Annotated in this window: 62 protein-coding genes and 1 pseudogene (1 of these 63 only partly in view); 10 read left to right on the top strand and 53 right to left on the bottom strand. The window is 66.5% G+C overall.

Annotation, left to right across the window (positions count from 1 at the left end; genetic code table 11):
• The 3 genes from PW843_11855 to PW843_11845 all read right to left on the bottom strand — a co-directional run.
• Positions 1-2,174, bottom strand: the 5' portion of a protein-coding gene (locus PW843_11855) for a hypothetical protein (protein MDE1147295.1). 7,714 nt of this gene lie to the left of the window's left edge; only the first 2,174 of its 9,888 coding nucleotides appear in the window; it begins with the start codon at positions 2,172-2,174; the stop codon falls past the left edge of the window.
• Between the two features lie 289 nt (positions 2,175-2,463).
• Complete coding sequence (locus PW843_11850) at positions 2,464-3,663, bottom strand: IS256 family transposase (protein MDE1147294.1); 1,200 nt, start codon at positions 3,661-3,663, stop codon at positions 2,464-2,466.
• A 553-nt stretch (positions 3,664-4,216) separates the two neighbouring features.
• Complete coding sequence (locus PW843_11845) at positions 4,217-5,071, bottom strand: mechanosensitive ion channel (protein ID MDE1147293.1); 855 nt, start codon at positions 5,069-5,071, stop codon at positions 4,217-4,219.
• 452 nt (positions 5,072-5,523) lie between these two features.
• On the opposite strand from PW843_11845, the gene PW843_11840 reads away from it, so the two are divergent.
• Positions 5,524-6,183 (top strand): HD domain-containing protein, encoded by a 660-nt coding sequence (locus tag PW843_11840; GenBank protein MDE1147292.1) that lies wholly within the window; start codon positions 5,524-5,526, stop codon positions 6,181-6,183.
• Between the two features lie 66 nt (positions 6,184-6,249).
• Here the strand turns inward: PW843_11840 and PW843_11835 are convergent, their stop codons facing one another.
• Positions 6,250-7,173, bottom strand: a complete 924-nt coding sequence (locus PW843_11835) for a LysR substrate-binding domain-containing protein (protein ID MDE1147291.1) — start codon at positions 7,171-7,173, stop codon at positions 6,250-6,252.
• Positions 7,174-7,278: 105 nt separating this feature from the next.
• Between PW843_11835 and PW843_11830 the strand changes: the two genes are divergently transcribed.
• Positions 7,279-7,980, top strand: a complete 702-nt coding sequence (locus PW843_11830; GenBank protein MDE1147290.1) for an alpha/beta hydrolase — start codon at positions 7,279-7,281, stop codon at positions 7,978-7,980.
• A gap of 48 nt (positions 7,981-8,028) precedes the next feature.
• Here the strand turns inward: PW843_11830 and PW843_11825 are convergent, their stop codons facing one another.
• The 6 genes from PW843_11825 to sufB all read right to left on the bottom strand — a co-directional run bounded on the left by PW843_11825 (position 8,029) and on the right by sufB (position 13,872).
• Complete coding sequence (locus PW843_11825; protein ID MDE1147289.1) at positions 8,029-8,403, bottom strand: iron-sulfur cluster assembly protein; 375 nt, start codon at positions 8,401-8,403, stop codon at positions 8,029-8,031.
• A 12-nt stretch (positions 8,404-8,415) separates the two neighbouring features.
• Positions 8,416-8,880 carry an SUF system NifU family Fe-S cluster assembly protein gene (locus PW843_11820; protein MDE1147288.1) on the bottom strand — a complete coding sequence of 155 codons (465 nt, stop codon included), beginning with the start codon at positions 8,878-8,880 and terminating at the stop codon, positions 8,416-8,418.
• A gap of 9 nt (positions 8,881-8,889) precedes the next feature.
• Positions 8,890-10,158, bottom strand: a complete 1,269-nt coding sequence (locus tag PW843_11815) for a cysteine desulfurase (GenBank protein ID MDE1147287.1) — start codon at positions 10,156-10,158, stop codon at positions 8,890-8,892.
• Entirely contained in the window at positions 10,155-11,441 is a 1,287-nt protein-coding gene (gene sufD / locus PW843_11810) for a Fe-S cluster assembly protein SufD (GenBank protein ID MDE1147286.1), read from the bottom strand. Before sufD ends, PW843_11815 begins: the two co-directional genes overlap by 4 nt.
• A 185-nt stretch (positions 11,442-11,626) precedes the next feature.
• Positions 11,627-12,376, bottom strand: coding sequence for a Fe-S cluster assembly ATPase SufC (gene sufC / locus PW843_11805; GenBank protein MDE1147285.1), 750 nt, complete (start codon positions 12,374-12,376; stop codon positions 11,627-11,629).
• A gap of 29 nt (positions 12,377-12,405) precedes the next feature.
• Positions 12,406-13,872 (bottom strand): Fe-S cluster assembly protein SufB, encoded by a 1,467-nt coding sequence (gene sufB, locus PW843_11800; GenBank protein ID MDE1147284.1) that lies wholly within the window; start codon positions 13,870-13,872, stop codon positions 12,406-12,408.
• A 270-nt stretch (positions 13,873-14,142) separates the two neighbouring features.
• Here sufB and PW843_11795 point away from each other — a divergent pair, with 270 nt between their 5' ends.
• Positions 14,143-14,556, top strand: coding sequence for a group II truncated hemoglobin (locus tag PW843_11795; GenBank protein ID MDE1147283.1), 414 nt, complete (start codon positions 14,143-14,145; stop codon positions 14,554-14,556).
• A 54-nt stretch (positions 14,557-14,610) separates the two neighbouring features.
• Here PW843_11795 and PW843_11790 read toward each other — a convergent pair whose 3' ends face one another.
• The 14 genes from PW843_11790 to nifT form a co-directional block, all read right to left on the bottom strand.
• A complete protein-coding gene (locus tag PW843_11790; protein ID MDE1147282.1) occupies positions 14,611-14,826 on the bottom strand; it encodes a hypothetical protein in 216 nt (71 codons plus the stop codon).
• Positions 14,827-15,009: 183 nt separating this feature from the next.
• On the bottom strand, positions 15,010-15,318 hold the full coding sequence (locus tag PW843_11785; protein ID MDE1147281.1) for a 2Fe-2S iron-sulfur cluster-binding protein: 309 nt from the start codon (positions 15,316-15,318) through the stop codon (positions 15,010-15,012).
• Between the two features lie 48 nt (positions 15,319-15,366).
• Complete coding sequence (locus tag PW843_11780) at positions 15,367-16,545, bottom strand: DegT/DnrJ/EryC1/StrS family aminotransferase (protein ID MDE1147280.1); 1,179 nt, start codon at positions 16,543-16,545, stop codon at positions 15,367-15,369.
• The gene (locus PW843_11775; protein ID MDE1147279.1) at positions 16,542-16,808 is read right to left on the bottom strand and encodes a hypothetical protein; all 267 of its coding nucleotides are present in this window, start codon (positions 16,806-16,808) and stop codon (positions 16,542-16,544) included. The genes PW843_11780 and PW843_11775 overlap by 4 nt, the downstream gene beginning before the upstream one ends.
• A gap of 17 nt (positions 16,809-16,825) precedes the next feature.
• Positions 16,826-17,167 (bottom strand): hypothetical protein, encoded by a 342-nt coding sequence (locus tag PW843_11770; protein ID MDE1147278.1) that lies wholly within the window; start codon positions 17,165-17,167, stop codon positions 16,826-16,828.
• Positions 17,168-17,344: 177 nt separating this feature from the next.
• Positions 17,345-17,584, bottom strand: a complete 240-nt coding sequence (locus PW843_11765; GenBank protein ID MDE1147277.1) for a nitrogen fixation protein NifZ — start codon at positions 17,582-17,584, stop codon at positions 17,345-17,347.
• Entirely contained in the window at positions 17,581-17,931 is a 351-nt protein-coding gene (locus tag PW843_11760) for a nitrogen fixation protein NifZ (GenBank protein ID MDE1147276.1), read from the bottom strand. Before PW843_11760 ends, PW843_11765 begins: the two co-directional genes overlap by 4 nt.
• Positions 17,928-18,710, bottom strand: coding sequence for a 4Fe4S-binding leucine-rich repeat protein (locus PW843_11755; GenBank protein MDE1147275.1), 783 nt, complete (start codon positions 18,708-18,710; stop codon positions 17,928-17,930). The genes PW843_11760 and PW843_11755 overlap by 4 nt, the downstream gene beginning before the upstream one ends.
• Positions 18,703-19,263, bottom strand: coding sequence for a hypothetical protein (locus PW843_11750; protein ID MDE1147274.1), 561 nt, complete (start codon positions 19,261-19,263; stop codon positions 18,703-18,705). The genes PW843_11755 and PW843_11750 overlap by 8 nt, the downstream gene beginning before the upstream one ends.
• Before the next feature lie 28 nt (positions 19,264-19,291).
• Positions 19,292-19,627, bottom strand: coding sequence for an iron-sulfur cluster assembly accessory protein (locus PW843_11745; protein ID MDE1147273.1), 336 nt, complete (start codon positions 19,625-19,627; stop codon positions 19,292-19,294).
• Between the two features lie 10 nt (positions 19,628-19,637).
• The gene (locus PW843_11740) at positions 19,638-19,862 is read right to left on the bottom strand and encodes a 4Fe-4S binding protein (GenBank protein MDE1147272.1); all 225 of its coding nucleotides are present in this window, start codon (positions 19,860-19,862) and stop codon (positions 19,638-19,640) included.
• A gap of 72 nt (positions 19,863-19,934) precedes the next feature.
• A complete protein-coding gene (gene nifB, locus PW843_11735) occupies positions 19,935-21,503 on the bottom strand; it encodes a nitrogenase cofactor biosynthesis protein NifB (protein MDE1147271.1) in 1,569 nt (522 codons plus the stop codon).
• Between the two features lie 218 nt (positions 21,504-21,721).
• A complete protein-coding gene (locus PW843_11730) occupies positions 21,722-22,603 on the bottom strand; it encodes an SIR2 family protein (GenBank protein MDE1147270.1) in 882 nt (293 codons plus the stop codon).
• Position 22,604: 1 nt separating this feature from the next.
• The gene (nifT, locus tag PW843_11725) at positions 22,605-22,820 is read right to left on the bottom strand and encodes a putative nitrogen fixation protein NifT (GenBank protein ID MDE1147269.1); all 216 of its coding nucleotides are present in this window, start codon (positions 22,818-22,820) and stop codon (positions 22,605-22,607) included.
• Positions 22,821-23,097: 277 nt separating this feature from the next.
• On the opposite strand from nifT, the gene PW843_11720 reads away from it, so the two are divergent.
• The gene (locus tag PW843_11720) at positions 23,098-23,670 is read left to right on the top strand and encodes a DUF2478 domain-containing protein (protein MDE1147268.1); all 573 of its coding nucleotides are present in this window, start codon (positions 23,098-23,100) and stop codon (positions 23,668-23,670) included.
• 125 nt (positions 23,671-23,795) lie between these two features.
• Here PW843_11720 and PW843_11715 read toward each other — a convergent pair whose 3' ends face one another.
• The 17 genes from PW843_11715 to PW843_11635 all read right to left on the bottom strand — a co-directional run bounded on the left by PW843_11715 (position 23,796) and on the right by PW843_11635 (position 40,073).
• Positions 23,796-24,467: a glycine zipper domain-containing protein gene (locus PW843_11715; protein ID MDE1147267.1), complete on the bottom strand. Its 672-nt coding sequence runs from the start codon at positions 24,465-24,467 to the stop codon at positions 23,796-23,798.
• 81 nt (positions 24,468-24,548) lie between these two features.
• Entirely contained in the window at positions 24,549-25,934 is a 1,386-nt protein-coding gene (locus PW843_11710; protein MDE1147266.1) for a serine/threonine-protein kinase, read from the bottom strand.
• On the bottom strand, positions 25,931-26,833 hold the full coding sequence (locus PW843_11705) for a protein phosphatase 2C domain-containing protein (GenBank protein MDE1147265.1): 903 nt from the start codon (positions 26,831-26,833) through the stop codon (positions 25,931-25,933). Before PW843_11705 ends, PW843_11710 begins: the two co-directional genes overlap by 4 nt.
• A gap of 14 nt (positions 26,834-26,847) precedes the next feature.
• Entirely contained in the window at positions 26,848-28,527 is a 1,680-nt protein-coding gene (locus PW843_11700) for a trypsin-like peptidase domain-containing protein (GenBank protein ID MDE1147264.1), read from the bottom strand.
• A gap of 611 nt (positions 28,528-29,138) precedes the next feature.
• Complete coding sequence (locus PW843_11695) at positions 29,139-29,348, bottom strand: TOBE domain-containing protein (protein MDE1147263.1); 210 nt, start codon at positions 29,346-29,348, stop codon at positions 29,139-29,141.
• Positions 29,349-29,417: 69 nt separating this feature from the next.
• Positions 29,418-31,193 (bottom strand): nif-specific transcriptional activator NifA, encoded by a 1,776-nt coding sequence (gene nifA / locus PW843_11690; protein ID MDE1147262.1) that lies wholly within the window; start codon positions 31,191-31,193, stop codon positions 29,418-29,420.
• 187 nt (positions 31,194-31,380) lie between these two features.
• On the bottom strand, positions 31,381-32,238 hold the full coding sequence (gene modD, locus PW843_11685; GenBank protein MDE1147261.1) for a ModD protein: 858 nt from the start codon (positions 32,236-32,238) through the stop codon (positions 31,381-31,383).
• A gap of 5 nt (positions 32,239-32,243) precedes the next feature.
• On the bottom strand, positions 32,244-32,567 hold the full coding sequence (locus tag PW843_11680) for a ferredoxin family protein (GenBank protein ID MDE1147260.1): 324 nt from the start codon (positions 32,565-32,567) through the stop codon (positions 32,244-32,246).
• Positions 32,567-33,871, bottom strand: a complete 1,305-nt coding sequence (locus PW843_11675; protein MDE1147259.1) for an FAD-dependent oxidoreductase — start codon at positions 33,869-33,871, stop codon at positions 32,567-32,569. The genes PW843_11680 and PW843_11675 overlap by 1 nt, the downstream gene beginning before the upstream one ends.
• A 12-nt stretch (positions 33,872-33,883) precedes the next feature.
• Positions 33,884-34,987 carry an electron transfer flavoprotein subunit alpha/FixB family protein gene (locus PW843_11670; protein MDE1147258.1) on the bottom strand — a complete coding sequence of 368 codons (1,104 nt, stop codon included), beginning with the start codon at positions 34,985-34,987 and terminating at the stop codon, positions 33,884-33,886.
• 14 nt (positions 34,988-35,001) lie between these two features.
• The gene (locus PW843_11665; GenBank protein ID MDE1147257.1) at positions 35,002-35,856 is read right to left on the bottom strand and encodes an electron transfer flavoprotein subunit beta/FixA family protein; all 855 of its coding nucleotides are present in this window, start codon (positions 35,854-35,856) and stop codon (positions 35,002-35,004) included.
• Between the two features lie 167 nt (positions 35,857-36,023).
• On the bottom strand, positions 36,024-36,374 hold the full coding sequence (gene nifW / locus PW843_11660) for a nitrogenase stabilizing/protective protein NifW (GenBank protein ID MDE1147256.1): 351 nt from the start codon (positions 36,372-36,374) through the stop codon (positions 36,024-36,026).
• Complete coding sequence (gene cysE / locus PW843_11655) at positions 36,358-37,074, bottom strand: serine O-acetyltransferase (GenBank protein MDE1147255.1); 717 nt, start codon at positions 37,072-37,074, stop codon at positions 36,358-36,360. Before cysE ends, nifW begins: the two co-directional genes overlap by 17 nt.
• A gap of 19 nt (positions 37,075-37,093) precedes the next feature.
• On the bottom strand, positions 37,094-38,221 hold the full coding sequence (gene nifV, locus PW843_11650) for a homocitrate synthase (protein ID MDE1147254.1): 1,128 nt from the start codon (positions 38,219-38,221) through the stop codon (positions 37,094-37,096).
• 21 nt (positions 38,222-38,242) lie between these two features.
• Positions 38,243-39,424: a cysteine desulfurase NifS gene (gene nifS, locus PW843_11645; GenBank protein MDE1147253.1), complete on the bottom strand. Its 1,182-nt coding sequence runs from the start codon at positions 39,422-39,424 to the stop codon at positions 38,243-38,245.
• Positions 39,425-39,444: 20 nt separating this feature from the next.
• Positions 39,445-39,741 carry a NifU family protein gene (locus PW843_11640; GenBank protein MDE1147252.1) on the bottom strand — a complete coding sequence of 99 codons (297 nt, stop codon included), beginning with the start codon at positions 39,739-39,741 and terminating at the stop codon, positions 39,445-39,447.
• 11 nt (positions 39,742-39,752) lie between these two features.
• On the bottom strand, positions 39,753-40,073 hold the full coding sequence (locus PW843_11635) for an iron-sulfur cluster assembly accessory protein (protein MDE1147251.1): 321 nt from the start codon (positions 40,071-40,073) through the stop codon (positions 39,753-39,755).
• Positions 40,074-40,361: 288 nt separating this feature from the next.
• Between PW843_11635 and PW843_11630 the strand changes: the two genes are divergently transcribed.
• On the top strand, positions 40,362-40,955 hold the full coding sequence (locus PW843_11630) for a hypothetical protein (protein MDE1147250.1): 594 nt from the start codon (positions 40,362-40,364) through the stop codon (positions 40,953-40,955).
• 132 nt (positions 40,956-41,087) lie between these two features.
• Here the strand turns inward: PW843_11630 and PW843_11625 are convergent, their stop codons facing one another.
• From PW843_11625 to nifH, 12 genes and pseudogenes are all read right to left on the bottom strand, one after another.
• Positions 41,088-41,474, bottom strand: coding sequence for a Rieske 2Fe-2S domain-containing protein (locus PW843_11625; protein MDE1147249.1), 387 nt, complete (start codon positions 41,472-41,474; stop codon positions 41,088-41,090).
• A 26-nt stretch (positions 41,475-41,500) separates the two neighbouring features.
• Entirely contained in the window at positions 41,501-42,118 is a 618-nt protein-coding gene (locus PW843_11620) for a nitrogen fixation protein NifQ (GenBank protein ID MDE1147248.1), read from the bottom strand.
• A complete protein-coding gene (gene fdxB / locus PW843_11615; GenBank protein MDE1147247.1) occupies positions 42,115-42,414 on the bottom strand; it encodes a ferredoxin III, nif-specific in 300 nt (99 codons plus the stop codon). The genes PW843_11620 and fdxB overlap by 4 nt, the downstream gene beginning before the upstream one ends.
• A 16-nt stretch (positions 42,415-42,430) precedes the next feature.
• Positions 42,431-42,664, bottom strand: a complete 234-nt coding sequence (locus PW843_11610; protein ID MDE1147246.1) for a CCE_0567 family metalloprotein — start codon at positions 42,662-42,664, stop codon at positions 42,431-42,433.
• 14 nt (positions 42,665-42,678) lie between these two features.
• The gene (locus PW843_11605) at positions 42,679-43,149 is read right to left on the bottom strand and encodes a NifX-associated nitrogen fixation protein (protein MDE1147245.1); all 471 of its coding nucleotides are present in this window, start codon (positions 43,147-43,149) and stop codon (positions 42,679-42,681) included.
• 5 nt (positions 43,150-43,154) lie between these two features.
• Positions 43,155-43,550: a nitrogen fixation protein NifX gene (nifX, locus tag PW843_11600; protein ID MDE1147244.1), complete on the bottom strand. Its 396-nt coding sequence runs from the start codon at positions 43,548-43,550 to the stop codon at positions 43,155-43,157.
• Positions 43,547-44,911 (bottom strand): nitrogenase iron-molybdenum cofactor biosynthesis protein NifN, encoded by a 1,365-nt coding sequence (nifN, locus tag PW843_11595; protein ID MDE1147243.1) that lies wholly within the window; start codon positions 44,909-44,911, stop codon positions 43,547-43,549. Before nifN ends, nifX begins: the two co-directional genes overlap by 4 nt.
• Positions 44,912-44,916: 5 nt before the next feature.
• Positions 44,917-45,093: a (2Fe-2S)-binding protein gene (locus PW843_11590; protein ID MDE1147242.1), complete on the bottom strand. Its 177-nt coding sequence runs from the start codon at positions 45,091-45,093 to the stop codon at positions 44,917-44,919.
• Positions 45,094-45,180: 87 nt separating this feature from the next.
• Positions 45,181-46,560 (bottom strand): annotated as a pseudogene (gene nifE / locus PW843_11585) (nitrogenase iron-molybdenum cofactor biosynthesis protein NifE).
• Between the two features lie 124 nt (positions 46,561-46,684).
• Complete coding sequence (gene nifK, locus PW843_11580; GenBank protein ID MDE1147241.1) at positions 46,685-48,244, bottom strand: nitrogenase molybdenum-iron protein subunit beta; 1,560 nt, start codon at positions 48,242-48,244, stop codon at positions 46,685-46,687.
• Between the two features lie 44 nt (positions 48,245-48,288).
• Positions 48,289-49,791, bottom strand: coding sequence for a nitrogenase molybdenum-iron protein alpha chain (gene nifD / locus PW843_11575; protein MDE1147240.1), 1,503 nt, complete (start codon positions 49,789-49,791; stop codon positions 48,289-48,291).
• Between the two features lie 90 nt (positions 49,792-49,881).
• Positions 49,882-50,766, bottom strand: a complete 885-nt coding sequence (gene nifH / locus PW843_11570; protein MDE1147239.1) for a nitrogenase iron protein — start codon at positions 50,764-50,766, stop codon at positions 49,882-49,884.
• A 409-nt stretch (positions 50,767-51,175) separates the two neighbouring features.
• On the opposite strand from nifH, the gene PW843_11565 reads away from it, so the two are divergent.
• The 5 genes from PW843_11565 to PW843_11545 all read left to right on the top strand — a co-directional run bounded on the left by PW843_11565 (position 51,176) and on the right by PW843_11545 (position 55,054).
• Positions 51,176-51,628, top strand: coding sequence for a response regulator (locus tag PW843_11565; protein MDE1147238.1), 453 nt, complete (start codon positions 51,176-51,178; stop codon positions 51,626-51,628).
• Entirely contained in the window at positions 51,625-52,062 is a 438-nt protein-coding gene (locus PW843_11560; GenBank protein ID MDE1147237.1) for an arsenate reductase family protein, read from the top strand. Before PW843_11565 ends, PW843_11560 begins: the two co-directional genes overlap by 4 nt.
• On the top strand, positions 52,062-52,892 hold the full coding sequence (locus PW843_11555; protein ID MDE1147236.1) for a hypothetical protein: 831 nt from the start codon (positions 52,062-52,064) through the stop codon (positions 52,890-52,892). Before PW843_11560 ends, PW843_11555 begins: the two co-directional genes overlap by 1 nt.
• Before the next feature lie 223 nt (positions 52,893-53,115).
• Positions 53,116-53,961 carry a universal stress protein gene (locus PW843_11550; protein MDE1147235.1) on the top strand — a complete coding sequence of 282 codons (846 nt, stop codon included), beginning with the start codon at positions 53,116-53,118 and terminating at the stop codon, positions 53,959-53,961.
• A 55-nt stretch (positions 53,962-54,016) separates the two neighbouring features.
• Entirely contained in the window at positions 54,017-55,054 is a 1,038-nt protein-coding gene (locus PW843_11545; GenBank protein ID MDE1147234.1) for a zinc-dependent alcohol dehydrogenase family protein, read from the top strand.
• Positions 55,055-55,234 lie beyond the last annotated feature (180 nt).

Here is a 55,234-nt window from a genome sequence, read left to right as displayed (position 1 = left end):
ACCGTGCCGGCGATGCTGGCCGCCCCGCTGATCGACAGTTGGGTGGTGCCCAGCGACAGCGTGCCCAGGCTGCCCTGGACGAAGGTGCCGGCGATGGTGGCGACACTCTGGCTGCCGAAGCTGAGGTTGGCGCTGTTGTTGAGGACCGTCCGGCCGGTGGCGACGATGGCGTCGTTCAGCAGGATGTTGCTGCGGACCGTGCCATCGCCGAACACCAGGTTGCTGAGGGTGTTGTTGATGGTGCCCACGGTGCCGGTGAGGCCGGTGAAGGTGCCGACTGTCGTGCCGGAACCGCCGGTGATGCTGAGGTCGCGGGCCGCCAGGTTGGTGATGCTGCCCATGATGGTGCCGCTGTTGACCAGCGTGCCGATGGTGCCGAGGCTGCTGATGCGGATGGCGGTGCGGGCGCTGATGATACCGGTGGCGTTGTTCAGCAGCGTGCCGAGGGTGCTGTACAGCGTGGTGCCGCCCGACGTGTAGCCATCGACGAGAATGGCGGCGACGGTGCCGGTGCCGGACGCGCTGGCGTTCTGGATCAGGCCGCTGTTGCTGAGCGTGGTCAGGGTGCCGGAGGTCAGCGTGGTGGTGCCGCCGACATAGACGGCGCCATAGGTGGTGGACTGGTTGCGGATCGTGCCGCTGTTGTTGACCTGGCTGATGGTGCCGGCGACAAAAATGTCGATGCCGGTGCTGGTGTGGGTCACCAGGCCGGCATTGGTGATGGTGCCGATGACACCGCCGGGATCGTTAAGGGCGGCCAGCGCGGCCGACATGATGGTGCCGGTGGCGTTGTTGGTGATGGTGCCGATGCTGGCGCCGAGGGTGGCGAAGATGCCGCCGGCGCCGCCGCTGTTGCCGCTGATCAGGCCGCTGTTGGTGATGCCGCCGATGGAGCCGCCGATGCTGACCCGCACGGCGTAGAAGCCGGAAATGGTGCCGGTCGCGGCGTTGACCAGGGTGCCCAGGCGGCCGGTGCCGGCCACGTAGACGGCGGAGATGGAGCCGGTGGGCGCCAAGACGCCGGTGTTGCCGATGGAGGCCAGGGTGCCGCCGATATAATCGTTGGCGACGGACAGGATCAGGTTGATGCCGCTGATGGCGCCACTGGCCGAGACCACCGTGGGCGACAGGCCGATGGTGTTCACCACCACGGAACTGTAGTTCGAGCCGGTGCCGCCGGCGACCAGGGTAGTGACGGACCCGCCGGTGGCCAGGTAGTTGCTCGTGGCGTTCAAGGTGGCGACGACGGTGCCGCCCACGGTGGCCGAGCCCGACACGGCCAGCTTGCCGCCGTTCTGCACCACCAAGGTGCCGGCCGACTGGTTGTAGTTACCGGTGACGCTCACCAGCGTGGTGAGGGTGACGGCGGCGCCCGTGTTGCTGAGCGTGTGGCCCGTGACGGTGACGTTGTCGTTCAGCAGGATGTTGCCGGTCGACAGCACGACATTGCCGCCGGTATTGCTGATGACGCCCAGGTTGCCGATGGTATAGCCGGTCAGCGTGCCGATGGTGGTTCCGCTGCCGCCCGCGATGGTCAGGTCGGTGGTGTTGTCGTTCTGGATGTTGCCAGCGATCGTGCCACTGTTGGAGATCAGGCCGATGGAACCCGAAATGGCGCCGGTGCCGGTGCCATTAAGATTTTGGATGGCGTATTGCCAGCCCTGTATCAGGCCGGTGTTCGCGTTGGTCAGGGTACCGATGACGCCATCATTGTAGACGCCGACGCCGCTGGGGATGGTGCTTCCAATGGTAGCGCCAAGGATGGTGCCGGAATTAACCAGATTGGTGATCGTGGCATTGTTGTTGGATATGCCAAGTTCCGTGCCCCGGATGATACCGGTATTGGCCAGCGTGCCAATGCTGGTCTGCTGGTTGTTGATGCCGGAGTAGCTGCCACCCACGTAACCGTTGTTGGTCAACGTGCCGATGGCGGCCGTGATGGACATCGCCGTATAGACGCCCGAGAGCGTCACACCGCTGTTGACGACCACGGTGCCCTGGGCGGTGTTGATGTTCACCGGGCTACTGGTGCTGGCAGAGAAGATCGTATTGCCATGGGCAGCTTGCGGCAGTGCCAAGCTTGTGCCAATGGCGAGGGCGGAGGACCCCAGCAGGAACGCGGCTTTCGTCTTCTTGTTGATGCCGTAACCGCGAACATCCGCCTGCTTGAGCATAACGCCTCTCTCCAACCATCCGTTGTGGCGCGGCGGCGTCGATATGCCGAAAGGCGGCCTTGGGGTACCGCGCCGGGGTAGACCACCCCCGCGCCCCAATCCGCTTCACGTCAGTCCGACCTGTTCCACCGCGTCAGATTCCAAGGCTCCCCGCCCCAGGCTCCAGTTTCCTACCCGCATAGGTAAGCACTGGTCGTTCTGAAGTAGAGGGGCGGTGGTGATCGTGTCCCAGGTCGTGGTGTAAGAAGCGCCCGGTCATTTTGGTCTCCGGCGCGTTTGGCCGGGACGATCATGCGGCGACAGTGGGCAGCATGATGGTTGGATCATCGCCGACGGCGGCGATGGTTTCCAGGGTCATGTAGCGACCGCGCTGAACTGCCCATTCATCGTTGATCTCCATGAGGACGGCACCCACCAGGCGGGTGATGGCGTCCTCGTTCGGGAAGATACCGACGACCTCGGTACGGCGCTTGATCTCGCCGTTGAGGCGTTCGATGGGGTTGGTGCTGTGCAGCTTTGCCCTGTGGGCGGCGGGGAAGGACATGAAGGCCAGGACGTCCTCCTCGGCCTCGTCCATCAGGGCGGCGAGCTTGCCGACCTTGGGTCGGAGTTGATCGGCGACCTGGCGCCACTGGGTCCGGGCGGCGGTGGCGTCATCCTGGGCAAAGGCGGTGCCGATGAAGGCAGCCACCACACGGCGGCCTTGCTTGCCGGCGTGGGCCAAGGCGTTGCGCATAAAGTGGACACGGCAACGCTGCCAGGTGGCACGGAATACGCGGGCGACAGCGGCCTTGATGCCCTCGTGGGCATCGGAGACGACCAGCTTGACGCCACCCAGGCCGCGGCGTTTGAGCTTGCGCAGGAACTCTACCCAGAAGGTCTCGGCTTCCGAGGTGCCGATGTCCATGCCCAGGATCTCTCGCCGACCGTTGGTATTGACCGCCACGGCGATGGTGACGGCCACGGAGACGATGCGGCCGTTCTGGCGGACCTTCACATAGGTGGCGTCGATCCACAGGTAGGGCCAGTCGCCTTCCAGCGGCCGTTCCAGGAAGGTCTTAACCCGGCCGTCGATCTCCTCGCACAGCCGGCTGACCTGGCTCTTGGAGATGCCGGTCATGCCCATGGCCTGGACCAGGTCGTCCACCGCGCGGGTGGAGACGCCCTGGATGTAGGCCTCCTGGATCACGGCGGTCAGCGCTTTCTCCGCCATGCGGCGGGGCTCCAGGAAGCCTGGGAAGTAGCTGCCCTTGCGCAGCTTGGGGATGTGCAGTTCCACCGTGCCGGCGCGGGTATGCCAATCGCGGTCACGGTAGCCATTGCGCTGAACCAGGCGGTCGGCCGACCGTTCGCCGTGGCCGGCACCGGTCAACTCCTGAACCTCCAGTTCCATCAGTCGCTCGGCGGCAAAGCCGATCATCTGTCTCAGGACATCGGCGTCTGCGCCCTTTTCAAGCATCACGCGCAGCGCCATCATCGGGTCGGTCATCGTGGTCACCCTCGGTTGGGGATGTGTTGTGGTGACCAAACTCTACCGAAGAACCGCGATGACCGCCCGCCGTGTCAGGCCTTCCAGCCGGCTATGCCGGCCTCCACGCCTGACACGGCGGAGGCGCTCCTACACCACGCAGTGGGACGTGACCGCGGTGGTTGTCAATTGTCTCTTGTGGGGCCGCAACTAACTGGGCGCGCACGATGGCGAAATCGGCAGTTTTGCCTTGCCGTTGGCGTTAATCCAACGGCGTCACATTTAATCACAATTGGCAATTTGTTAAAGAAACCTTAATGGATTGAACAGACCCTACCCTTTCTGGGTAGCGCAAATGGCGAAAACCCAGCCTTTTTGGCCAGTCCGTTAACCGTCACGCTGCAACATTTTCGGAAGGCGGGAAGAACGGACGGGGCGCCGCCTGGGTGCGGCGCATCGGCAACAGTGGCGGCAAAAGTCCCTCACGGGACACGGCAATACAAAACCGGCGCCCCTGGAAGGGACGCCGGCCAAACATCACGGGACATGTGTCCAGGGACTCGGGGGAGCCCCCTCAGGACGCCGGCGGGCTTTCCGGTTCGCCGGTCGGCAACCGGGTGGCACGGATGGCGCGGATCAGGTCGCTTTTCACCGCGGGCACGATATCGTCAGCGGTGGAGAAACCCACCACCACGTCCAGCGCCCGCGTATCGCCGCTGCGGTCGAACAGCACGGTGGGCGACAGGACGCGGTCGTCCGCCGCCAGGACGCCGCGCACCGCCTCGGCCACGCCATCCAGGTCGCTGGTTTCCGGAATGCGGAAGCGCAGTTCGCCAGCGTGGGGCGGCGTCGGGTGGGTGCTGAGGTTGCGCAGCACCTGGCCCCAGACGCCGCTGTTGGGGATGATGATCTGGATCTTGTCGTCGGAGATCAATTCGGTCCAGAACAGCGACAGGTCCTGCACCGTGCCGGTGACCCCGCCCACCTGAATCTTGTCGCCGATCGTGAACGGCCGGAAGATCAGCAGCATGACGCCGGCCGCCAGGCTGGACAGGGTGCCCTGCAAGGCCAGGCCGATGGCCAGGCCGGCGGCACCGATGACCGCCACCAGGCTGGTGGTCTGGATGCCGAACTGCGCCAGCACAGCCAGCACAGTCAAGGTCAGCACGGCATAGCGCGCCATGCTGGCGAAGAAGCCGCGCAGCATCTCATCGAAATGCGGCGTGCGGCTGAGCACGGTGTGGACCACGCGGGCGACCTTGCCCGACAGCCACATGCCGACCAGCAGGATCAGGATGGCCGCCAGCAGGTTGACGCCGTTGGTCACCACCCAGGGGATGAGCGCATTCAGGCTCACCAGGAAGGCCTGGGTCTTCTGGTCCACCGTGTTGAGCACGGGAACATCCGAGGCAAGCGACGTCAGATGCATGTTCAAGGCCTCCGTTCGGCAATGTTGGCGCGGCACAACTTAGGGGAGGATGCACGGTTCCGCCAGCCTTCGACGTTTAATTTCAGTGATACGCGCGGCCTTTAATCGTAACCGATCAAAGGCCCCCTCAGGCGCCGGGCGCCGGCATCCGCCGGCTTGGCTGTCCTCATTCCGCCCTGCGGTGCTCACTGCGGGGCCGGCCGTCGCCGGCCTCCAGCAGCACAAGTCAAAGTTTTGTTCCGCTGGTATGACACCCCATTCCACGGGCCGCCGCCCCCGGGGATGAGCCGGCCGGCGCCGGGCCACGGCATCGCCCCGTTGGCAGGAAATACCGCATGATTGGCAGGATCCCCGCCCGGGGCCGCGTTGCGGCGATGGGCATCGCGGGCGGATAAAATGGGGGTCGGCGCTTCCACAGGGCCGGCGCATTGGACCCCCAGGAGGCTTCCGCCATGAGCACCACCCTGATTTCCATACCGTCCATCGGCGGCGTCACCATCCCCGACAGCACGCTGGCCCGTGAGATCGCCACCTACATCCGCGACACCGAAAGCGACCTGCTGTTCAACCATTCCAGCCGGGTCTACCTGTTCGGCGCCCTGGCCGGCGCCCGGCGTGGGCTGAGCTTTGATGCCGAGCTGCTGTACGCCGCCGCCATGTTCCACGACGCCGGCCTGACGCCGCAGCACAGCAGCGCGCACCTGCGGTTCGAGGTGGATGGCGCCAACGCCGCCCGCGACTTCCTGAAAAGCCACGGCATCACGCCGGTGGACCTGGACACCGTGTGGACCGCCATCGCCCTGCACACCACACCCGGCATACCGGAGTTCATGCATCCGGTGGTGGCGCTGACCACCGCTGGGGTGGAGATGGACGTGCTGGGCCTGGCCTATGACCAGTACCCGGACGACATCCGCGAGGCGGTGGTCAAGGCCTTCCCGCGCCCGGCGGCCTTCAAGGAAGAGATCATCCAGGCCTTCTATGACGGTATCAAGCACAAGCCGGACACCACCTTCGGCAACGTCAAGGCCGACGTCATCGCCGACAAGGAACCGCACTTCCACCGCGGCAACTTCTGCAGCGTCATCCGCGGGTCGCACTGGCACGGATGAGCGGCGGAGGCGTCGCCATCGGCGGCGCCCGCCACGCCCTGCCGGGTGGCTGCATCGGAACCCCCGTCATAGGGGTTCGGCATATCGGATGATGCTTTGATTCCGAACGTTGGCGACCAATTCATCGGACCGGGATAACAGCCGGCGCAGCACGGTGGAGGAATTCGCCGCGTTGTATCCCAGGCAAAGATCGATTGCCGGGGGTACGCCGTCGAGCGCCCGGGCGACAACGTTCGGCGTCAGCATGTTTTGCGCATAAAGCGGAATAAGCGTCACCCCGCCCGTGGAAACGACCAACGACATGGCCGACGGCAGGTTGTCGCCTTCGTACTGCGCCTTGAGCGTGATCCCTACCGTTGCCGCGTACTCCTGGATCACGGATTTCAAGATCGGGGAAATCCGCGCCGAACTGACATAGGTTTCGCTGGCGAGATCCTGCGGCCTGATCTTCTTGCGCGAGGTCAGGCGATGGTCCGCCGGCAGCACGGCGATCAGGGGTTCCTTCGCCAGGAACTTGAAGGACAGGCCGACGGTCTGCGTCTCGGGACGAAGGAAGGCCACGTCCAGTTTCCCCCGCATCAACGCCAGGGCCAGGTCCGGGGAGGATTGGCTGCTGAGCGTAATTTCAACGCCTGGCGCCTCCTCACGCAGGATACGCAGGGCGTGGGGTAGCCACACGACCTCCTGCCCGGCCAGGAATCCCATGGCGAACACGGGCTTTTCCGGCTGCTCCACCTTCCGGGCGGCGTCGGTCGCCGCCTGGACCTGCAAAAGCGCCAACCGTGCGTGATCGAGAAAAACCCGCCCGGCGGCGGTAAGCGCCACGCCGCGCGGCTGCCGTTCCAGCAGCTTCACGCCGACTTCGGCCTCCAGGTCGCGGATCTGCCGGCTCAGCGACGGCTGGGAGGTGTTCAGCCGCCGCTGGGCGGCGGTCAGCAAGCTGCCCTCCTCCGCCACGGCAATGAAATAGCGCAGATGCCGGAGTTCCATCGGGGCCCTCGCTATACCTTCAAGGCATAGCTTGAACGTACAAGGTCTTTGTCGCCGACAGAAGGGAGATTTACCGTCGCCTCTCAACCAAAGAAGGAGAGGGAAATGTCCAAATCGTCCAAGCCCGCCATCGTGTTCTGCCACGGCATCTGGGCCGATGGCTCATGCTTCGGCAAGGTGATCCCGGCATTGCAGGCCGACGGGCATGAGGTCATCGCCGTCCAATACGGCCTGGACTCGTTCGAAGAAGATGTGGCGGCGGTGAAGCGCACGCTGAACCGCGTCGGCAGCCCGGTCATCCTCGTGGGGCATTCCTATGGCGGGGCCACCATCACGGCGGCGGGCGTCGATGAACGCGTGGTCGGCCTGGTCTACATCGCCGCAGTCGCCCCCGACGCCGGCGAGACCGTACAGGACCAGCTTGACCGGTATCCATCGGACATCTTCTCCCGCGTCGAGGTCGCGGATGGACGCGCCTGGATGCTGCCGAACGGCACCGAGTTCTTCGCCGGCGACCTTTCGGCGGAAGAACAGAAGCTTGTCTGGGCCACCCATTACGCGCCGGTCTTCGACCTGTTCCAGCAACAGAAGCTCGACGCCGACGGCGTCGCGTGGAAATCGAAGCCAAGCTGGTACGTCCTGGCCACGCAGGACCACACCGTGCACCCCGACCTCCAGCGCTGGGTCTCAAAACGCATGGGGGCGACGATCACCGAGGTGGCAAGCAGCCACGTGCCGATGCTTTCCCAGCCCGCGATCATCATCGACGTGATCCGCGAGGCCGTGGCCGCGGTTCAGAACGGCTGACCGGGGCCGTCATCCGCGGAGGGACCGCCCCTGGGCGGTCCCGCCTGACTAAACCAGGCCGAGTTCCAGCCGGGCGCTTTCCGTCATGCGGGCCTGGGTCCAGGGCGGATCCCAGACCATGTCGACCAGCACCACGGTCACCCCCGGCACCAGCGAGACCAGGTTCTGTACCTGCCCCGGCAGGGTGGTGGCGACGGGACAGGCCGGCGTGGTCAGGGTCATGTCGATGTGGACCAGGCCGTCCGGGCGGACCAGCACCCGGTAGATCAGGCCCAGATCGACCAGGTTGACCGGGATTTCCGGGTCGCGGATGGTGCGAAGCGCGTCGAACACCGCCGCCTCCAGGGCGGGATCGCCGACCTCAATCGCCGGCCGGTCCGGCGTCATGTCCGCCAGCAGCGGGTGTTCCCGAATGATGCGCATGTCTGGGGGCCCCTATTCGGTCTTGATCGGCGTGGCCAGGCCGCCGCCCTTCACCGCCGCCTCCAGCGTGTGCCAGGCCAGGGTGGCGCACTTCACCCGCGCTGGGTAGGCCTTGACGCCGGCCAGGGGCCGCAGGCGGTCGCCATCCTCCACCAGGGCATCGGGCAGGCCGGTGTCGGCGCCGGTGGTCACGGCACTATGGAAATGGCCGAACAGGGCCTCGGCCTCCGGCAGCGTCTTGTTCAGCACGATCTCCGTCATCAGCGAGGCCGAGGCGGTGGAGATGGCGCAGCCCTTGCCCTCGAAACTCACCTCCACGATGCGGTCGCCGTCCAGCCGCAGGAAGATGGTGACCTTGTCGCCGCACAGCGGGTTGTGCCCGTGGGCGAAATGGCTGGGGTCGTCCAGCACCCGGAAGTTCCGGGGGGATCTCCCGTGGTCCAGGATGATGTCCTGGTAGAGGTCGCGCAAATCCATGGGGTGCCCCTAATGGCTGGTGACGCCGAACAGGCGCTGGGCCGCGCGGATGGCATCAGCCAGGCGGTCCACGTCGGCCTCGGTGCTGTAGACGCCGAAGGACGCGCGGGCGGTGGCGGCCAGGCCCAGCCGGTCCATCAGCGGCTGGGCGCAGTGGTGGCCGGCGCGCACGGCGACGTCGTGCTGGTCGAAGATGGTGGCGAGGTCGTGCGGGTGGATGCCATCCACCAGGAAGGAGAGAGCCCCCAGCCGCTCCGGCCCCGCCCCCACCAGATGGACGCCGGCGATGCCGGTCAGAATCGCCTCGGCATAGCGGGTCAGGGCGGCCTCATGATCGCGGATGGCATCGCGGCCCAGCATTTCCATGAACTCCAGCGCCAGGGCCAGGCCGATGGCGCCGGAGATGTCGGGCGTTCCCGCCTCGAACCGCTGGGGGCCATCCTGGTAGGTGGTCTCCGCGAAGGTGACGGTGCGGATCATGTCGCCGCCACCCTGCCACGGCGGCATGGCGTCCAGCAGGGCGGCCTTGGCGTACAGCACGCCGATGCCGGTGGGGCCATAACATTTGTGGCCGGAGAAGACGTAGAAGTCGCAATCCAGCGCCCGCACATCCACCGGCAGGCGCGGCACCGCCTGGCAGCCGTCCAGCAGCACCTTGGCGCCGCACGCGTGGGCCAGGCGCACCACCTCGGCCACCGGCACGACGCCGCCGGTGACATTGGCCACGTGCGTCATGGCCACCAGCCGGGTACGCGGGGTCAGCAGATCCTTGAACGCCGCCAGGTCCAGCCCGCCATCGGGGCCGATGGGCGCCACCACCAGCTCGATGCCCAGGCGCTGGCGCAGCATCTGCCACGGCACGATGTTGGAATGGTGCTCCAACTCCGACACCACCACCCGGTCGCCGGGGTGCAGGAAATCCCACCCCCAGGTCTGGGCCACCAGGTTGATGCCCTCCGTCGCGCCGCGCACGAACACCACCTCGCCCGCCTGGGCGTTGATGAAGCGGGCGACGGTGCGCCGCGCCGCCTCGAACCGGTCGGTGGAGCGGGCGCTGAGGCCATAGACGCCCCGATGCACGTTGGCGTAGTCGGTGCGGTAGAACTCCGCCACGCCATCGATCACGGCGCGCGGCTTCTGCGCGCTGGCGGCGGTATCCAGGAACACCAGGCCGGGGTTGCGCCCGAAGATGGGGAACTGCCGCCGCACCGCCGCCGGGTCCAGGACGGGTGCGGTGATGGGCCAGGCCAGGGCCGGGTTTTCTTCCAGGATGGTCATGCCTCACCCCCTTCGCCGTGCAGCCAGTGTTGCAGATGCCGGTGGACCAAATCCGCCACCGGACCGGGCAGGCCGGCGGCGTCCACCACGTCGCCCGCGAACGCCGCCACCAGCATCCGGCGGGCCGTCTCCGGGTCGATGCCCCGGGCCTGGAGATAGAACAGCGACGCCTCATCCAGGCTGCCGACAGTGGCGCCGTGGCTGCACTTCACATCGTCGGCCAGGATCTCAAGTTCGGGCTTGGTGTCGATGCGGGCGGTGGGGCTGAGCAGCAGGTTGCGGTTGAGCTGGCGGGCGTCCGTGCCGTCGGCGCCGGGGCGCACCGCCACCGTGCCCAGGAAGACGCCGTGCGACGCCCCCGCCAGCACGCCCTTCACCCCCTGTTCCGTGCGGCAATCCCGCCCATGATGGTCGGCACGCACCGCCAGGGTCGCCTCCTGCGCGTCCCGCAGCAGGTAGGCACCGTGCAGGGCGAAGGCGGCGGCGTCGCCGGCCAGCGTGACCTCCACATCGCGGCGCGACAGGCGGCCGCCGGTGATCAGGGCGAAGGCGTCGTACCGCGCGCCGTCCCCCAGGACCGCGCGCACCAGGGCGGTGTGGCGGGCGGCCGGACCCTCCGCCTGGATGTGGACATGGCGCAGGACGGCACCGGCGGCCAGCGCCACGGTGGTGACCTGGTTGCCCCAGCCCGCACCGCCGCCGGCCGCCGTTTCCACCACCGTCGCCCGGGCGCCCGCCCCCAATGCCAGGTGGAGACGGACGTGGGACGCGGCATCAACCGAGGCGTGATGGATGATCTCCACCGGCCGCTCCAGGACCACGCCCGGGTCCAGCGCCAGGACCACGCCGTCGCTGAACAGGGCGGCGTTCAGGGCGGCGAAGGCCCCGCCGCCATCGTCGAAGATGCCGTCCGCCAGGTCGGGCCGCGTCCGCAAGGCGTCGGCCAGCGATCCCAGCCAGGCGCCGGCTGGCAAGCCGTCCGTGGTAGCGGACGCCACGCGGCCGTCCACCAGCACCACGCGATGGGTGGGGCCATCCAGCAGCCAAGACGCCAGGTCACCGGCAATCGGCGCAACGGTGGACGGCGCCGATGACGGCAGGGCATCGGTCAGGGGCGTCAGGTCGGTGAAGCGCCACGCCTCCTGCCGCCGGGTGGGGAAGCCCAGGGTGGCGAAGCGATCCATCCCCGCCTGGCGCCGGGGGGCCAGCCAGGCCGGCCCTTCCTCCCCCAGGCGTTGATGGAAGGCGTCCAGGAAGGGCGCGCTGTCATCGGTCATCAACATAGTGTGTGCCCCTTATACGCGCGGCATTTGCACGTGACCGTTCAAATGCCGCCCCTCAGTCGCCGGGCGCCGGCATCCGCCGGCTTGGGCTTCCTCAGTTTCCAGTCCACTGCGTTCCCCGGAAACTTCCGGCGGACGCGGTCGCGTCCTACAGCGGCACGAGACAGAGTCTCGTGCCGCTGGCATTAGGCCGCGTTGCCCAGGTGGCCGTAGCCGGTGCGTTCCAGTTCGGCGGCGAAGGTCTTGTCGCCCGAGGCGACGATGCGGCCGTCGGCCAGCACGTGCACCCGATCAGGCACGATGTAGTCCAGCAGGCGCTGGTAATGGGTGATCATTACGATGGCGCGGGCGGGGTCGCGCAAGCGGTTGACGCCGTCCGACACGGCCCGCAGGGCGTCGATGTCCAGGCCGCTGTCGGTTTCATCCAGGATGGCCAGCGCCGGTTCCAGCATGGCCATCTGGAAGATCTCATTGCGCTTCTTCTCCCCGCCCGAAAAACCGACATTGACGGCGCGGCGCAGCAGATCGTCACCGATGTCCAGCAGCTTCAGCCGTTCCCGCACCGTCTTCAGGAACTGCTGGGCATCCAGCTCGGCTACCCCGCGCTGGCGGCGGCCGGCGTTCAGGGCGGCGCGCAGGAAATACATGTTGTTCACCCCCGGTATCTCCACCGGGTACTGGAAGGCCAGGAACACCCCTTCCCGCGCCCGCTCATCCGCCGGCAGGGACAGCAGGTCACGGCCCCGGTACAGCACCGTGCCGGCCGTCACCTCATAGCCCGGCTTGCCGGCGAGCACGCTGGACAGGGTGCTTTTGCCCGCCCCATTGGGACCCATGATGGCGTGCACCTCACCGGCGCCGACATCCAGGTCGATGCCCTTCAGCACCTCCCGTCCCCCCGGGATACGGGCATGCAGTCCACGGATTTCCAGCAGCTTGCTCATGATGGATCCCTTTCCCGGTTTCAACCGACGCTGCCCTCAAGGCTGACGGCCAGCAGCTTCTGCGCCTCCACGGCGAATTCCATGGGCAGTTCGTTCAGCACTTCCTTGCAGAAGCCGTTGACGATCAGCGACAGCGCGTCCTCCGCCGTCAGGCCGCGCTGCTGGCAATAGAACATCTGGTCGTCGCTGATCTTCGAGGTGGTCGCCTCATGCTCCACCTGGGCGCCGGGGTGGCGCACGTCGATGTAGGGCACGGTGTGGGCGCCGCAGCGCTTGCCGATCAGCAGGCTGTCGCATTGGGTGTAGTTGCGGGCGCCATCGGCCGCCGACAGCACCTTGACCTGGCCGCGATAGGTGTTCTGCCCCCGCCCGGCGGAGATGCCCTTGGAGATGACGGTGGAACTGGTGTTCCGCCCGATGTGGATCATCTTGGTGCCGGTGTCGGCCTGCTGGCGGTTGTTGGTGATGGCCACGGAATAGAAGGCGCCGGTCGACCCATCCCCTTCCAGCAGGCAGCTGGGGTATTTCCAGGTGATGGCCGATCCCGTCTCCACCTGCGCCCAGCTGATCTTGGACCGGGCGCCGCGGCAGGCGCCGCGCTTGGTGACGAAGTTGTAGATGCCGCCCTTGCCCTCCGCGTCGCCGGGGTACCAGTTCTGGACGGTGGCGTACTTGATCTCCGCCTCTTCCAGCGCCACCAGTTCGACCACGGCAGCGTGAAGCTGGTTCTCATCCCGCTGCGGGGCGGTGCAGCCCTCCAGGTAACTCACATAGGCGCCCCGGTCGGCGATCAGCAGGGTGCGTTCGAACTGGCCCGTCTTGGCGGCGTTGATGCGGAAGTATGTCGACAGTTCCATGGGGCAGCGCACGCCCGGCGGCACATAGACGAAGGACCCGTCGCTGAACACCGCCGAATTGAGCGCCGCGAAGAAGTTGTCACCCTGGGGCACGACGGACCCCAGGTAGCGCCGCACCAGGTCGGGATGTTCCCGCACCGCCTCGCCAAAGGAACAGAAGATGATGCCCAGATCGCCCAGCTTGTCCTTGAAGGTGGTGGCGACCGACACGCTGTCGAACACGGCGTCCACCGCCACCCCGGCCAGGGCCGCGCGTTCCCCCAGGGGGATGCCCAGCTTCTCGTACGTCTTCAGCAGTTCGGGATCGACCTCATCCAGGCTCTTCGGCCCCGTCGCCGCCTTGGGTGCGGAATAATAGCTGGCGGCCTGGTAGTCGATGGGGGCGATGTCCAGCTTGGCCCAGTCGGGGGATTCCATCCCCTGCCAACGGCGGAACGCCTTCAGGCGCCATTCCAGCAGCCAGGCGGGTTCCCCCTTCTTGGCGGAGATGAAGCGCACCGTGTCCTCATTCAGGCCGGGCGGCGCCTCTTCCGCCTCGATATCGGTGACGAAGCCGTATTTGTAGCCCTCGCCCTGGACGACGCTGTCCAGGATGTCGGTAGGGCGTTCCGTCGTTTCGATGTCCGACATGGCGTCGATGTCCCCGGTCGTGTCTGGGTCTCTGCCGGATATGTTCAGCAACGGCCGTGCCAGCGGCAAAACCCAGCTTTTCCGCGAAATTTCAAAGGGCTGTCCCGTTGGCAACCGGACGTTTGTCGCAATCCCGACAGGGCGGTTTGGCACGAAGGGCCGGGCGGCGCGCCGGCACATGCGGGGTTGCCACGGGCCCGCCGACGGCATACTTCGTGCACACTTGCGGTAAGGGGCCGGGATGCGGCCTCAAGGAAAAGGGTGTGAACGATGACGACCGAAGCGGCCGCGCAGGCGACGATCTTTGACAGCGTCGGCGGCCAGGCGACCATCGACCGACTGGTTGAGGCCTTTTATCATGAGATGGACACCCTGCCGGAGGTGGCGGGCCTGCGCGCCATGCACGCCCCCGACCTGACCGAGACCAAGCGGGTGCTGAAGCTGTATTTGGGCCAATGGACCGGCGGGCCGGCCGGCTATTCCGCCGAACGCGGGCACCCGCGCCTGCGGGCGCGCCACCTGCCGTTCAAGGTCGGCACGGCGGAACGCGACGCCTGGCTGTTGTGCATGAAGCGGGCGTTGGACGTGACCATCGCCGACCCGCGCCTGCGCCTGGCCATCCTGCAGGCGCTGGCCCCCCTGGCCGACTGGATGCGCAACCAGCCGGAACCGCAGGAAGGGTAAGGGGACGCCGCGGCCGGCAGGGAAGTCCGCCGCGACGCCCCCGGAAGGCGGGACCTAGGCGGTGGCCCCGGCCTTCAAATCCTCAATTTGTGTTCGCGGCAGACGGAAAAGACCTCGGCCGCCGGCAAAGATCTGGTACTGGCCGGTGGCCTTCAGGCTCAGCAGGTTGAACCAGGCCTGGGCCGTGACGCCGTCCGGCCGTTCCGCGATTTCCGTCACCGTGCCGTCCGGCGCGAAGCGGACGTGGATCATCACCGTCTCGACTTGCATTTAATCCTCCTTTATATGCGCGGCCTTTGACCGTGGCCGATCAAAGGCCGCCCCTCAATCGCCGGGCGGCCACATCCGTGGCCTTGGCTTCCTCGTTTTGCGATCCACTTCGTTTCCCGCAAAACTCCGGCGGACGCGGCCGCGTCCTACAGCGGCACGAGTCAAAGCCTCGGGCCGCTGGTTTTAAAAGCCGGAGCCGAAGCCCAGCAGTTCCACCTTGATGGCCTCGGTCCCCAGCACCTTGGCCTGGCAGGCCAGGCGCGACTTCGACCCGATGCCCACCATGCTGTCCAGGCGCTCATTCTCCTGCGGCGCGATGCGGGACAGGCCCTTGCGCCCCTCCTGCACGAAGACGTGGCAGGTGCCGCACGTGGCGTTGCCGTTGCACTTGTGGGTCAAGGTCTCGTCCGCCGCCAGGATGGCGGCCAGCAGGGTCATGCCTTCGGCGGCGTCTATGGTTTTGCCCGACGGCAGGATGGTGACCAGCGACATGGGAAAAGCTCCTGAAAGTCTTGTCGTGTGGGTGGTTGGGAAAAGGGCTCAGTAGATCGCGGCCCCGGCGCCGACGTTGATGGACGCGTCCTTCATCGTCTCCACGATGTGGGCGACCTGGTCCTCGCTGAGGTGGCTGTGGAACGGCAGGGCGACCGCGCGGTCCGCCACCTTCTCGGTGACGAAGAAATCGCCGCGGCGATAGCCTAAGTCGAAGTAATGGCGTTGCAGGTGCAGGGGCTGGCAGAAGGCGGCGGCCTCCACCTCCGCCAGGCGCAGATCCTCCACGATGGCGTCGCGGCTGGACCGGCTGAAGCGCGTGCCCAGTTGCACCAGGTAGAGCAACCAGTTCACCTCGGTGACGTCCGGCCCGATGTAGGGATCCTTGATGCCCTCGAACGACTGGATGTACTTGAAATAGAGGTGCTGCACGCCCCGGCGCTTCTCCAGGATCTCATCCAGGCGTTGCAGTTGCGCCAGGCCCAGGGCCGCCGCCAGGTCGCTGAGGCCCGCCTGGTAGGGCGGCGTGCCTCCAACCACGACGGAGGATCGTTCCGCCAGCCGATGGCGGCATTGCCGGCGCAGGGCCATGGCGATATCGACGTCGTCGGTCACCACCATGCCGCCCTCGCCACAGCACAAGGCGCCGGGCTGGGAGAAATCGAACACCGCCGTGTCGCCGAAGCTGCCCACCAGGGCGTCGCGATAGCGGGACCCGATGGCCTCCGTACTGTCCTCGATCAGGATGAGGCCGTGTTCGTTCGCCAGGTCGCGCAGGGGGCCCCAGGCGGCCGGGTGGCCGTTGGTGTTGCCGGCCACGATGGCGCGCGTGGCCGGGGTGACGCGGGCCGCCGCCTTTTCCGGCGACAGCGTGCCGGCCCAATAATCGATGTCGGAGAACACGGGCCGCGCGCCCGACAGGCTGACGGCGTGCTGCGTCTCGCGGAAGCCATAGGGCGACAGGATGACGTCGCTGCCCGGCCCGATGCCGTGGGCGCGCAGGGCCATCAGCAGGCCCAGGGTGCCGCTGGCCACCGCCACGGCATGGCGGCGGCCGAGATAGCGGGCGAACGCCTCCTCGAACGCCGCCACCACGGCCCCGCCGGACAGGTGGGGGGAGCGCAGGACGCGCCCCACCGCCTCGACCTCCGCCGCCGTGATGTCGGGATCGCTGAGGGGGATCAGGCCATCGGCCTCGGCCACCGTCGCTGGCATCTGCGCGTTCATGACGGCACCGACCGCCGGGCCAGCAGCACGCCGGTCGCATTGGCGGGCTCCGCCGTCAGGCGCACGCAGTGGCCGCCGCCGTCCAGCAGGTGCACATCGAAGGCGGGGTAGCGGCGGAACGGCTCCTCCGCCACGTCGGTCGCGTCGCACCGCGTCCAGGCCAGGTGGGGCAGCTGTTGGCGCAGGATGGCGAACGCCCCCTCCGCCGCCGGGGCCGCCATGACGCCGTCGATCACGCCCAGATCCTCCGCACTCACCACCATATTCCGCGCCCCTTTCGTCATTGCCAGAACTGGCGGTCGGCATCGACGTTCAGCCGGTCCAGCACCTCGCTCAGGCGGGCGTAGGCGCCGTGCAGTTGCCAGCAGCCCTGCCCGTGGTCCTTGCGAAACAGGCGCCAGGCCCCCTGTCCGAACTGGATCAGCGCCACATCGATGACGCCGCCATTGGCGTCCACGTTGCGCGAGCAGCAGGGGCTTTCGATGCGATAGCCCTCCGGCGCCGCCACCACGACCGGCTGGACGTAGAGGTAGCGTTGGCGCCCAGCCAGCGCCCGTTCGATGCGCTTGCGGTCCACGTCGTTGGGATGCAGGGGTGTCGGAAGGTCCCGCGCCGCCGCCATGCACATGATCCGTCCTCTCTGATCCAGATCCCCTCAATCGCCGGGCGCCAGCATCCGCTGGCTTGGCTGATCCTCGCTTTCCAGTACGCTACGCTCCCCGGAAAGCTCCGGCGCCCGCAGTCGCGGGCTACAGCGGCACAAGGCAAAACCTCGTGCCGCTGGTGTAGTCCCCGCCCATCAAACCGGCACGATCTCTTCCTCCAGGCAGCCCACCACCCGCCGGTCGGGAAACTCGACCAGGTAGACGGGCGTGCCGCTGTCGACATGGGTCCCGACCTGCACGATCTCCCCCACCGTGCCGGCCGCCTCCAGCAGGGCGTCCGGCGGCGCGTCGGGGTAGGATCCGTCATTGACCAGGTCGGCCAGGGTGCGCATGCGCTGGCCCCATTGGTAGAGGGGCTGCCGGGGCTCGATCATGATGGGCCCCCGACGCCGGGCTGGCCCCGGACCGGCAGGGCGGTGGGCAGGGGCAGATCCTCATCCTCCGCCGGGGCCAGCACCGCCTCCAGCTCCTTGCGTTTCATGCCGACGCGGTGGCCGCTGCCCGGGAATTCGACACCATAGATGTAGAACTGCTGCAGGAAGGTGCCGATGCTGACGACGTAGCCCTCCTCCCCCTTGCGGGCCAGGATGTCGCCGATCTCCTTCCCGGCGTAGGTGCCGTCGTTGCGGATGGTGCGGCGGGACCGCACCTTTTCCCCGTAGGTGAAGGTGGGCGGATCGACGATCTCCACCACGTCGCTGTCGCGGACGATATTGCTCATGGCACGAACTCCAGCAGGGGGTGCGGGGTCGCTGGGCGGACCGGCGACAGGCGGGCGGCCACCATTTCCCGCACCAGGATGTCCTCGTCATGCGCCAGGTCGGCGACCTGGCCTTCAGGCGCCCGGCTGGCGACCTCGAAGCGCACGCGCCAGTCCGGGTCGTGCTTCAGGCGGGGCAGCAGATCCCCCGGCAGGCGTTTCGACACGGTGTGGCGCACGTCGGCGTCGGCATCGGCGGCCATGCGGATCAGCCAGTCGGCCGGCGCGCGGGCGGCCACCACGCGGCGCACCTCCGCCTCCTTGTCGTCGATCATGCGGGCCAGCAGGCCGGGACCGACCCGCCGCGCCACCACCAGGCGCACGTAATAGTCGGGGTCGCGCACCATGGGGATCAGGTCCGCCTCATCCAGCAGGGTGGCGACGCGGATGCGCACCTCCCGATGCGGATCGTCGCGCAGGCGCAGGGCGTAGCGCCGGGGCAGGCGGCGCACGGCGTTCCAGCGCACCGTTTCCTCCGGATCGCCCAGCAGGGGCGGCAACAGGAAAATTTCGGCATGCTTGGCCGCAATGGCCCGCACCTCAAAATGCGGATGGCCGAGATAGCGGTCGGCCAGGGCCGGGTTCCAGGTAAAGAAGCGGTCGATGCGGCGGGCGTAACGATCATTGACGCAGGCGTGCTTCAGCCGGCAGCGCCCGGCCGCCAGCAGGTCGCCATGGCCGCAGGCGCCACAGGAGACCGCGTCCCCCAGCCAGTCCAGGGCCTCGTCGATGTCAGTCATGGTCGTCCTGCCCCATGCGCTGGATGACGTTCAGCAGCACCTGGGCGCCGATCTTGTCGGTCGGGTCCAGTTCCAGCAGCTTCAGTACCGCCGCCAGCCCCTCATCCAGGTTACCCAGCCGCATGTGCAGGTAGGCGTAGCCCTTGAGGGTGAACAGGAAGAAGCGCGGCAGCGGCGCCTCGAACCGGCCGAAGTCGGCATCGGTGGCGACCACCTGGCGCCAGTCGGCCGGCAGATGGTTGTCCCGCGCCGCCTTGGCCAGGCACAGGCGGGCGATATCCAGCGCGTCCTTCAGCCGCCCCTTGTAGAAGTAGAAACGGTAGAGGGCGATCAGGACGGCGGCGTGCCAGGGGGCGGCCATGCGGGCCAGGCGCAAATGGCGTTCCGCCACCTCATCCAAATGATAGGCCTGGGCGGCGGCGGACAGATGGGCCAGCACTTCCGCCGGCAAGCCGTCGCCCAGCACGGCGGCGGCCAGCAGCGCGTCGTCGGCGATGGACGACAGCCCGTTGCCGTCGAACGGCGCCGGTATCACGCTTTCACCTGCCCGCATGCCCCGTCCCTCCGCCTTGGCCCCGGTGCTATTGGATCCGCACCATCGGTGCCGCCGCCGCCGTGCCGCAGGACACGGCCTTAGGGTCGCGGAACACCAGGCCGGTCTGCGCGGCACCGTCCGCGAAATCGATGGTGACGCCGTCCAGCAGCAGGCGGCTTTCCACCGGCAGGAACAGCCGGACGTCGTCCCGCTCCACCACCGCGTCGCCCGGTTCGGGGGCCGCCCGCACGCTCATGTCGGCGGACAGGCCGGAACAGCCGCCGGGGCTGAGCACCAGGCGGAAGCCGGCGTCCGGCCCACCATCGGCCAGCAGCATGAAACGGATGAAGCGCCGGGCGGCCGGGGTGATCGTGAAGTTCATGACCATGCCCTCAGCTGGCCGCCTGATAGCGGGGATAGGCCTTGTCGATGACGCAGGTGTCGTCCACCGGGCAAACGGCCACGCACTGCGGAATGTCGAAATAGCCGATGCATTCCGTGCATTTCTTAGGGTTGATGACGAAGGTGCCACCCTTTTCCGTGATGGCCACGTTGGGGCATTCCGCCTCGCAGGCGGAACAGCTGGTGCATTGCGACGCGATGATCTTGAAAGCCATGACGGCTACTCCCTTTAGGGGCTAAAGGGCCGGGACCGGATGCGGCCGGTCCCGGCCGGAACGAAGACGCGTTCACGCGGCGGTCAGGGCGCCCTGGCGGATGGCGGCGTCGCCGCGGGGGCCATGCGCCACCTCCCCCGCCGCCACCTTTTCCAGGTAGCCCTTGAACCAGGCGATGGCCGATTTCTCGATGAATTCGTGGGCGTACCGGTCCACCGGCTCGATGCCGGCGCTCACCAGGTCGGCCTTGGGACAGCCGCCGATCTTGGCCACGAAGACGGCGTGGCAGTCGTTGATGGCGCGGATGACGGTTTGCAGGCTGTCCTCGTCGCCATAACCGCCCTGGCAGTAGAGGTCGACGCGCCGGTGGCCCACGAACTTGGCGCCGGCGGTGGACAGCTCATAAACCTGGAATTCCTTGGCGTGGCCGAAATGCTCGTTGATCAGGCCGGAGCCCTTGGTCGCCACCGCCACCAGCAGGGTGATGTCGCTGGCGGCACCCGCCAGGGTCGCCAGCTCCTCCTGCTTGGCGGCCACCTTGGCCACCCGCTCCTCCTCCACCTTCGCCTGATAGGCCTGGCGGCCCTCCAGATCGTAGGCGACCTCCATCTCCATGACCTTTTCGGTGGTGAACTCGGCGCTGCGGTCCTCGCCCAGCAGGCCGACGGCATCGGCCCGGCACTGGCGGCAATGCCGCATCATGTTCATCTCGCCCTCGCAGGAGTCCTGCAGGGCCTTCAGCTCCTGGGCGGTGGGGCCGCGCTGTCCGGTCAGGCCGAAGACGGTGCCGTGCTCGGGGGCGGAGATCAGGGGCATGATGTTGTGCAGGAAGGCGCCGCGCGACTTCACCGCCCGGTTCACCTCCACCAAATGCCGGTCGTTGACGCCGGGGATCATGACGGAGTTGACCTTGCACAGGATCCCCCGCTCCGTCAGCATCTCCAGGCCGCGCAGCTGGCGTTCGGTCAGCAGGCGCGCGCCCTCCACCCCGGTGTAGCGCTGGTGGTTCCAGAACACCCAGGGATAGATCTTCGCCCCGATCTCCGGATCCACCATGTTGATGGTGATGGTGACGTGATCGACGTTGTAGCGGGCGATGGTGTCGACATGGTCGGGCAGCGCCAGGCCGTTGGTCGACAGGCACAGCTTGATGTCGGGTGCGGTCTGGGAAATCAGCTCGAACGTCTTGAAGGTCTTGGCCGGGTTGGCCAGCGGGTCGCCCGGGCCGGCGATGCCCAGCACCGTCATCTGTGGGATGGTGGAGGCGACGGCCAGCACCTTCCTGGCCGCCTGTTCGGGTGTCAGCCGCTCACTCACCACGCCGGGACGGGATTCGTTGGCGCAGTCGTACTTGCGATTGCAGTAGTTGCACTGGATGTTGCAGGCGGGCGCCACGGCCACATGCATGCGGGCGTAGTGGTGGTGCGCCTCCTCGCTGTAACAGGGATGGTTCTTCACCTTCTCCCAAATCTCCGTGGGCAGGTCGCCTTGCCCGGCGGCGGACCCGCAGCTGGCCTTGCCGCTGCCACCCTGGGTGCCGCAGCCCTTGTGCTCGGCCACCTGCTGCATCACGGCGTCGATGGTGACCAGCGGGCCGGCCCCGGCCTGGGACGCCCCTTCCTGCGGTGTCGATGCGTGCATGTCCGTTCCTCGATCTTGCGGGCGGCCGACGGTCGTGCATCGGCCCGGATTGGAAAGTTTGCTTTACGCGTTCTGATCGTCGGATCAGCAAAGGCCATGCCAATCGGCTCAAAATGCCGGAAACGGGCGGCAGTGCTTGCTTCGCACGTCCTGCCCGCCCTGTCCGGTTACCGACAGCCGCCGCGCAATCCGGACAACGCGTTCCAAAGGCGACAGGGTCAGGCGGCGGCACACAGGATTTCGACCGCCCGGGCCAGGGGCACGGCGATGGGCGCCAGGCCTTGCACCGCGAAGAACTTGATCTCGTTGCGGGTCAGATCCGCCGGTTCCACCAGGACGTAATGGCGGTCGGATGAGCGCTTTGAGACCTGGCGGGCGTAGGTGCGCAGCAGCTGGTCGTGGAAGCGGCAGCCGATGAACAGGAAACCACGGCCGCGCCGACGCTCCTTCACGATGTCGGGAATGGGCGTCTGGATGTCGATCTCGGTCAGGACCTCGACATAGTCCGCGTCGGAGATCAGGAAATTGCGGACGGGATCGACGCTGCCGTGCGGCTTGTACAGCAGCGTCCGCCAGGATTCCGCCGCCTCTCGCGTCGTCTCCTGGCCCTGGGCGTCGTAGAAGCGATACCAGCGATCCTCGCCGATGCCGGCGCGGGTGATGCCCTGCACCTCCCCCCAGCTGGCGTCCGTCGCCGCCAGGGCCGTGCGCATGGCGCCGTCGTACCAGGTGTCGACGATCAGGGGCGGGGCCAGGGCCGCCAGATGATGGTGCAACGCCGTAGGCGCCACCGGCGTCCGGAACGCCTCCGCCATCAGGGCCGACACGGTGGAGCGGTGGCGGGTGCTTTCGATGTGCTGGGCCGCCGCCCAGGCGTTGCCCTTGGCGCGGCGGGGCAGCGCCACCTTGGCGGCGAAGAAATCCGCCAGCGCCTCATGCGTCACCGGCGCGCTGTCGCCACCGGATGGCCGGGCCGGCGCCGGCCCCAGATAAGGCAGCAGCGTGCCGTCGCGCAAGTCGCCGGCCAGGTCGGCCAGCAGGCGTTCCGCCTCGGCGGTGTCGGCAATCACGTCTTCGGGAGGGATGGCCAGGGCCGTCATGTCACTCCTCCTCCCCCCGCTTGCGGGCGTTGACGGTGATCGGCAGCTTGGTGTCGGCCGCCATGTCCGGCAGGTCCAGGATCCAGCCGTTGGCGATGCGGATCCAGCCGCCCCACAGGGCCTCGTGCTCCGTCTCCACCACCGGCTCTTCCAGGTCCTTCTTGGGCACATAGACGGAAAGGCCGCTTTCCGGCGAGCGGCGGATCATCACTTTCATCGGGACCGGTCCTTCCATCGACAGGGCGTGGCGCCCACGTCCATTTCAGCAAGGGCCGTGCCATGCCCGCCCATCCCGGAAACCGGCGCTTTTCCCGGCATTCGCCGGCATGGGCGGCGTCGGGAACCCGACAAGGCGTGTCGCATCCCCGACCGCGATGGACGGCTTTCGCCCGCGAAACGGCGCCGTCACGCCGCCAGGCAAATGGCATGCTGGATGCAGTTACCCTCTTGACCCGGCGCCCGCGTCGGGAAGACTACGTCGATAGGAGGTTCCCATGCCCGATAGCGTCGCCTTCACCGAAAACCTGCTGAACCTGGCCGCCGTGATCTATCAGCCCGAGGACGACGTGGACACCCTGCTGGCGTCCTTCGCCCAGGGCCTACGCGACCAGGGCCGGCACGTCGGCGGCATCGTGCAGCGCAACCGCCGGGGCGACTGCGGGCCGGTCAAGCTGATGGAGGTGGTGGATCTGCGCAGCGGCCACGTCATCCCCATCTGCCAGAATTTGGGCCCGGGGTCGGAAGCCTGCCGCCTGGACACCGGCGGCCTGGCGGAGGCGGCGCTGGCCGTCGCCCGGGCCGTCACCGACGGTGTGGAACTGGTGGTGGTCAACAAGTTCGGCAAGACGGAGGCCGAGGGCCGCGGCTTGCGCGGCGAGATGGCGGCCGCCATCGACGCCGGCCTGCCCCTGCTGACCGCCGTGCCCTGGCGTTTCTACAACGACTGGATGGCCTTCACCGGCGGCTACGGCACCACCCTGCTGTGCGACGCCGGGGTGGTGGCCGCCTGGTGGGAGGACTGGGCCCGCCGCGCGGACTTTCGCCGGCAGGCGGCCCAGGCGGCCTGAAAAGGATGGGGCCACTTCCAGGCGGTTTCACCTTCACATGTTCACATGAACCGCCACCCGGCCGGTCCCATCCCGGCCGGTCATTGGAGTGGAACACGACCCCGGGGGTCGTGTTCCTCCCAACATCAAGACTTCGTCTCATCGACCCAATTTCCATCCGGCCCCCGGCAGCTCTTGAGCGTACCCGAGACGGATTTCCCGCTTGAGTCGACGGTGACCTCCTTATGGATGACGCAAATCCTGTCCGAATTACTGTCGGCCACGACGTGCTCCGGCGCGATCGCGCCCTTGGTTCCCGAATTCGCAGTCCAGGTTATCTGATCATATTGGGGTTCAGGCGGCGGGGGCGGGGCGACTGGAGCCGGCTTCGGAGCGGCCGCGACGACGGCGGGCTTCTTCGTATCGCGCTTCGGCGTGCTGGGTGCCGCTGCGGCGGCTGCGGCCTTCTGGGCCGCCGCGGCATCGGCGGCGGCTTTCGCGGCTGCGGCATCGGCCGCTGCCTTCTGGGCCGCGGCCTCGGCCGCCGCGCGCTGAGATTCCTGGTACCTCAGCACCGCCGCGTCAAGCGCCTGTTTTTCCGCCTGCTGACGGCAGGCGTGATCGGCCTGGTTCCCGATGAGGCCACCGACGAGGCCACCGACCACGCCACCGACCAGGGCCCCCGTACCCGAATTTTTCGCCAGGAGCGCCCCCACCCCAGCGCCAACAGCCGCCCCACCGACCGCGCCGACAGCCGTCTGGTTGACGCTGCAGTTTCCCCCCCCTGCCCCGCCCTGGGACGCGCACCCCGCCAGCATCGTCGCGACAAGGAATAACGGCATGACTCCAGCGATTAGTCGGGGCGGACTTAAGGCCATATTCTTCATAACTATTCCTTCTCAATGAGGTTGGTTCAGGTTTCTATATTCATTCCCGCTACTATCCGGCCGAGGCTTGGCGACACCTTTTTCCAATGCGATCACCGCGATATCCCGATGAGGTGTATTCGCTTCAAAGCACTGATATGATTTTGCTGACTTCTTGTAACAAAGCGCCTCCTTCGGAAGGACGGCCTTGAGCTTTTCCTGCGCGTTTATGACGTCCTCATAACTTTGAACAACATCAAGAACACCGTATAGATTGGCCGTAACACCGTTCACAGCGATGGCGTTACCAGACAAAATGCTCGTTATATTACCCTTCAAATCCGCCATCTCTGGTGGAAATGGAAGATTCTTCAGGGTTTTATCCGAAGGAACCAGCATGAACCCCGCGATCGCCACACCCGCCGCCAGGACACACCCGGCAACAGCGCCAACCAGCCAGCCACGGGGTACGGCCTTGTCGCCCTGACGACGCGGTTGCGCCGGCGCGGGAGATTCGCCGCCATGCCGGTGAGGGGGCGCCGCCCCGGCCACGCGCCGGTCGTTGCCACCCGCCAGCAGGTCCCTCAGGATGAAGGCGCCATCGCGTGCGATGGCGGCGGCCCCCGCCGCATCCGCGAATTCACGGATCGTCGCGAACCGGTTGCTGGGATCCTTGGCCAGCGCCCTCAGCACTGCCCGTTCCATCGCCTTGGGCACACCGGGAACCAGCTTCCCCAGGGGCGGGGGGGCCGCCTCCAGATGCGCCTTCATCAGATCAAAGTCACTATCCCCCTCAAAAGGGGGACGCCCGGCCAGCAACTCGTGGCAAACGACCGCCAGGCTGTATTGGTCGCTTCTCTCATCCCCTTCATGCCCACGGCACTGCTCAGGCGACAGGTACAACGGTGTTCCCACCGCCTGCCCGCCCCTGGTCTGCCTTTGGCTGCCCTGGACGCGGGCGATCCCGAAATCCATGACTTTGAGCACGCCCTCTTCGGAAACCATCAGGTTCGAAGGCTTGATGTCGCGGTGGGTCAGCCCGCGCTGGTGCGCGTACCCCAAGCCAGCCGCGGCTTCGAGCAGGACGGCCAAGGTCTCAGGCAAAGAAAAAGGGGTGTGCCGAGCCAAAATCGATTCAAGCGTGGCTCCGGAAACAAACTCCATGATCATCATTTCAGATGATCCGTATTCATAGACGTCCAACAGGGTCGTTATATTGGTATGATTAAGGCCGGCAAGATTGCGGGCCTCGGACCGGAATCGTGACACCGAGTCCTGATCGCCACGAATCTCGGCCTTCAGCGCCTTGATCGCGACCTTCCGACCAAGCCTGCTGTCAACCGCGGCCCACACCTCGCCAAATGCCCCCTCGCCCAGCAAGTCCGTCAACTCATAGGGCCCAACCCGGTCGCCGATCATGTACCCGCCTCCTCCTCGATTACGGGGTGCGGAGCGGTCTTGGGCACCGGGCCGTTGCGAATCTCGGCCACGCCGATGACGATCACCGAGACATTGTCCGTCGTCCCGGCCTCGACCGCGCGCTCGACCAGGCGCCGACACGCCTCATTCGGCGGCAACGCTTCGATCGTGGAGAGTATCTCGTCCTCCTCGATCACGTCGTACAGCCCGTCGCTGCACAGGCACAGGCGGTCACCGGCGAACATGCCGCCGGGCATCTCCGTCACATCGGCGTCGACGCGATCCGACAGGCCGAGCGCCCGGGTGATGATGCTTCGGTCTGGGTGCTCGCGCGCCTCGGCGGCCGTCAGCAGGCCGTCGCGCTGCATCTGGCCGACCAGGGTATGATCGTCGGTCAACCGCTGAAGCACGCCGTCCCGCACCAGATAAGCCCGGCTGTCCCCGACATGCGCGATCGCGGCCCACCCGCCCAGCGCCAGTAGGGCGGTCAACGTCGTCCCCATGCCGTCCTTGGCGGCATCCGCCCCGGCCTCGGTAAAAATCAGGTGGTTCGCACGCTCGATCCCCTGAAGCAGCAATGCCTTCGGATCCGCCGACACGGCCCCGCCAACGGTCTCCGCGAACATCTCGCACGCCAGGCGGCTGGCGATTTCGCCGTGGGCATGGCCCCCCATGCCGTCGGCGACAATGGCCAGCAAACCCGAACCGGACGATGTGCCAACCCCGGGAATTTCCTTAAGCAGGACCGAGTCTTCATTTATCTCCCGCACCGGCCCCACGTCGGAAAAATAACCCGCGACGAATTGTAGTGGAACGTCAGATTTCCTCCATTCACTTGAGTGTCTTATTCGACCAATTGCTTTCGATGCGAACATAACAATGCCATTCCATAAATCCATATCGAATCTCATTATCATTTATTGAATAATTGGCGCGCATATTTAATTGGAACTGCGTACGTGACGCGCTCTCCATTATTAGAATCTGAATAAGTAAATATTCCAACAACCTCACCTTGGGAATTTAATACAGGACCGCCGCTATTCCCATGACCCGTCGCTAAAACCGTCAACTGATACACATCTCCAACTGTTCCAACCATCTCACCCTGGGTGACGGATTGGCCGGACAATCCCAGATTTGCGATCACACCATCCGTTATTGTCGGTTCATGTATATATGAATACTCTGTATGGGCAGCACCAGCTTCAGTATTTGTTGTTCTTATTTGTATTATCTTCTGCGATATTCCAGGATATCCAAGAACCACGATTTTCTGGCCAAGCTGGACATCATCCGCCCGCGCCAGAACCAGAGGCGAATAAGCCCCCGCTGTCTGGGAAATACGAATCATGGCCACGTCAGCGTCAGAGGCAAAATGTTCCAGCAACGCCACATGCTGTTGCTTCGATCCTGGGAACTGGATGAACAGTTCCTCATTTCGCCCCGAAAACTCCCGAATATCATTACCGACGACAATGGTCCTATTCGCCTCGAATAGTACTCCACCGTTTCCTGGGATCCAGCTTCTCAGCTGCTTGGTCGCAGGCGATTGATCTGGATGAAAGAATCTTTCCTCTTTAAGGTCTTTTATTATTTTCAGCAGCGTAACATTGGGCAGTACTATGTACCCCAATGGCGGAACATTATCGTAACGAATCATCCACCCCGCGGCGACGTGCTTATTTGTGATTATCTGCCCTTCAGGACTGATAACAAAACCGCTTCCGCTTCCTTCGAATCCAATAGGTTCATTAATTCCTTCATTGTCATCAGTCGTCAACCAAGGAACCACCCCCAAATCTTTTAAAGTGACATATAGTGGAACCTTGTTACCGTTACCAACCGGCAGGTACTTATGGAATACCGGCTTTCCGGTGACCTTATCAAACAGGCGCCATTTAACACCAACATATACCGTCGACTTACTATATTTTTCGGCAACCTGTTGCGTACTTAATTCAACCGGCACGTCATCCACGTGCTGAGTTACCTTCTCAACGTTTGATGCTGAGTTTATTTTGTAAAATATGAAACCAGATACTCCAACCAGCACAACCACGATGCCAGCAAAAATAATCTTAAAATTAATCCTCTTTGATCCGTAATTATAGTTCGCTCTGCTTCCTATATTTACTTTTGCATAAACAGAATCGGCAACCTGTGCTGGTTTTTGCTCGGGTGTCGTATCAATTATAGTGGTCTTTTTTGCCGATACATTCACCGTTTTCAGGGCCTTCGTCCTGGCCACGTATCCTTCAGGGCGTGGGTTCACATCAAATATTATATTTGTCTGCGGCCCGAGGGCTATTTCGTCCCCTATTTCGAGAAGCGTAGGCCCCGTGATCTTTTGTCCGTTGACGAAGGTGCCATGCGTGCTTCCCTCGTCAGACAGCCGGAACTCCCCCGCCGCATCATCAATCGAAATTTTTGCATGCTGACGGCTGACGGAAGCATCCGCGTCGGCGTCGAACGCAACCGTGTTCCCGGGCCCACGCCCGAGAGATATCTGAGCCTTGGCAACCAAAGGGATGGTTTCCACCTGCCCCTTCCGCGCACCGGAGAGGATACGGATCACAACCTGAGCAGACATCACACACCCTCGCCCACTTGATCAACCAAAGGGAGTATAATTAAAGATGGAATTTATCATCCCGTCAAGGTTGAGTTATATATTACAGGTATATTTCATTTGTCTGATCATATACCAAAGATTACATTATTGGTTGCAATATTGTTAAATATCGGTCGAAATGGCCTGTCCCCACGGGACCGTGCCCCCCGCCATCCGGCAAGAAGAATGCGCAATATGGGGAGAAATTATCCGGACGGATGAACATTTTTCGCGCCTTGATTGCAAGGTGCACGTGCCGCCGGGCTGCCCCTGGCGGGCGCCCCAGACACTTAGGGATGGGTTGCTGCCCCTGCCCCGATCGGCAGTTTGAAACCGAGGCCGCAGGTTATCGCGCGCGCCGTATCCACATCATGGAAACGGCCGCCCCGTTGGCGACGGCCACATTGCCCCACCCGGATTCCCCCCTCGGCGAAACCCGGTGAAAGGGCCGCGACGCTTTATTTTGCCGCGGCCCATTGGGGCAGATTGCGAAAGGTGGAATCACCTTTGAAGCGTGAAGCTGCGCGCGGGCAGACCCGCACCAGAGCCCTTGCCCGACGACATCGGCGGACACCCGTGCCCCAGCCCCATCACTCCTTGCCGATCACCACGTCGGATGACTTGATGATGGCGGAGACGGCGTCGCCCACCTTGAGGTCCAGGTCGTCGACCGCCTCATTGGTGATCGATGAGGTGATGATGCGACCGCTGGCGATCTCGATCTTCACATGGGCGGTGGTCACCCCCTTGGTGACGGCCACGACCTTGCCGGCGATGACGTTGCGCGCGCTCAGCTTCATTCCTGTCTCGTCCTACAGTCAGCGGTCCTGGCGGACCACAAGGCACCCGCTCCTGGTCTTGGCGGGAATTCAGAATCTCTTCACCGGTATATTGTGCTTGATCAGGGCGTAGCCAACCTGGCGCGGTGTCAGGTTCAGCAGCCGCGCCGCCTTGGCCTGCACCCAGCCCGCCGTCTCCATCGCCTGGATCAGGCGTTCGCGTTCGGACAAGCCGTCCCCTTGCGCCACCGCGCAGGTTCCCGCCTGCGGACAGGGAAGGGCCCGGTCGTCGCCCTCCTCCTCCTCGGTGGCCGGCGCCGGTTGCCGGGGTGGGGACAGCGGCGCCAGCGGCGTGGGCGCCGTGGGCCGCGACATGATCTTGAACGCGCTGCCCGGCCCGATGGCGCCCTTCCACAGGGTGGCGGACAGGCACTCGTCATGCCGGCAGGCGAAGTCGTCGGCGATGATGCCGGATTCGCGCGACAGGGTGGCGGTGCGGCGCACGCAGTTTTCCAGTTCCCGCACGTTGCCGGGGAAGTAACAGCTTTCCAGCACGGCATAGGCCGACGCGGTCAGGCTTTTGCGGGTGCCGTGTTCGGTGTTGAAGCGCTTCAGGAATTCACAGGCCAGCAGGGTGATGTCCTCCCGCCGGTCGCGCACCGCCGGCAGGAAGATGGAAACCACGTTGATGCGGTAATAAAGGTCGGCGCGGAACTCCCCCCGCGCCACGGCATCCTCCAGGTTCCTGTTGGTGGCGGCCACCAGGCGCACGTCCACCTTCAGGGTGCGCGAGCCGCCCACCCGCTCAAACTCCCCCTCCTGCAAGACACGCAGCAGCTTGGCCTGGAAGGCGGGTGAAATCTCCCCGATCTCATCCAGGAACAGGGTGCCGCCGTGCGCCAGTTCGAACCGGCCCTTGCGCTGGGCCAGCGCCCCGGTGAACGCCCCCTTCTCATGCCCGAACAGCTCGGACTCCAGCATGCTTTCGGGCAAGGCGGCACAGTTCAGCTTGACGAAGGGGCCGTTGCTGCGTGGCGACAGATCGTGCGTCGCCCGCGCGAACAGTTCCTTGCCGGTGCCGGATTCCCCGCGCAGCAGCACGGTGGAATGGCTGCGTGCCACGATCTTGATCTTATCGATCACCGAGCGGATGGCCGGGCTGTTGCCGACGATGCCTTGGGGCCGGACCTCGCGTTCCGGGCGCGCCGTTGCCGACAGTTCCTTTTCCAGGCGGCGCTGCGTGCTCATCAGCCGGTCGCGGTCGCGGCCGATCAAATCGTGCAGGCGCACGGTCTGGCCCACCAGGTTGGCGATCATCACCAGGAAACGCACATCCTCATCCAGGCGGAAGGTCGCCTGCCCGTCCCAGGTGCGGTCCAGGGTCAGGGTGCCGATCACCCGGTCCCGTTCCTTGATGGGCACGCCGACGAAAGAGACACGGGCGTCCCCGCCCCATTCTGCCGCCGACCAGTCGACGAACAGGGGGTGGTCGGCCACGTTCTCCACCACCACCGGCATCTGGGTGGTGACGATCTGGCCGATGGCGCGTTCGGGCAACCGGTCGAAATGGCTTTTGGCATTCTTCTCCGTCCAGCCCAGGCCCACCACCACCTGGGGGGAGCCGTCGTCGCCCAGCAGGGCGATGATGCCGTGGTGCATTTCCAGGAAACTGGACAGCAGCGCCAGGACATTGGACAGCGTCGTTTCCAGGCGGGTGGGCACCGCCAGGATCTTGGATATCTCATAAACCCCGTGCAGGGCGATTTCCGCACGGGAGGAGAATTCGCCAGGCCGCGACCGATGGACCGCCTGCGGGGGCGGACCAGGCGTCACGGACGCGTGAGAGGCGGAACCAGTCATAGGCATCGCACGAATCCTTTCGTGTCTCGAGGCCTACCGATGCGGCGGCGCGGCCCCCGCCAACTGCCAGTCCAGTCAAGTACCTGCAGGCAAGCTTCGCAGGCGCAACACGAGACCGCAAGTGAATTCGCAACATAAAATTCAACCAAATACTATGTTCGTTCACCGAACTACTGTTGCGAATCCTTCTGATTCACAAGGGCGTTATATTTACCTGTATATCACGCGGCCTGGCGAAGAATGGCGAAGACGTGACCAAGGTATCGGCGCCCGCCTTCGCATATGCGGCAGCGTTCTGGGCGTTGACGCCGCCGGCCGCGGCGATGACCGGCCGGCCGTCGGGACGGCGGTCCACCCGGGCCACCAGCCGCGCCACCGCGTCAGGCGAAAACTTCTCCAGCTGGATGACATCCGCATGGGCGGCGACGGCGGCCAGGGCGTCGGCCTCGCTGGTCACCTCCACCATCACCGCGCGCTCCGGCACCGATCGTTTCAGCCGGGCGATGGCGGCCCCCAGATCGTCTGGCGGGTCGAGGAAGGCGCGGTGTTCGGGGAACAGCAGGATGGTGTCGGACAGGCCCAGGCGGTGGATACCGCCACCGCCCGCCAGCACCGCCTTCACGGCCAGCTGGCGGGTGTAGGGCACCGACTTGCGGGTGCACAGCACGGCGATGTCAGGATTGACGGCCCGTGCCGCATCGACGATGGCGCGGGTGTCGCTGGCCAGGCCCGAGGCCCATTCCATCAGGGTCTGCGCCACCTTCCAGCCGGCGTGCAGGGCGGCGGCACTGCCGGTGGCCTCCAGCAAGGGCGCCCCGGGCTCATAACGGCCGCCGGCGGGCATGGCCAGGGTGACGGCAGCACCCAGGCGTCCCAGCAGGCGTGCCGCCTCCTCCACCCCGGACAGGACCAGGGCGTCGCGGGCCCGGAAACGCATGGTGCCCGGCCGTCCACCAATCCCCAGGGCCCGGGTGGTCAGGTCGCCGAAGCGCAGATCCTCTTCCAGCAGGCGTTCGATGGCCTCTTCCGCCAGCGGCAGGAAGTCATCCATCCCCATCAGCCGAACTTGAACAGCACGCCGAAGCCGCCCCGGGGGTAGTTCCATTCCACCTCCCCCGTCTTGGCGGTCAGCACGCGGCAGGTGCCGCATTCCACGCAGCCGTCCACCACCGCCTCCACCTGCCCCTTGTCGTTCTGGCTGTAGCAGCCGGCGGGGCACAGGTGGGTCAAGGCCAGCAGCGCCTTGGACGGCGTGGTGTGGGCCTTGATCTTGATGTGCGGCCGCCCGGCATCCACCAGGTAGCGGTTCTGGAACAGGCGTTCCTCCACCTTCACCGGGGGAACGCCGGGGGTGCCGCCCCCCACTTCAGTCGTGTTCATCATCGCCATGACCTCGCCAGCTTGAAGGCGTCGCCGATCAGGCCGGGCAGGCTCCGGCCGTTGCGGAACGCTTGGAAGATTTGTTTTTCCTTGGCCCGCTTATCGACGCCGTCCACCCGGAACCATGTCTGGGCGGCGGCGGTCAGCAGCCGGGGATATGTCCCGAAGATCTGCTTGTTGCGGTGCAGGAAATCGGGGATGCGCCGGTATTTCCTCAAATCCTTCATGACGAAGGTCGCCTCCAGCCGGCGCTGGTATTCGGCCAAATTGGCCTCGCTCGCCACCTCACGCCGCCGCTTCAGCCACACCACCGTCTCACCGGCGATGCGGCCGGTGGTCATGGCGAGGTTGGAGCCTTCACGGTGCACGGCGTTGACGAACTGGCCGGCGTCGCCCACCACAATCCAGCCGTCGCCGAACAGCTGCGGCATGGCGTTGTAGCCGCCTTCGGGGATCAGATGGGCCGCGTACTCCTTGCATTCCGACCCCTCCAGCAGGGGGCGGACGCTGGGGTGGCGCTTGAACGCCTCCAGCAGGCCATAGGGCGTGCGCCCGCTTTCCGCGAAGTCCGACACGATGCAGCCGATGCCGATCGAAATGGATTCCTGGTTGGTGTAGATGAAGCCGGTGCCGGTCATGCCGTCGGTGATGGTGCCCATGGCCTCGATCACCACGCCCTCGTTACCCGTCAGGTTGAAGCGGCTTTCGATCACCTCACGCGGCAGGAAGTGCATCTCCTTCACCGCCAGGGCTACCGTGTCCGGCTTCAGCTCGGGCCGCAGGCCGGAGCGCTGGCCCACCAGGCCGTTGACGCCTTCGCCCAGGATGACGATGTCGGCGAAGGCGGTGCCACCCTCGCGGTCGGTGCGCACGCCGATCACCCGGCCCTGCGGGTCGCGCAGCAGTTCCGTCACCGTCGTCTCGCACAGCAGGACGACGCCGGCCTCGCGCACCTTGCCGCTGAACCATTTGTCGAACTGGGCGCGGATGATGGTGTAGCGGTTGGGGTTTTCCTCATTGAAGTCGTCGGAGCGGTAATGCATGCCGACGTAGGAGGTGTCGTCCATGGTCCACAGCCGCTGTTCGATCACATGGCGTTCCAGCGGCGCATCCTCGCGGAAATCGGGGATGATCTTTTCCAGGGCGTCGGCGTAGAGGATGGCGCCCTGCACGTTCTTGGACCCGGGATATTCCCCGCGCTCCAATTGCAGGACCTTCAGCCCCTGCTTCGCCATGGTATAGGCGGCGGCGTTGCCGGACGGGCCGGCCCCCACCACGATGGCGTCGAACTTGTCCTTGATCATCGGGGGCCTCCTTCAGCCGGCAAGGCGGTTCACCGACAGGTGCGCCTGGAAGGCCCGCGTCAGGGCGGGCAACAGTTCGATGGCGTCCGCCACCACGCCCAGATGGGCGAATTCGAAGATGGGGGCGTTGGGGTCGGTATTGATGGCGACGATGGTGTCCGCCCCCTCCACCCCCACACGGTGCTGGATGGCGCCGGAGATGCCGGCGGCGATGTACAGCTTGGGCCGGATGGTCTTGCCGGTCTGGCCGATCTGGCGGTCCGCCGTGATCCAGCCCTTCTGCACCAGAGGGCGCGACCCGCCGTAGTCGCCGCCCAGCACCTCCGCCAGCGCCCGCACCAGTTGGAAATTCTCCGCCGAGCGCAGGCCCAGGCCACCGGCGACCACGATGTCGGCGTAGGCCAGCTGCGCCTTGTCGCTTTCACGGTCGGCGATGAAGCGCAGCACCTTGGTGACCACGTCCTCCTCCGCCAGGGCCAGCGGCTGTTCCACGATGCGGCCCCAGCGCCCCGGCTCACGCGGGGGCAGCGACATCACACGGGGCCGCACGGTCGCCATCTGGGGCCGGTAGTTCAGGGTCAGGATGGTGCACAGCAAGGACCCGCCGAAGGTCGGCCGGGTGGCGGCCAGCGAGCCTTCGTCATCAATCGCCAATTCCGTGCAATCAGCCGTCAGGCCGGTCTGCAGGGTGGTGGCGACCGACCCCGCCAGGTCGCGGCCCAGATTGGTGGCGCCCAGCAGCAGGATTTCCGGCTTGTGGGTGTTCACCAGGTCGGTCAGGGCCCGGGTGTAGGTCTCATTGCGGTAATGGGCCAGGATAGGGTCGGTCACGGTGTAGACCAGATCGGCGCCATGCTCGAACGCCGCCGCCGCCGTGGTGGCCGCCGTCAGTTCATCCCCGGCCAGCACCACGCCCGCCAGCTCCACCCCGCGCTTGTCGGCCAGCTTGCGCCCCTCCCCCAGCAGTTCCAGGGACACCGGGTGGACGATGCCGTGTTCGCATTCGACCGCGACCCAGACGTGCTTGTAGGCCTTGAAATGTTCGGGCAGCTCCCGCCGGGTGCCGGCCCGGCCGGCGGCGGGCCGAGGGGCGTTGGTGTTGGGTGCGTCGGTCATCGTTTGATCTCCTCTCACTGGCCGGCGGCGAAGCGCAGCAGATCCTCTTCCACCGTCGGCCGCGTGCGGAAGATCGCGGCCATGACGTCCACCGCCAGTTCATCGGTGCCGCGGTCGGCGGTGGGCACCTGCTGGACCTTCTCCGCCCGCGCCTGGGGGGCGAACACCTTCTTCACGATGGTGGGCGATCCCTTCAGGCCGCAGCGGGCCAGTTCAGTGATGCCGGCGTCGGCCGCACTCCACCGCACCACCTGGGCGCGGGCGGCGCGGTAGGCGTCGTCCAGGCTGCCCCGGCGCATCTCGTTCACGCCCTCCAGCATGGTGATCAGCACCGGCAGGCGGGTGGACAGCACCTGCAAGCCACCCTCCGCCCGGCGTTCCACCGTGATGGTGCCGGCGTCCGGATCCAGGTCGGCGATGCGGGCCACATAAGTCAGCTGGTTCAGGCCCAGGCGCTTGGCGATGCCCGGCCCCACCTGGGCGGTGTCGCCGTCGATGGTCTGCTTGCCGGTGAAGACGATGGGCACCGGCCCGAACTCCTGCCCGATCTTGGCCAGGGCCGCCGCCAGGGCGAAGCTGGTGGCCAGGGTGTCGGACCCGGCGAAGGCGCGGTCGGTCAGCAGGACGGCGCGGTCGGCCCCGAAGGTCAGCGCCTTGCGCAGTGACTCCTCCGCCATGGGCGGCCCCATGGTCAGCACCGTCACCTCGCCCCCCAGCCGGTCGCGCAGGCGCAACGCCTCCTCCAGCGCGAACAGGTCATAGGGGTTGATGATGGTGGGCACCCCTTGGCGCATGATGGTGTTGGTCACCGGATGGACGCGGATCTGTGCGCTGTCCGGTACCTGCTTCATGCAGACGACGATGTGCATCACGGGGGTCCTTTGCCTTGAGCGATACAGCCTTAGATTGGCAAGGGGCGTGCCAACCGGGGCGAACCTGATAAGCCATTGAATTTGCGTGAAACAGACTAGGTTTGGATTTCAGCGGACCGCCACTTTGTCGGATAGGCGACAGGCTTTGTGTCGTCTCCGCACCGTCACGTCCCCTTCACGCCGCCCAGCGCCGCCAGGGGCACGAAGGGTTTCGGCGCCGCCTGCTTGGGCGCCACGGCGTCGCGGTGCACCTTGAACAGCCGCTCGGCGATGGGGGTGGAGGCGACGAAGTCCTGGTAGGCCTGTTCCAGGTGGCCGCGACACAGGACACGGATGTCGGCCTCATCCCGGCCGGCGAAGGCGTCCTCGGCCTCGCTGCCGCGCAGGTACTGCCCCATGCGGCGCAGGATGTGCAGCCGCGCCACGCGGACAACGGCGGCGTCGAACGGCACCTCCAGGAACACGAAGAAATCCTCGGCCGACGACAGCCGCGACAGCTCATCCAACACGCCCATGGTCCCTGCCCCTTGGTTCGGGTTCATATGAAAGCCGGCCCTGCGCATGGGCCAACCGCACCTCCAGGAAGGCGATGCGGTCCAGCATCAGGGTCAGCGCCTCGCCCACCGGATCGGGGATCAGATGGTGGTCCAGGTCGATGCGGCCGGCACCGCCCTGCCGGGGGCGGGGTGCCCGCACCACCCGGCCGGGTATGCCCACCACCGTCATCTCCGGCGGCACATCCTCCACCACCACGGAATTGGCGCCGATGCGGGCGCCCGCACCGATCCGGATGGGCCCCAGCACCTTGGCCCCGGCGCCGATCAGCACGCCGGATCCGATGGTGGGATGGCGCTTGCCCGGCGACCAGCTGGTGCCACCCAGGGTGACGCCGTGATAGAGCGTCACGTCGTCCCCCACCTCCGCCGTCTCACCGATCACCACGCCGGCGCCGTGGTCGATGAAAAAGCGCCGGCCGATGCGGGCGCCGGGGTGGATGTCGACATTGGTCACCAGCCGCGCGAACCAAGACAGCAGGCGGGCCGGAAACCGCAGGCCCCGGCGCCACAGCCGATGCGCCACCCGGTGATGGATGACGGCGTGCAGGCCCGGATAGGTCAGGACGATTTCCAGGCGATGGCGGGCGGCGGGATCGCGCGCCTTCACGCAGGCGACATCCTCCGCCACCAGGCGCCACAGTCCATTTTCCTGCACCATGGCCACCTCCCGCCCGGCTTCAATCGCCGGTCGCCTCATAGAACTTCAGCAACTCGCCCTCATTGATCGGACGCTTCCAGGCGACGGCGCAGTTGCGCACCTCATCCAGCACCCGCCGGGCGCGGCCCTCCTCGGGGGACAGGCCCAGCGCCTTCAGGGCGTTGTTGATGGCGGCCATGCCGGAATGCTTGCCCAGCACGATGGAGCGCACGCGGCCGAACCAGGCCGGGTCGATGGCCTCATAGGTTTCCGGGTCGCGCAGCAGGCCGGAGACGTGGATGCCGGATTCATGGGCGAACACGGCGGACCCGACGATGGACTTGGCCACCGGGATGGGGCGGCCGGCGGCGGCGGCCACCAGTTCGGCCAGGCCCGTCAGCTGGGTCAAATCCACGCCCGTCTGGCGCTGGGCGATAGGGCCCAATGCGGCCACCACCTCCTCCAGTGCCGCGTTGCCCGCGCGTTCGCCCAGGCCCAGGACGCAGACGCTGGCATGGGTGGCGCCACCGCGCACCGCGGCCAGGGTGTTGGCGGTGGCCAGGCCCAGATCGTCATGACCATGGAATTCCAGTTCCAGGTCGGTTTCCGCGCACAGCTGGCGGAAAATCTCATGCGTGCGGAAGGGGTCGAGGATGCCGACCGTGTCGGCGAAACGGAAACGGTGGGCGCCCGCCTCCTCCGCCGCCGCGACGACACGCAACAGGAAGTCCATCTCCGCCCGGCTGGAGTCCTCGCCCCCCACCGCCACCGCCAGGCCCCGGTCGCGGGCATAGGACACCACCCGCCGGATGCGGGGAATGATGTCCTGCCGGCTGATTTGCAGCTTCACCCGGATCTGACGGTCGGAGACGGGGACGGACAGGTTGACGCGCGTCAAGCCAGTGCGCAGCGCCGCGTCCACGTCGGCCTCGGTCATGCGGCACCAGGCGATGGCGGCGGACCGGGTCAGGGCGGCGCCGACCTCGGCCATCGCCTCGATCTCCTCATCGCCCATGGCGGGGATGCCGGCCTCGATCTCATCGACGCCGGCGGCCTCCAGCTTGGCGGCGATGGCCACCTTTTCCGCCACGGTGAAGGCGACGCCGGGCGCCTGTTCGCCGTCGCGCAGCGTGCTGTCATTGATGACGATGGGCGGTGCCTTGAGCATGCTGCGTCTCCTAAAAAAGGGTCAGGCGAAGGTGGGGGTGCGGTCCCGCCACAGCGGCGACGCGGCGCGCAGCCGGCCGATGATGTCGGGCAGCGTGTCCAGGACGGCATCCACGTCCGGCCCGGCGCTGTCGCGGGAGAATGAGAAACGGAGGGCGCCGCGAAGCGCGCCGGCCGGCACCCGCATGGCGCGCAGCACGTGCGACGGCTCCATCCCGCCCGAGGCGCAGGCGGAGCCGGACGACACGGCGATGCCCGCCCGGTCCAGCATCAGCAGCACGGCGTCGGCATCCACATAATCGAAGGCGATGCAGCTGGTGTTGGGCAGGCGGCTGTCCAGATCACCCACCACCCGGGCGTGGCCGATACGGGCCAGCACCCCCTGTTCCAGCCGGTGGCGCAGGGCGCCGATCCAGCCCCGTTCCGTCTGCAGATATCGCGCCGCCAGGTCCGCCGCCGTCCCCAGGCCGACGATGCCGGGCACGTTCTCGGTCCCCGCCCGGCGGCCCCGTTCCTGTCGGCCACCGCGCAGCAGCGGGCGGAAGGCGACACCCTTGCGCACATACAGCGCGCCGATGCCCTTGGGGCCGTGCAGCTTGTGGCCGGACAGCGACAGCATGTCGATGGCCGTGTCCTGAAGGCGGATGGGCAGGCGGCCCACCGCCTGGACGGCGTCGGTATGGAACAGGGCGCCGGCCGCCCGCGCCTGTCGCGCCAGGTCGGCCACCGGGAACAGGGTCCCCGTCTCATTATTGGCCCACATGACGGAAACCAGGGCGGTGCGCGGGCCCAGCGCGCGCTCGAAATCGTCCAGGTCCAGGCGGCCGTCGCCGTCCACCCCGACCCTGTGCACCTTGATGCCGCGCGTCTTTTCCAGATGTGCCGCCAGCGCCAGCACGGCCGGATGTTCCACCGCCGTGGTCACGATCTCATCCCGGTCGGGCTGGCATTCCAGGGCGGACAGGATGGCGGTGGTGTCGGCCTCCGTCCCGCCGGAGGTGAAGACAATCTCCGCATCGTGGGCCGCCCCCAGCAGGGCCTGCACCTGCCGCCGCGCCTGCCGCACCCCGTCGGCCGCCACCGCCCCGAAGGCATGGGCGGAGGAGGCGTTGCCGTAGGTTTCCGTGAACCAGGGCAGCATGGCCGCCACCACTTCCGCATCGGTGCGGGTGGTCGCGTTGTTGTCGAGGTAGACGGGCCGCATGGGACGATGCCTCCAACCGGTCAGTGCGGATCCGGCGCCCGGCCCAGGACGGGAACCAGGCGGACGAAGGCGCCCAGCCGTTCCACCACCCGGGCCTGGATGCCCTCCAGCGTGGCGCTGCTGAGGCGGCACATGACGCAGGCGCCGGTCAGCCGGACGCGCACCACGTCGCCGTCCACCCCCAGCAATTCGCAATCGCCGCCATCGCGTTGCAGGCCGGGCCGGATTTCGGCGATGGCGTCGCGGATGATGCCGAGGCGGCGGTCTTCGACCGTGACCACATCGGCGGGCTTTTCCTCAAAGGTCGGGGCGAGCATGGGCAGCCCCCTCAACCGAAGGACTTGCCGCAGCCGCAGGCGGACTTGGCGTTGGGGTTGTCGAAGGTGAAGCCGGAGCCTTCCAGCGCCACCACGAAGTCGATGGTGGTGCCGCTCAGCAGCTCATGGCTTTTGGTATCGACGAAGACCTTCACGCCGTCCTGGTCGATGATGGTGTCGTCGGGCTCGGCCGCCCCCACCAGGCCCATCATGTATTTGTAGCCGGCGCAGCCACCGGCATCGACACTGATGCGCAGGCCTTCGGCGGGGTTGGCGGCACCGGCGATGGCGCTGCGGACGGCGTTCAGGGCGCTGGAGGTCAAGGTGATCATGGGGGCACCTGCCATGGTTGGTGGATTGGTGACCACCAGCCTTCCGCAAAGGCCGTGCCACAGGGCAGATCGTTGGAAAACTTCGGTTTTCCGGCCAAACGCTGTTGCGTTCACACCCCCAATGTCGGGTTTGCGACAGGGGCGTTTGCTGCACGGCCGACCCCAAACCCGCGCAAATCCAAGGGGGTGGCCGATGGCGGGCAAGCGGCAAAGCGCTTGCAAAGGGACAGCGGAAGCCCGCAGCGGAAGCCCGCGCGCGGGCCATCGCCAGAACAGGAGCCCCACCCCATGACAACGACCATCGAACAGACCGCACTCGCCCGCCTGGCCACGGAAGAGCGCCTGGTGAACGCCGTGCTGAAGGCGCCGACCACCAAGCCCGGCCGTTTCGGCTTTCGCGGCGACATCGCGCTGAAGTTCCAGCCGCACATCGCCGATGAGAAGCGCCCGCCGGAATACAAGCTGGAACAGGTGCTGACCTTCGCGCAAGCCGGAGAGGCGACCATCCCCATCCTGGCCGGCTACGTCCATTCCTTCGCCTACCTGAAGGACGTGTCGGAGGTGCTGGCCGGCCTGCTGCGGCCCAGCGGCAAGTACTTCATCTTCTGCAACAACATCGACCTGCTGGCGGGATATCACGTCACCCTGGACGGCATCACCTACACCGTCCTGCCCTGCGATGAATCCACGGTGTGGAAGGAGATGATGGACCTGATGGGTGTCGATAAGAACGACATCCGGAAGCTGGACACCGCCGGCAAGCTGGACGTGCTGCTGGACATCAGCCTGCGCTACGACGAACGCTATCCGGCGCTGAGTTATGAGGACGGCGTGGCCCAGATGCTGCCGGTGAAGAACCGCAACGAAAACCGGCCGGTTTGAGAAGCTGGTTCGCCCTCAGGCGCCGGGCGCCAGCATCCGCTGGCTTGGGGCTTCCTCAGTTTCCAGTCCACTTCGTTCCCCAGAAACTTCCGGCGGCCCCGGTCGGGGCCTACAGCGGCATGAGGCTTTGCCTCATGCCGCTGGGTCATCCTCTTCCACCAAGATGACGCCGGTGACGCAGATGTCCCCGTCGATGACGGACAGCGCCACCGGCACCAGCCCCTGGCCCAGGCAGGGACCGTCGACGCACGTGCCGGTGGCCAGGTCGAACAGGGCGCCGTGCTTGCCGCACATCAGGCGCGTGCCCTCGCCATCCAGGAACTGGTTGCGTTCCCAGTCCAGGGGCACGTCGTTGTGCGGGCAACGGTTGACGTAGCCCACCACCTGCCGCCCCCACCGCACCACGACGATGGCCCAGGGGCGTGGCATCCCGTCGTCATCGACGCGCAACAGCTGGAAACCCCAGGCCTTGCGGCTGGGGATCTCATCCAGGCGGCAGAGGGCGTAGGCGACGGACATGGGGCATTTCCATCAATCGGCGGCATTCAAAGGGCGGGCAGCGGCCGGCCGGAGCGGATGTGGGCCAGCATGGCCTCGCCATCCTCAGCACCGAAACAGCTGTCGAAATCATCGCAATCGGTGCAGACCGGGGCGGTGCACAGAGTGAAGCCCTCCGCCCGGCAGATCATGCGGAACAGGAACTTCTTCCATTTCATGTCCTGCCGGTTGCGGTCGGCCAGGCCGCCGAAATGCCGCCGCATCAGCATCGACAGTTCCCCACGGTTGCGCAGGCCCAGATCCTGCCACAGGTGGTTGGGGCGGCTGCACCGCCGGGCGATCATGGCCGCCAGGTCGCGTTGCAGATCGCTGCCGCCATCGGCGTACATCCACAACAGGTCGCGCACCGCCACCTCATCATCGCCCAGGGCGGCCGGCCCGTCAGCCAGGACGGCCAGGCCAGGCCAGGCGGCGGGGAACAGGCGCCACGCCAGGCTTTCCAGCGCGACCCCATCCAGTCCGGCGAACACCGGCAGGGGGCAACGGCCCACCAGGGCCTCGGCCCAGGCCAGCGACAGGATGCTGGCCGCGACGTGCAGGTCGAAGGGGTCGGCGGGTGCCGCCCGCGCCATCAGCCAGTGGTAAGCATCCGCCGGGCCGTTCACGCCGCGTCCGCCAGGGGTGCGTGCGTCTGGCAATTGGCGGGACAGACGCGGGCGCAGGCGCGGCAGCCGACGCAGGCGCCCGCGTCATCCATCACCATCACCTTCTTCTCGATCTCATCATCATCGTCATCACTGTCGAGGGCGACCATCTCGCCATCCTCGGTGATGCCCTTCAGCACCATCACGCCCCGGCCGCAAACCTTGAAGCAGCGGCCGCAGCCGATGCAGCGCTTGGCGTCGATGGCGATCAGGAAATCCGGCTGCCAGGACCGGCCGTCGCGGGTAAGGGATGACATGGGTGCCGCCTCCTTCTCATGGCGTGACGGACATCTGGGTGGCGCTGGCCCAGGCGGTCTCCAGGGCCTTCAGGTCGGCGCGCTTGGCCTCCAGCACGGCGAAGGCGTCATGGGTGCGCTGGGCCACCTCCAGGATGCTGGGCCAGTTGATCGGCAACTCCTCCGACAGGTCGTGCAGGTCCATCTTGGCCTGCATGGCCCGCGCCGATTGCTTCTTGATCTCGTTCTTCAGGGCGTCGATATCGCTCATGCCGTATTCCCCCCTCAATACCGGGCGACATCGGGGAAGCGCCCGATCATGTCCACGCCGGCCTGGACGTATTTCGTCCCCTCCTCCGCCAGCTTGGCCATCGTATCGAATCCGAAACGATGCACGTCGCGCAGTTGCTTGTTCACCGCCACCAGCCGGCCGCCGATCAGCACCATGCGGCCGAAGCCCTCATGGCTCATCTTCAGCATGGGCGACACCATCACGCCGGTGGCCTGTTCGATGCTGAGCGCCACGGCGTTGAAGAACAGCTCCAGCCGCCAGATGGTCTCGGGATCGGGATCGCCCATGATGGGCATCTGCCGGCGCTGTTCCCGGTCCACCACGTAGGGGGCCAGCAGGTCCAGGTCGGACTTGCCCTCCCACGTGCCGTGGGTGTCCTGGGCGCGCCAGATCATGACCAGGGTGCGGATGAAGGGGCTTTGCGCCGCCGTGGTTTCGGGCAACGCGTCCAGGACGTCCGACATGGTGCTCAATCCTCCAAATCCAGGGTGCGGGCGGCCCCCTTGGCCATGGCCTTGCGCAGCCAGGGTGGGGGCGTGCCGTTCAGCACGGCGCGCAGCCGTTCCAGCAGGTCCTCGATGGGTTCCGGCTGGCTGACCTTCATGGGGTGGATGTTGCTGGCGACGACGCGGGCCGCACCCGATCCGCCGATGGCGGCGACATAAAGGATGGCGCAGTCCCGGATGGCGTCGATCTTGGGCGCCAGCTTGTCCTCGTTGCCGTCCTCCTGCAAATCGCCGGCGAATTCCACCGCCTGCACCAGGCGATAGCCGTCGGGATCCAGTTCGTAGATGGCGATGTTGCGGGCCCAGCCGAAATGGGCATCGACCCGTTTCATGTCCTGGGTGGCGAAGGCGACCTTCATGCGGCTTCCCCTTTTTCATCACCGCGCCAGGTATCCGGCGTGGGTTCGTGGTGGTGCTCGTGGTCGGCGATCACCAGGTTGCTGATGGCGAAGATCAGGTCGCGCGTGCCGCGATACCCCACCGACACCAGGTGCCCCGCCCCCAACCGGTCGAACAGGGGCAGGCCCATGCGGAAGAAGGGGATGCCCAGCCGACCCGCCGCCTGACGGCCGTGGGAATGGGTGATCAGCAGGTCGCAGCCGCGTTCCGCCGCCCGGCGCTCCAGATCCTCCAGGTCGCCGATCAGCACCTCATCCGCCGGCACGCCGGCCAGTACGGGCGAATGGGTAGTGGTGACGGCCGCCACGATCTGCGCGCCCATGCCGTGCAGCATGCCGCCGACATCGGCCAGCAGGTCCGGCTCTGCCCCGATGGCCAGCTTGCGGCCGCCCAGGTGGAAATGGCCGTCCAGCATGGCGTCCACCAGCTGCCCGCGCTGCCGGCGGTACTTGGCCGGCACCGACCGGCCACTGATTTCCGACAGGAACATGATGAAGTCATCCACCGGACCCAGGCCGCACAGGCGCTGGAACAGGCGGAAGGGCACGCCCGTCTTGCCGTGCAGCGCCTGGGCCGCCGGGCGCATCTGTTCGCCGATGGCGATGGCCCAGGCGGCGTTACCCAGGGCCGCCACCTCATCCACGCCGATGCCGCCGATGGTGGTGGGGGTGAAGTCGTCCGGGATGTGGCCGTCCAGCGAGCCCGCCAGATCGGGCAGGAAACGGGGTTCAAGCCCGAAATCCTCAAAGATCGCGCGCAGTTCGTCCAGGTCGCCCGGCGTCATGTGGCAACCGGGCAGGACGGCCACCTTGGCCGGGTCGCGCACCGTGTCGGCCGACCGCGGCACCACCAGTTCCTGCACCATGCGGGTGACGGCCTTGGCCCAGCCGTCCTGGAAGGCGTCCTTGAAGTCGGGGGTGGAGACATAGACCAGCGGCAGGTCCGCCACCTCGGCGTGGGTTGCCCGCACCTGGCGGATGTAACCCTCAACATCGTCGCCCTTGATCTCGGTGACGCCGGTGGAACAGATGCCGATGATCTCGGGCTTGGTGCGTTTGTGGATGTTCAGGATGGCCTGTTCGACGTTGTCGTAGCCGCCCAGGACGGTGGCGACCTCGCTCATCGCCGTCGTCTGCAGGGGGATGGCCTCCTTGAAGTGGCGGACGAACAGCACCAGCCCGAAGGAGGTGCAGCCCTGCGACCCGTGCAGCAGGGGCATCGCCCCCCGCAGGCCCATGAAGGCCAGGGCGGCGCCGATGGGCTGGCTCATCTTCAGCGGGTTGACGGTGCAGGCCTTCTTCACATGGGTGACGGTCGCCATGGCCCCTACTCCGCCGCTACCAGGATATCTTCCACACGGGCAGAGCAGGCGCCGCAGCCGGTGCCGGCCGCCGTGTGCCGCCGCACGTCCTCAAGGCTGGTCAAGCCGTGCGCGCGGACCGCATCCTCGATGGTGCCAAGGGCCACGCCCTTGCAGGTGCAGACCGCCCCCGCCCGCCGCACCTGTTCCGCCTTTTCCGGATCGGCGACCAGTGCCGCCGCCTCCACCGCCAGCTGGGCGTCGGCGCGGGCCTGCCAGCTGTCGGCCGGGTTGTCCCAGGGGGCGGGGCGCCGCACCTGTTCCCACATCGGGTTGAACAGGGTCTTGGCGATCTCCTCCACCAGCCTCACCATGCCGACATAACCCATGTAGGCGTGGTGGCGTTCCTGGTTGATGTCCAGCCAGGGCATGGCGGCCTTCAGCGCCACGAACTGCGACCGACCGCCCGACAGCATGATGTCCGCCTTGGCATCCTTCAGCAGGCGGTACATCTCCCGCGGGGTCATGTCCTCGATCATGTGGGCGTCCTGGCCCATCAGTTCCTTGATGCGTTCCTTGTCCTCCCGGGTGGATTTCTTGACGCTGGTGCCGGTCAGTTCCAGCCCGGCCTCCTGCAAGGCGGCCACCACCGACCAGGATTTCACCCCGCCGGTGATCAGCAGCACCTTCTTGCCCTGAAAACGCGGCTTGTAGGGGGCGATAGCGGCCCAGGCGCGCGCCTCTTCCCGTGCCACCACCACCTCCACCCGGTCCAGCAGGTCGGCCGGCGCCCCGCGATCCACCAGCAGGCGGGCGATCTGGCGCAGGCTGTCGCTGGTGTCCCCAATGCCGTAGAATGAGCCTTCGAAGAAGGGGATGCCGTAGCGTTCCTCCATCTTGCGGGCCACGTTGATCATGGCCTTGGAACACACCATCATCGCCGCCCGCGCCCGGTGGGAATAGGCGACCTCGCGATAGCGTCCGTCGCCGGAAATGCAGGACAGGATGCGGATGCCCAGCTCATCCAGCAGGGGCTTCACCTGCCACAGTTCGCCGGACAGGTTGTATTCGCCGATGATGTTGATGTCGTAGGGCGTGGTCCGGTCAGGCTCCTGCGTGCCGATGACATGGTCCAGCAGGGCCTCGCCCGCCAGCTTGTTGCCCAGGTTCTTCGGGCCGACGAAGCCCGGGGAATTGATGGGGATGACCGGCTTGCCGAACTTGGCGGCCGCCGCCTTGCACACGGCGTTGATGTCGTCGCCGCTCATGGCCGGGATACAGGTCTGGTAGACGAAGACGGCCGGCGGGTCGTACTTCTCGATGATCTCGCGGATGGCCTTGTACAGGCGCTTTTCCCCGCCGAAGACGATGTCGGTCTCGTTCATGTCGGTGGTGAAGCCGGTGCGCCACAGGGTGGGACCGGACGATTTCGCACCCCGGTTGTCCCAGGAATTGCCCTCACACGCGATGGGACCGTGGACCAGGTGGGCCACGTCGGTCAGGGGTTGCAGCGCGATCTTGGCGCCGTCGAAGGCGCAGCCGCCGGCGGCACCGCCCGGTTGCAGCTGCTTGGTGCAGCCCTTCTTGCGCTCCGTCGCCGATTTGCCGGCGTTCTTGGCGCAGCCCGGTTCGTTGAAGACCTCCTGGATGGTGGCGGCCAGCGAACTCATGGGTCCGGCTCCTCATCAACGGTCAAGAAGTGCCGCGCCACCGGTTCCGGGGAACAGGCGGCGCGGCCAGGATGCGTGCGTCTTGGGGAACGCCACGGAGAACAAATGGTCCGCTTGGGGATGGTCAGCGGATGATGTCGAAGCTGTAGTCGGTCTTGGACGGCACGCTGGTGCTGCGGTCGATCTCATCGAAGATCTTGTCCAGGATGGTCACCAGCACGTTCAGCCCGCCCTGGTAGCCCCACAGCGGATAGCGGTGGTGGTGGTGCCGGTCGAAGACGGGGAAGCCGATGCGGATCAGCGGCGTGCCGGTGTCGCGCTCCAGGTACTTGCCGTAGGTGTTGCCGATCAGGAAATCCACCGGTTCGGTGAACAGCAGGGACCGCATGTGCCACAGGTCGCGGCCCGGGTGGACGTGGCAGTTCTTCCCGAAGGGGGAACTGTCGAACAGCGCCTGCACCTTGGCCGCCCAGGCCTTGTTGCCGTTGGTGGCCAGCACATGCGTCGGCTCCGCCCCCAGTTCCAGCAGGAAGCCGGCCAGGCCCAGGCACAGGTCGGGATCGCCGTAGATGGCGAACTTCTTGCCGTGGATGTGGGCGCTGCTGTCGGCGATGGCATCGACCAGGCGGCCGCGCTCCCGCTCCAGCGATTCCGGGATTTCCACGCCGGTCAGGCGCGCCAGCGCCATCAGGAAACGGTCGGTGCCGGCCACGCCCACCGGGTGGTTGAGGGCCACCACCTCCTGCCCATGCGCCTTGATGAAGGGCAGCGTCTTTTCCGTGCAGTGTTCCTGCATGGAGATGGTGGCCTTGGCGTGGACGGCGGCGGCGGCATCGGCCAGGGTGGTGCCGCCGTCATACATGCGGAACTCCCCATCCGTGGGGGTGTCCCAGACATCGCTGCTGTCGCCCAGGATGGTGTAGTCGATGCCCATCAGGCCGAAGATGCGCTTGATCTCCCGCATGTTGCCGACGGTGTAGCCATCGAAGCCGCCGATGAAGTTGATCTTGTCGTTGGGCTGGCGTTCCAGCTTGGGCTCCGTGCCGGCCTTGCCGTCCCAGAAATGCTCCAGGATGCCCTTCATGACATTGTCGTAGCCGGTGACATGGCTGCCGACGAAGGCGGGGGTGTGGGCGAAGGGCACGTCGTATTCAGCCGGAACGGAGCCCTTTTCCTTGGCCGTCTTGATGAAGGCGTTCAGATCGTCGCCGATCACCTCCGCCATGCAGGTGGTGGAGACGGCGATCATCTTGGGCTTGTACATGGCGTAGGCGTTGGCCAGCCCGTCGATCATGTTGTTCAGGCCGCCGAACACCGCCGCGTCCTCCGTCATCGATGACGACACGCAGGACGACGGCTCCTTGAAATGGCGGGAGAAATGGCTGCGGTAATAGGCGACGCAGCCTTGGGAGCCGTGGACGAAGGGCAGCGTGCTTTCGAACCCCACGGCGGCGAACACGGCGCCCAGCGGCTGGCAGGCCTTCGCCGGGTTGATGGTCAGCGCCTCGCGGGCGAAGTTCTTTTCCTGGTACTCGGGCGTCTTGGCCCATTCCCGGATGCGCTCGACCTCCGCCGGGTCGCGCCGGTTCTCGAACTGCTGACGCTTGTTGATCAGCATGTCCTGGTATTCGGGGCCACGGAACAGCTCGAAATGGTCGAGCACGTTTTCGGCACTCTGCGTCATGATGTAACCTCTCCGAAAAACATCGTCGGGCGGGCCGGCGCCCCTTACTCGGCGGCCAGCAGGCGGGGCTGGGCGCTGCCCTTCCAGGGCGCCTTGGCCATCTTCCAGACGGGGGCGTTGATGGCCATGTCCATGTCGCGGGCGAAGATGGCGAAGCCGTCATAGCCGTGATAGGGGCCGGAATAGTCCCAGGAATGCATCTGGCGGAAGGGCACGCCCATCTTCTGGAAGACGTACTTTTCCTTGATGCCGGACCCCACCAGGTCGGGCTGGACGCGCTCCACGAACTTCTCGAACTCATAGCCCGTCACGTCGTCGTAGATCAGCGTGCCGTCCTTGACGTAGTGCTGGGCCGTGCGCTGGTAGTCGTCGTTGTGGCCGAACTCATAACCCGTGCCCACCACCTCCATGCCCAGATCCTCATAGGCGCCGATGACGTGGCGGGGGCGCAGGCCGCCCACGAACAGCATCACGGTCTTGCCTTCCAGGCGGGGGCGGTACTTGGCGATGACGTCGTCCATCAGCGCCTGGTACTTGGCGATGACACGCTCCGCCCCCTCCTTGATCTTGTCGTCGAAGTAGCTGGCGATGCGGCGCAGGGATTCGGCGATCTTGCTGGGGCCGAAGAAATTGTATTCGGTCCAGGGAATGCCGTACTTCTCTTCCATATGCCGCGAGATGTAGTTCATCGAGCGGTAGCAGTGCAGGACGTTCAGCTTGGCCTTGGGCGTGTTCTCCAGCTCCGCCAGGGTGCCGTCGCCCGACCATTGGGCGATGACGCGCAGGCCCATCTCCTCCAGCAGGATGCGGGACGACCAGGCGTCGCCGCCGATGTTGTAGTCGCCGATGATGGCGACGTCGTAGGGCGTGTCCTGGAACTTGGCCGGGGCGTTGGGATCGACCTTGTCGAAGATCCAGTCGCGGATGGCGTCGTTGGCGACATGGTGGCCCAGCGACTGCGACACGCCGCGGAAGCCTTCGCAACGGACGGGCACGATGGTCTTGCCGCCATATTCCTTGGACTTGACCTTGGACACGGCCTCGATGTCGTCGCCGATCAGGCCGATGGGGCATTCCGACTGGACGCTGATGCCGTTGTTCAGCGGGAACAGTTCCTGGATCTCGTCCATGATCTTGGCCAGCTTCTTGTCGCCGCCGAAGACGATGTCCTTTTCCTGGAAGTCGGACGTGAACTGCATGGTCACGAAGGTGTCGATGCCGGTCGTGCCGATGTAGTAATTGCGCCGGGCACCCCAGGAATACTGGCCGCAGCCGACGGGGCCGTGGCTGATGTGGATCATGTCCTTGATGGGGCCCCACACCACGCCCTTGGACCCGGCGTAGGCGCAGCCGCGGATGGTCATGACGCCGGGGATGGACTTCAGGTTGGATTTCACGCCGCAATCGGACTTGCCGGCCTCATGCACGTTCAGGTGCTTGGCGCGCCGCTTGGCGGTCTTCTCCGGGTAGACCTGCAAGACCTCGGCGATCAATTCCTTGTTGCGTTCCTTGATCTCCGCAACGCTCTGCGTCTCCGACATACTCATTTCGCTGTCCTCGTTTTACCCGGGGAGAAGGGCCGCAGCCGCCCGGCCCGCCATGCGGGACGGGCCAGGCGGCGCCGGCGGCCATGGGGGTCAGGCGATCGCCAGTTCGGCCGCGGACTTGCCGACGATGGCTTCATCGACCTTCTTCATGATGCCGTGCTCCATCAGCATGTCCTCCAGCTCGTCCATGGTGATGGGGGTGGGGATGATGCCCTTGCCGGCGTTGTTGTGAACGCGCTGGGCCAGCTTGCGGTAATGGTTGGCCTGTTCGCTTTCCGGCGCGTATTCCAGCACCGTCATGCGGCGCAGTTCGGCGTGCTGCACGATGTTGTCGCGCGGCACGAAGTAGATCAGCTGGGTGCCCAGCTTCTTGGCCAGGGCCTCGGCCAGTTCCAGCTCCTTGTCGGTCTGGCGCTCGTTGCAGACCAGGCCGCCCAGGCGGACGCCGCCGGACATGGCGTACTTCAGGATGCCCTTGGAGATGTTGTTGGCCGCGTACATGGCCATCATCTCGCCCGACATGACGATGTAGATTTCCTGGGCCTTGTTCTCGCGGATGGGCATGGCGAAACCACCGCACACCACGTCGCCCAGCACATCGTACGAGACGTAGTCGATGTCCTCGTACGCGCCGTTCTCCTCCAGGAAGTTGATGGAGGTGATGACGCCGCGGCCGGCGCAGCCGACCCCCGGTTCCGGGCCGCCGGACTCAACGCACCGGATGTCGCGGTAGCCGACCTTCATGACCTCTTCCAGCTCCAGATCCTCCACACTGCCGGCGGCGGCGGCCAGGCTGAGGATGGTGTCCTGGGCCTTGGCGTGCAGGATCAGGCGGGTGGAATCCGCCTTGGGATCACAGCCGACAATCAGGATGCGGTGGCCCATCTCGGCCAGGGCCGCCAGGGTGTTCTGGGAGGTGGTGGACTTGCCGATACCACCCTTGCCGTAAAACGCGATTTGTCGAAGAGCCGACATTGAAGTCTCCTTGAACCGATTGTTAAGCCGATTGCCAGGCCGCCCCCCGGCCCATGCCCGGTGACGATCCTCGTTCGCAGACGCTGGCTCGCGGATTTCGGGAAGGAGCACATCGCTCGACAGCGCGTAGGCGTGCACTCAGCCCTCACTAGCCGACCGGTATTTCAGCAACCGGTGTGCCAAGTGGCGAAATTTTAGTAACTCATTGATTCATAACTAATTTATTCGTCCCACCGGCACCCGACAAAGATGTGTCGAACCCGACAGGCCGGTAGGGTGCTGTCGCAAACGAAACAAGGGCGGCGGCCCGGAAACAGCGGGCTTCCCAGCTTCCGGCGACGGAACGGAAATTGCTTGAGGGACCGGCAATGCCCCCATCGGGCAGCCCATTGTCAGGAAAGGGCATGCCATGCAGATCGGTGTCGAAACCGCCAAGGCCGTGGACCAGCGGCGGGTGTTCGTCGTGGACCCGGATGAGATCACGCGCGCGGCCCTGCAGTTCATGCTGCAGGATGAGATCGAGACCCATGAGCTGGCGACGCCGGAGGACGCCTACGCCCGGGGCGTGGGTTGGCTGCGGCCGGACGTGGTGCTGCTGGGCATAACCCTGGTGGCGGCGCGCGGCGTGGCCCTGGTGGGTGAGATGCAGCGCGCCTTCCCCGGCGTGCGGGTGCTGATCGTCTGCGCCAAGGCGGATGAGGCCCTGGCGCTGGCGGCGCTTAAGGCCGGCGCCCACGGCGCGCTGCTGAAGCCGCTGACCCTGGCGGAGGTGCGGCGCAAGGTGGATGCGGTGCTGGGCCGGGGCGGCGCGCCGCTGGTGCAGCTGGGCGGCGCGCCCGCTACCCCGGGGTTGCCCCTATGAGCACCATCGTCTTTTATGAGAAGCCCGGCTGCCGCGGCAACGCCCGCCAGCGCCGGATGCTGGAGGCCGCCGGCCACACCGTCCTGGCCCGCAGCCTGCTGGCCGAACCGTGGACGGCCGAACGCCTGCGCGGCTTCTTCGGCCAGACGCCGGTGGCCAGCTGGTTCAACCCGGCTGCCCCCGCCATCAAGGACGGCAGCGTCGATCCGGCGGCCATGGACGCCGCCACGGCCCTGGCCCGCCTGGTGGCCGAACCGCTGCTGATCCGCCGCCCGCTGGCGGAGGTGGCGGGCCTGAACCTGGCCGGATTCGAAGCGTTGGCGACCCACCTGGGCCTGCCGGCCGACGATGCCGCCGCCCTGACCGGTTGCAGCCACCCGCAGTCCCATCCCCATCCGTCCTGCCCCGCCCCCGCCAGCACTGGAACGCCGTGATGCATGATCGCCCGCCTTACGCCGTCATCCTCGGCACCAATGAGATCGCCTCGGCCGTGGCCATCCGCCTGCACCAGCAAGGCTATGGCGTGGTCATGTCGCACGACCCGTCGCCGCCGGTGATCCGCCGCAAGATGGCCTTCCACGACGCCCTGTTCGACGACGCCATCGTCCTGGCGGGGGTCACCGCCGAACGGGCCGACAGCGGGGTGGCGGTGCTGACCGCCCTGGCGCGCCGCCAGGGGGTGGTCATCACCGAACTGGGCCTGCTGGACCTGATCGTCATCCGCACGCTGGACCTGCTGGTCGACGCCCGCCTGCAGAAGTACCAGACGACGCCGGACCTGCGGCGGCTGGCACAGTTCACCATCGGCCTGGGGCCGGGCTTCACCGCCGGCGCCAACTGCGACTTCGCCATCGAGACCAAGCCCAGCAAGGAAGGCACGCTGGTGCGGCAGGGCACCACGGAGCCGGCGGACGGCATCGTCCGCACCCTGGGCAACCGGGGGGCGGAACGGTTCGTCTATTCCACCCTGCCCGGCCGCTGGCACACGGCGATGGAGATCGGGTCCCGTGTCTTCAAGGATTACATCGTCGGCTACCTGGGCGGGGCCCCGGTGCAGGCGCCGTTCGACGGCATCCTGCGCGGCGTCGCCCGCGACGGGACGGAGGTGCCGGCCGGCGTGAAACTGCTGGAGGTGGATCCCCGGATGCGGGGTGCGGTCTGGGCGGGTATCGACGACCGGGCCCGCAGCATCGCGCTGGCCATCGACACGGCCTTGAGCCTGCGCCGGGCCAAGCCGGCGCTGCATCCTGTGCCCAGCCAATAATGCGTGTCGCGTCCTATAGCGGCACGAGCCAGAGTCTCGTGCCGCTGGCATAAGCCGAATACACAACCCCTCGCTGCGCAACGGAGGGTTACGCCTTTTAGCCTGCGAACTGTTGACCCAGGTCAAGGTCGGGCCGGCCGGCTTGCGGCAAGCTGTCATCCAGCTGGCGACCCGCCTCCATGCACCCGTCATGGACAGGCCGCTTCACAGGATGAGGGCCGGCATGATGATCAAGGAAATTCTGGTGCACCTGGACGGCAGCACCGACGACGAAAGCCGGATTGTCCAGGCCGAACATTTGGCGGTGGTCCACAAAAGCCACCTCCAGGGCCTGTTCATCAACCTCCTGCCCGATCCGCCGCTGAGCGTTTCCCATTACCCCGTCAGCCGCGGCCTGCTGGCCGAGCATCTGCTGGAGGCCGAGGCGCGGCGCGGCCTGGTGGAACACGCGCTGGAGTTGCGGTTCAACCGGGTGGCCGTCCCCCGCGACCTGGCCCGCTTCGACTGCCTGGCGGCACAGGCCGGCGGCGTGGCCGCCACCCAGGCCCGCCTGGCCGACCTGCTGGTGGTGCGCACCCCCTATCGCGTGGCCCAGCCCAACCGGGCCAGCGACGTGGTGGAGGCCGCCCTGTTCGGGTCCGGCCGGGCCGTCTTCGTCATTCCCGAGGCGGATCCGCTCCACATCCGGCCGCTGGACACCGTCGTCATCGCCTGGAAGAACAGCCCACAGGCGGCCAACGCGGTGATGCACGCCCTGCCCTTCCTGCGCCAGGCCGACCAGGTGGTCATCGTCACCGCCGACCCGGGCGGATCGGCCCCGGCCCGCACCGGCAAGCCCGGCGCCGATGTCGCCCGCTACCTGCGGCACCACGACGTCAATGCGGAGGTCCGGCACCTGGGCAAGCGGGACAACGTCGCCGCGGCCCTGTTCAACGAGGCCGAGCTGCTGGGCGCCGGCCTGATCGTCGCGGGCGCCTACGGCCATTCCCGCCTGCGGGAATGGGCCCTGGGCGGCGTGACGCGGAACATCCTGACCAAGACACCGGTCCCGGCCCTGCTGGCCCATTAGAGCGGAACGCCGCCGGCGCCGAACCATCCACCTAACAATCATCGGGAGAACCACCATGAAGGCGCTTGTCTATCAGGGTCCGGGCCGCAAGGCGTTGGAACAGCGGCCGAAGCCGGAAATCACGGATCCCGGTGACGCCATCGTCCGCATCACCAAGACCACCATCTGCGGCACCGACCTGCACATCCTGAAGGGCGATGTGGCCACCTGCGCGCCCGGCCGCATCCTGGGGCACGAGGGCGTGGGCGTGATCGACGCGGTGGGACCGGGCGTCACCACGTTCAAGCCGGGCGACCGCGTGCTGATCTCCTGCATCACCGCCTGCGGTACCTGCGACTACTGCCGCCGGGGCATGTATTCCCACTGCCGCACCGGTGGCTGGATCCTGGGCAACACCATCGACGGCACCCAGGCGGAATATGTCCGCATCCCCCACGCCGCCACCAGCCTCTACCCCATCCCCGACGGGGCGGATGAGGAGGCGCTGGCCATGCTGAGCGACATCCTGCCCACCGGCTTCGAATGCGGGGTGCTGAACGGCAAGGTGGCGCCGGGCGCCACGGTCGCCATCGTCGGTTCCGGCCCCATCGGCCTGGCGGCCTTGCTGACGGCCCAGTTCTATAGCCCGGCCGAAATCATCATGATCGACCTCGACGACAACCGGCTGGAAGTCGCCCGCCGCTTCGGCGCCACCCGCACGGTGAACAGCGCCAAGGACAACGCGGTGGAAACGGTGAAGGGCTGGACCGACGGCATCGGCGCCGACACGGTGATCGAGGCGGTGGGCATCCCCGCCACGTTCGAGCTGTGCCAGGATCTGGTGGCGCCGGGCGGCGTTATCGCCAATGTCGGCGTGCACGGGCACAAGGCCGACCTGCACCTGGACCGGCTGTGGGCCCAGAACATCGCCATCACCACCCGGTTGGTGGACACCGTCAGCACGCCCATGCTGCTGAAGACGGTGCAGTCGCGCAAGCTGGACCCCACCGTGCTGATCACCCACCGCTTCACCCTGGACGATGTCCTGTCGGCCTATGAGACCTTCGGCCACGCGGCGGACAGCCACGCCCTGAAGGTGATCATCAGCCCCTGAACCGACGCCCGCCGCATTACGACCAGGACGGCAAAGCCCCCGCAGCGTTCACTGCGGGGGCTTTGGCCTTTCGGGCCCCGGTCACCGGGCCAAACGGAAATCAGTTCCCGGAATGCAACCATCCCGACTTGCGGCTTCGGGCCCCAATATGAAACACATGTCGTATCGCTGGTGAGGGCC

It is taken from the genome of Azospirillaceae bacterium (assembly GCA_028283825.1).
Taxonomy (GTDB): domain Bacteria; phylum Pseudomonadota; class Alphaproteobacteria; order Azospirillales; family Azospirillaceae; genus Nitrospirillum.
Note: the sequence above shows the minus strand (reverse complement) of the source record. Positions and strands in the feature narration are given on the sequence as shown.

Coding starts and splice junctions, on each gene's coding strand:
- PW843_11760 (MDE1147276.1), bottom strand. CDS start 17,931: ATGAGCAATATCGTCCGCGACAGCGACGTGGTGGAGATCGTCGATCCG.
- sufB (MDE1147284.1), bottom strand. CDS start 13,872: ATGTCGGACATCGAAACGACGGAACGCCCTACCGACATCCTGGACAGC.
- nifT (MDE1147269.1), bottom strand. CDS start 22,820: ATGAAAGTGATGATCCGCCGCTCGCCGGAAAGCGGCCTTTCCGTCTAT.
- nifV (MDE1147254.1), bottom strand. CDS start 38,221: ATGCTCAAGGCACCGCCCATCGTCATCAATGACAGCACGCTGCGCGAC.
- PW843_11720 (MDE1147268.1), top strand. CDS start 23,098: ATGCCCGATAGCGTCGCCTTCACCGAAAACCTGCTGAACCTGGCCGCC.
- PW843_11670 (MDE1147258.1), bottom strand. CDS start 34,987: ATGACCGACGCACCCAACACCAACGCCCCTCGGCCCGCCGCCGGCCGG.
- PW843_11815 (MDE1147287.1), bottom strand. CDS start 10,158: ATGACCATCCTGGAAGAAAACCCGGCCCTGGCCTGGCCCATCACCGCA.
- fdxB (MDE1147247.1), bottom strand. CDS start 42,414: ATGTCATCCCTTACCCGCGACGGCCGGTCCTGGCAGCCGGATTTCCTG.
- PW843_11625 (MDE1147249.1), bottom strand. CDS start 41,474: ATGTCCGTCGCCTACGCCCTCTGCCGCCTGGATGAGATCCCCAGCCGC.
- cysE (MDE1147255.1), bottom strand. CDS start 37,074: ATGGTGCAGGAAAATGGACTGTGGCGCCTGGTGGCGGAGGATGTCGCC.
- nifA (MDE1147262.1), bottom strand. CDS start 31,193: ATGCCTATGACTGGTTCCGCCTCTCACGCGTCCGTGACGCCTGGTCCG.
- nifN (MDE1147243.1), bottom strand. CDS start 44,911: ATGGCGACCGTCACCCATGTGAAGAAGGCCTGCACCGTCAACCCGCTG.
- PW843_11550 (MDE1147235.1), top strand. CDS start 53,116: ATGATGATCAAGGAAATTCTGGTGCACCTGGACGGCAGCACCGACGAC.
- PW843_11845 (MDE1147293.1), bottom strand. CDS start 5,071: ATGCATCTGACGTCGCTTGCCTCGGATGTTCCCGTGCTCAACACGGTG.
- PW843_11835 (MDE1147291.1), bottom strand. CDS start 7,173: ATGGAACTCCGGCATCTGCGCTATTTCATTGCCGTGGCGGAGGAGGGC.
- PW843_11840 (MDE1147292.1), top strand. CDS start 5,524: ATGAGCACCACCCTGATTTCCATACCGTCCATCGGCGGCGTCACCATC.
- nifD (MDE1147240.1), bottom strand. CDS start 49,791: ATGAGTATGTCGGAGACGCAGAGCGTTGCGGAGATCAAGGAACGCAAC.
- PW843_11820 (MDE1147288.1), bottom strand. CDS start 8,880: ATGGATTTGCGCGACCTCTACCAGGACATCATCCTGGACCACGGGAGA.
- PW843_11560 (MDE1147237.1), top strand. CDS start 51,625: ATGAGCACCATCGTCTTTTATGAGAAGCCCGGCTGCCGCGGCAACGCC.
- PW843_11785 (MDE1147281.1), bottom strand. CDS start 15,318: ATGTCGCTGGTCACCATCCTGCCGTCGGGCAAAACCATAGACGCCGCC.
- modD (MDE1147261.1), bottom strand. CDS start 32,238: ATGGATGACTTCCTGCCGCTGGCGGAAGAGGCCATCGAACGCCTGCTG.
- PW843_11565 (MDE1147238.1), top strand. CDS start 51,176: ATGCAGATCGGTGTCGAAACCGCCAAGGCCGTGGACCAGCGGCGGGTG.
- nifS (MDE1147253.1), bottom strand. CDS start 39,424: ATGCGGCCCGTCTACCTCGACAACAACGCGACCACCCGCACCGATGCG.
- PW843_11665 (MDE1147257.1), bottom strand. CDS start 35,856: ATGCACATCGTCGTCTGCATGAAGCAGGTACCGGACAGCGCACAGATC.
- PW843_11715 (MDE1147267.1), bottom strand. CDS start 24,467: ATGCTGGCGGGGTGCGCGTCCCAGGGCGGGGCAGGGGGGGGAAACTGC.
- nifK (MDE1147241.1), bottom strand. CDS start 48,244: ATGACGCAGAGTGCCGAAAACGTGCTCGACCATTTCGAGCTGTTCCGT.
- PW843_11635 (MDE1147251.1), bottom strand. CDS start 40,073: ATGATCACCTTGACCTCCAGCGCCCTGAACGCCGTCCGCAGCGCCATC.
- PW843_11710 (MDE1147266.1), bottom strand. CDS start 25,934: ATGATCGGCGACCGGGTTGGGCCCTATGAGTTGACGGACTTGCTGGGC.
- nifH (MDE1147239.1), bottom strand. CDS start 50,766: ATGTCGGCTCTTCGACAAATCGCGTTTTACGGCAAGGGTGGTATCGGC.
- PW843_11790 (MDE1147282.1), bottom strand. CDS start 14,826: ATGCAAGTCGAGACGGTGATGATCCACGTCCGCTTCGCGCCGGACGGC.
- PW843_11680 (MDE1147260.1), bottom strand. CDS start 32,567: ATGAACACGACTGAAGTGGGGGGCGGCACCCCCGGCGTTCCCCCGGTG.
- PW843_11745 (MDE1147273.1), bottom strand. CDS start 19,627: ATGAACTTCACGATCACCCCGGCCGCCCGGCGCTTCATCCGTTTCATG.
- PW843_11545 (MDE1147234.1), top strand. CDS start 54,017: ATGAAGGCGCTTGTCTATCAGGGTCCGGGCCGCAAGGCGTTGGAACAG.
- nifW (MDE1147256.1), bottom strand. CDS start 36,374: ATGGGCGTGTTGGATGAGCTGTCGCGGCTGTCGTCGGCCGAGGATTTC.
- PW843_11700 (MDE1147264.1), bottom strand. CDS start 28,527: ATGTCTGCTCAGGTTGTGATCCGTATCCTCTCCGGTGCGCGGAAGGGG.
- PW843_11630 (MDE1147250.1), top strand. CDS start 40,362: ATGACAACGACCATCGAACAGACCGCACTCGCCCGCCTGGCCACGGAA.
- PW843_11780 (MDE1147280.1), bottom strand. CDS start 16,545: ATGAACGCGCAGATGCCAGCGACGGTGGCCGAGGCCGATGGCCTGATC.
- PW843_11640 (MDE1147252.1), bottom strand. CDS start 39,741: ATGCTCGCCCCGACCTTTGAGGAAAAGCCCGCCGATGTGGTCACGGTC.
- PW843_11740 (MDE1147272.1), bottom strand. CDS start 19,862: ATGGCTTTCAAGATCATCGCGTCGCAATGCACCAGCTGTTCCGCCTGC.
- sufD (MDE1147286.1), bottom strand. CDS start 11,441: ATGTTGATGACCGATGACAGCGCGCCCTTCCTGGACGCCTTCCATCAA.
- PW843_11755 (MDE1147275.1), bottom strand. CDS start 18,710: ATGACTGACATCGACGAGGCCCTGGACTGGCTGGGGGACGCGGTCTCC.
- PW843_11705 (MDE1147265.1), bottom strand. CDS start 26,833: ATGGATTTATGGAATGGCATTGTTATGTTCGCATCGAAAGCAATTGGT.
- PW843_11830 (MDE1147290.1), top strand. CDS start 7,279: ATGTCCAAATCGTCCAAGCCCGCCATCGTGTTCTGCCACGGCATCTGG.
- PW843_11750 (MDE1147274.1), bottom strand. CDS start 19,263: ATGCGGGCAGGTGAAAGCGTGATACCGGCGCCGTTCGACGGCAACGGG.
- PW843_11765 (MDE1147277.1), bottom strand. CDS start 17,584: ATGATCGAGCCCCGGCAGCCCCTCTACCAATGGGGCCAGCGCATGCGC.
- PW843_11795 (MDE1147283.1), top strand. CDS start 14,143: ATGACGACCGAAGCGGCCGCGCAGGCGACGATCTTTGACAGCGTCGGC.
- PW843_11695 (MDE1147263.1), bottom strand. CDS start 29,348: ATGAAGCTGAGCGCGCGCAACGTCATCGCCGGCAAGGTCGTGGCCGTC.
- PW843_11610 (MDE1147246.1), bottom strand. CDS start 42,664: ATGAGCGATATCGACGCCCTGAAGAACGAGATCAAGAAGCAATCGGCG.
- PW843_11730 (MDE1147270.1), bottom strand. CDS start 22,603: ATGACGGCCCTGGCCATCCCTCCCGAAGACGTGATTGCCGACACCGCC.
- nifX (MDE1147244.1), bottom strand. CDS start 43,550: ATGAAGGTCGCCTTCGCCACCCAGGACATGAAACGGGTCGATGCCCAT.
- PW843_11675 (MDE1147259.1), bottom strand. CDS start 33,871: ATGATCAAGGACAAGTTCGACGCCATCGTGGTGGGGGCCGGCCCGTCC.
- PW843_11850 (MDE1147294.1), bottom strand. CDS start 3,663: ATGACCGACCCGATGATGGCGCTGCGCGTGATGCTTGAAAAGGGCGCA.
- PW843_11775 (MDE1147279.1), bottom strand. CDS start 16,808: ATGGTGGTGAGTGCGGAGGATCTGGGCGTGATCGACGGCGTCATGGCG.
- PW843_11825 (MDE1147289.1), bottom strand. CDS start 8,403: ATGCGCATCATTCGGGAACACCCGCTGCTGGCGGACATGACGCCGGAC.
- PW843_11770 (MDE1147278.1), bottom strand. CDS start 17,167: ATGGCGGCGGCGCGGGACCTTCCGACACCCCTGCATCCCAACGACGTG.
- PW843_11555 (MDE1147236.1), top strand. CDS start 52,062: ATGCATGATCGCCCGCCTTACGCCGTCATCCTCGGCACCAATGAGATC.
- nifB (MDE1147271.1), bottom strand. CDS start 21,503: ATGCACGCATCGACACCGCAGGAAGGGGCGTCCCAGGCCGGGGCCGGC.
- PW843_11605 (MDE1147245.1), bottom strand. CDS start 43,149: ATGTCGGACGTCCTGGACGCGTTGCCCGAAACCACGGCGGCGCAAAGC.